This window comes from uncultured Brachyspira sp. (assembly GCF_944388875.1).
GTDB lineage: Bacteria > Spirochaetota > Brachyspiria > Brachyspirales > Brachyspiraceae > Brachyspira.
Genome location: NZ_CALXKQ010000001.1, coordinates 173,015 through 230,685 on the forward strand (window position 1 = coordinate 173,015; position 57,671 = coordinate 230,685).

A 57,671-nucleotide genomic window follows, 5' to 3' on the forward strand; every position below is an offset into this window, starting at 1 on the left:
CTAATTTTTTTAATATAAGTCCGTAAATAAATATTGATATAAAAGACAAAGCAAATATGATAATCTTATATTTATTATTTAATTTTGTTTTTATAACTTCGCTGTTTTCTTTATTTAAATTTTTACTCCATAGTATAAAGCCTGCTATATTCATAGGTATATAATAAAAAACATTGAGCATAAATTCCCCATAATATTTTGCATTAAAGGCAATGTACGAATAAAGAATTGTATTAACCATTCCAAATATATATGAAGATAATTTTCCTTTGCCTGTGAGTATCACACATAATATGCCGCTTATCGATGACACTATGCCTATAATATTTTCTTTCCAATATATAGAAAGCGACAATATTATAGAACACGCTATTATAATCCATAATACTTCTACAGCTTTCCAATTTTGAAGTTCGTTTTTTATAAACTGATTAATCATAATAAACTCTGCAAATACATTTTTTAATAATAACATATATATTAATTATATCTTATGCTGTTAAAATAATCAAATAAAAAACGCTTGGGAGGGTGTGCTTTTTCTTTATAAGTATTAAATATAAATAATATATTCATTACAGAATAAAGTATTAAATCTTAAAGGGCGGGGTTTGTGAATAAAATTTTTTTGAATTTTATTTTAATTCCCCACCCATTAGTTTTATTAATTTATTTTTGATACCATAGCATTTATTTTCTTTTTAACATTAATATAAATGATAATACCCACCCTAGATTTTTTTTATTTGTAATGTATACACCGCACGGTGAATGAAATTTAAAATATTATTTTATTTGAATTATAATTTTTATTATGTTTAAAATTTAGTTAACCGTGCGTATAGAAAGTTTTATTCTAATTCTTTGTTTATCTTTATCAATGCACGCTCTATTATATAATGATTAAAATCAATGCTGTCTTTCATAGCTTCGTATAGTTTAAAAGAACTTACTATAGATTTATGCATAGTTTCATCTTTAAACTCAAAACCTTCTGTAATAGTTTTAATAGTTTTCTGCATAGTAATACCCAAAAACTCATTAACTTTGCTTATATTAAGTATTTTTATGTCAAATTCATCAAGTTTTGAAATGAGCTTATCTACTTTTCTGTGTCTTGAAAGATCATCATTGATTGTGTAGCATAAATTAATTGCCTCTTCTGTGTATGGCTTTAATGATATTATTTCTTTATCTATTTTCATTAAACCGTTTTTTAAGCTCTCAAGTATTTTTATTTTATCTTCCATGTTTCTATCATTTTTATCCATTTGTATATTTATATTATCAAACTTATCAATGAGTTCTTGAAGAGTAATATTTTCCATAGCATTGATTATAACGCCCCCCTCTGTGGCATTATAGAACTTTATTTTACTATTATTTGTACATTGAGCCTCATACCAATTCCTATACATATCAAATCTAGAATCAGTAAATACACTCTCCCCATAAACATTTTTTTCTTCTCTTAAATTACCAGAAATAAGAACTTTATATATTCTGCTGTCATAAGAATCTAGCTTTCCTATTTCAGTAAAAAAATTCTCTTCATGGTAGCTTCCTTTTATATGCGTTTGATGATTAGGAAAAGATAGATCCAAACCAACCATTATTATAGGATTAGCACCAATTCTCACAGCAAAATCATAGGCAGCAGTAGAAACACTTCCACCCATAGTAATGTCGCCCCTTTTTCCTAAAGGCTTCATAAAGTATTTTGCTAATGGAAATATTGAATCTATAAAGTATATAGAACCATTAAATGATTCTATAGCCTCATGGTCAACTGATGACTCTGCTATAAGTACAGTGTCTTCAAAATGAATATTTCTGAAATATTTGGAGTTTTTCTTTTGAGGGTCAATGGTAATAACAAAATGAGGAGATATGCCATGCGATGATAAAGGCTTCATTGCCGTATCAACTGCTATTATAATGGCTTTATTTTTCATCTCTTTTAATTTTCTTATGTTTTTTTCAAGCGAAGGTCCGGCTGATACTATAACTGCTGGTATATTTTTGTATTTATCAAAAAATCTATTAACCCCATAATGAGTAGCAATTTCAACAGCATTAGAAGCTATATTATAAGCCCATAGTTTATCAAATCTTGAAATTGTATTTATATTTATAATTTTTTTATCAACTACAGATAATACCTTGCTTTGATAATGCATAGCCGCTTCAGTGAATAGTGAAGCATAAGACCTTGTAACAAAAAACTTAACTTTTTTGGTAGTAGTTATAGATATAAATTTTTCTATATCCTCATCATCATTTCCGCCTATAAAAAAAGTTATTTTACTATCTTCAAGTATTTTATCTAATCTAAAATTATCTATTAAAGTGCTGAAGAAGTTTATATCAGGTTCAATTACAGCAATAGCAACATTAAGTTTTTTTACGGCATTAATCAAATATCCCGCCCCAATTCCGAATATAAATACCAAATCCAAATCTTCATCATTTTCAATTTCTTTTATTAAAGTATTAGCTTCTTTTATAGGGTCATAAGCACTATGAAGAAGTATCTGTTTCCCATTTTTTATAACTTTAGCGGAAGGCTTTTGAGATTTTGTTTCTATTACCTCTAAAGTAATATCTGATTGTTTTGCATTATTAAGAATATTAATAAAGTCATAGGGGTATGCTTTGATATTTTTGTTTATAGCTTCTAAATTAATTTTTCTAATTTCATTCATAATATATTATAATTTTGTAATTAAATTTATATTTTATTTTTATCGGAGAATTTAATAAAATGATTTTTAAGATTTTCTCTCTATTATATAATTTGCTAATTCTATTAAAATATTTTTAGCTTCACTCTCTTTATAAGGTTTCAAATACTCAATAGCTTTTTCTGTTACTTTTTTAGCTTCTTCTTTAGCACCGTCAAGTCCGAACTGCTTAACATAAGTAAGTTTACCTTCTTTTTCATCTTTACCTACAGTTTTCCCCAAAGTTTCATTGTCGGAAATAACATCAAGTATATCGTCCTGTATCTGAAAAGCAAGCCCAACAGCTTCGCCATATTTTGTTATATTTTCTATATCATTATCATTTTCAGAAGATATCGCCCCAAGTCTTACAGCTCCTCTAATCATAGCACCTGTTTTTTTTGCATGAAGAACTTTAAGCATATCAAAATTAATTTCTTTCTCTTCATAATATAAATCTATAAACTGCCCCATAACCATTCCGTTAATTCCAGCTGCATAGCTTAATTCAAATAAAAGTTTTCTTAAAGTGCTGTCTTTAACATCTGCTTTAGAAAGTAATTGAAAAGCATGTGTTAAAAGCCCATCGCCTACAAGTATAGCATTAGCCTCACCATATTTAATATGAGTTGTAGGTTTGCCTCTTCTTAAATCATCATTGTCCATAGCAGGCAAATCATCATGAACCAAAGAATATGTATGTATAAGCTCTAATGCTACAGCAGGTATTACAGATTTTTTATAATCCCCTTCAAAAAGCTCGCATGCCAAACATGTTAGTATAGGTCTTAATCTTTTTCCGCCTGCATCAAGAGGATATTCAAGCATTTCTATAAAACTATTTTCTAATTCAATATCGCTTTTATCAAATATATTTTCAATAGTTTTGTTTATTTCTTTAAGTCTTATATTCATATATTCTTTAAGATTCATAGGCTTATCCTAGTTTTTAATAATTTCCTCCATTATAATGCAATAAGTAAAAATGTAAAGTTTATTATTAATAAATAAAGAGCCGCCATATATAAATATAAGCAGCTCTTTATTTAGAAGAAAAATTATATCTTAATTAAAAATAATATGATAATCCAGTTGCTCCATTAAATACCAATGAAGTTGCTCCCCAATTTTTCATACTATCAGCTATAGTTACACCGCCTGTTTGAATTTCAAAATACCATTCCAAACTTTTAACAGGTCTTATATAAAGCTCTCCGTAAACTACATAACCTAATGCCATAAAAGGCATTGTTCTTTCATCATTAGCTGCAGCAGAAGTATATATATGTTTAGCACCTATCATAGTGAATGATACTGCAGGTTCAAGATAGAAATATAGATTTTCATCAGCTGAAGTAGCAGTAAAACCAACAGGCATGGCAATACCAACTCTGTAAGGCTCTATAGCATAGAAAGAACCCGGTATTGAAGCTATATAACCTCCCTGCATACCAGAACCAGAATCAGGATCTCCATGTCCTCCGCTAGTACTGCCTGGACCTGATTGAGGCCAATAAGGTGTAAATCCTTTAGCAGTTATAGAAAAATTATCAAATACTTTTGAACTATCTATAGAAGAACCTTTAATTGTGCTTCCTAATGCCTGATCATACTGTATTCTAAATATAGGCTCTATTAAAACATCAGGTGTTTCTATTTTGAAATATAATCTGAATTGACCTCCAATAGATTGCTGTCTTATATATTGGCTATTATCCTTAACATTTTCTATATAGGCATTACCATAATTTATGTAAAATCTTAAATGACTTAATACTTGCATTTCTCTTGGAAAATAATATCTTCCTTCAATACCAGTAGATACAACATAACTTCCTCTTAAATCTGTAACCTCTGCTTTACTTTTTGATCCTACCCCTATAGAAATAGGAACATTTATTCTAAAAGCATCATTTAAAGCAGTAGCAGTTATTACAGGTGTATGCACCATATAGGAGTCATTTTTATATGTAAATTCATATCCTACCCCTATACCCCAATATCCAGCCTCATAACCAACAGCAGCTAATACAGATGGTACAAACGAAAGTATAGCATTAGTTTGCTGGGCATTATATGTATTATGCAATATGATATCTGATAAACTATTGGCAGAAGTTACACCTGCAGCAACCTTTATATTGCTCGGACCTGCAAGAACTCCGAATCTATCTGTTCTTACTCTTAATTGATTGCTATGTACCAAAAAATCAATAAATGTTTCAGAAGCATAGTATGCATGCAAACTAGAGAATGTAAATATTGTAATAATAGATGCTATAAATAATAATCGTTTTTTCATATACTTTCCTTTTTATAATTAATTTTGAGGCTGTTGGAATAAATAATCTGAATTATAGTCTACAAATTCTTTACCATCTGTTAGCCAATACAAATTGAATCTTCTAAATACTATATCATAATCATCACCACCTGCATCACCTGTTAATTCTGGAGGTCTAGTAGTCTGCCAAGCTTCTTCCGTTAATGTAGCTATGCTTCCATCAGGCAATACAGTTATTGTTGGGTATCCTGAATATAGATTTTCCCCTCCATTAACCAACTGTTTGGAATATGCATATTTTCCTGTAGCTGTTCCATTTCCGTCAGCAAATTCATTTTTTGTAAGTCTTACATAATGATTTTTTCTTGTAAAAAACCATTTCCCATCAGGTTTAGCATTGGCATTAACCATTAATATGTATTTATCTGTTTTTATTCTTTTACCATTATATTCATATCTGAAAAAATCAGCATTATTACCCGGATCATCTACCTCTGGATCTACTCCTTGATAAGTCCATGAAGCTCCTCCATCAGAAGATATGCTCCAAGCTCTTCCGCCTACTCTTGTTCCTTTTCTATGATTAAGCATAATTCTGCCGTCAGATAATTCTATCGCTTTAGTTTCATCGATATTATTATCAGGACTTGGAGTAACACTTCCAGATGGCTGCCAAATACTTCCGTCATTATCTGAAACTATAGCTGTTACAGATAGATTTCCAGATGTATTCCATTGAAAAAATGCAAACATTAATTTTTTGGCACCTGCATTTACACCATATCTTAATGTAACGCCTTGTCCGGAAGCTCCAAATCCTCTTTTGGCATTTGGAACCGTACTAGGTAAAAAACTATATACTTCATTCCAAGTTTTACCATCATCACGGCTTCTATATATTACTGTTTTACCTTTTGGGTTTTTATCCTGTATGCCCGGTTCTGCTATACATCCAAGTATAATATCTCCATTATGAGCATTTATCATGAATGCATCACCATAAGATTTACTTCTATCACCAGGATCATTCCCTGCTCCAGGACCAACAACTATAGGGGCAGACCAAGTTGTACCTAAATCTTCACTTCTTCTTAAAAGTAAATCTATCCTTGTTTTATCTTTACCCAAATCAGCAACATCATCATATCTTCTATCTGCTACAGCTAATATAGTACCTTTTTTTGTAACTAATAATGATGGTATTCTGAAATATTTAGAACTATAATCTCCTCTTGCAAATAAAGTTATACTATTTTCATTAGGATCATAATCCCTTTTTTGTTCTTCCTGACTTAGAGAACCTTCAGGTAAAATATAACTGTTTCCAACTGATTGTCCGCCTCCTGTACCTTTCTTAACACCTGTTCCTACAGATTGCGGAAAAAATACGCTGCTGCATGATACTACTATAAAAATAATAATTAGTACCAATACTGATGATAGTTTTTTCATGCTTTACTCCTTATAATTTTTTTAATAAGCATTAATAGTAAATGCTGGAATAATCTTGAAAAAAGTTTAAAAATAACATAGAATAAAGAAGTTATTTTATTATTAGAATAATTTATAATAGAATTACTACATATTATGAACTGAACTGAACTGAACTGAACTGAACTGAACTGAACACTTTAAGATGTTCGCGGGAACAATTAAGTAAAAACATATATAACCTCACTGCTTTATAAACCGCATAAATGTTCACGTGAACAATTAAATAAAAACATATAACATCTTATGATTTGTAAATCACATAAATGTTCACGCGAACAATTATAATTAAAGTATAGTCAAATTATTATAGGAATTCAAATTTATTCATCACTTTTTTATAAATTTTTTATTTTAAATAGAAATTATATAATTTGGAATATATATATGATTAACTTTGACATAAGTTTATATTTTAAGTATAATAAAACTGATAAATAAAATTCTTTTTGTAATAAGACTTCTACTATTATTATTTATTAATATAAAGGATAAAATCATGAAAATATTAGTTATAGGTTCAGGTGCCAGAGAGCATGCAATTTGCAATAATTTAAGGAAAAATGAAAGAGTATCAAAAATATATTGTGCTTTAGGAAATGCAGGAACTTTCAAAGAAAAAAAATGCGAAAACGTAAAAATTTCAACTATAGATGAAATTTTAAATTTTGCAAAAAAAGAAAATATTGATTTAACCATTGTAGGAAGCGAAGAGATGCTTGTATACGGGATAGTTGATAAATTTGAAGAAAACGGATTAAAAATATTCGGACCTAATAAATTTGCTGCTATACTTGAAGGCTCTAAAGCTTATGCCAAAAATTTTATGAAAAAGTACGGAGTAAAAACTGCAGAATATGAAACATTTAATGATTATAATAAAGCGAGCGAATATTTAAATAAATGCAGTTATCCTATAGTTATAAAGGCTAGCGGACTTGCTTTAGGTAAAGGTGTTTTGATATGTCAGGATAAAAAAGAGGCTCAAAATGCTTTAGAAGATATAATGGTAAAAAAAATATTTAAAGAAGCAGGAGATGAAGTTGTAATAGAAGAGTTTTTAGAAGGTGTTGAAGCCTCTATACTTTCAGTAACTGACAGCAATGTTATAATACCTTTCATATCTGCAAAGGATCATAAAAAAGTGGGTGATAATGACACTGGAAATAATACAGGAGGAATGGGAGTTATTGCTCCTAATCCCTACTACACAAAAGAAGCAGAAGCGTTATTTACAAAAGATATATTGGAACCTACACTTAAAGGAATAAAGGCAGAAAAAATGTCTTTTGCTGGAATAATATTTTTTGGGCTTATGATGACAAAAAAAGGAGTATATTTGCTTGAATATAATGTGAGAATGGGAGACCCTGAAACGCAGGCTGTACTTCAGCTTTTAGATACAGACTATTTATCTATTATAGAATCGGCTATGAAAAGAGATTTGGTAAATTTAAATATAAAATGGAAAAATAAACATGCATGCTGTGTGGTAATGGCATCAGGCGGATATCCTGCTAGTTATAATAAAGGCTACAAAATAGAAGGCATTGAAAATATAAAAGGACAGTGTTTTATCGCTGGTGCTAAAATAGATGAAAATAATAACATCATTACTGATGGAGGACGCGTTCTTAATGTTGTTAATATTGCTGACAGTTTAGAAGAGGCTAGAAAACTCACTTATGATGATATAGAAAAAATAGATTTTAAAGATAAATACTACAGAAAAGATATTGGTTTAATAAAATAAACATATTATAATTTTATGTATTAAAAGATATATCAGTATAATTTTATTTATTATTGCTAATATCTTTTAATACTTTATCTTTTATTTCTGCATCATTCATTTTTTCAGCACATTTTATACAATTATCATTAATATATTTAGAATAAGGCAAATGCTCATTAATGAATGCTATCTTTGCAAATTCCCATAATATATTAATTTTTTCATTATGTTCATTATCTCCCATATTAAGAATAATTTTTAAAGAACTGTCTATTATTGATATTCCAGCATTTATATTATAAAAGGCATTATTATTAGCTTTTCTTATATCATCTGCATTTGAAATAATAATATCTAAAGCTTCAGCATAATTTCTAAGAATAGTAAGATTTTCTATATAATTACTTAAATAAGAAATAAAATAAAAGAGATTTTTCTTCATTAGCACTGGATTTTGTTTGCTCTTCTCATAACTTTCTTTAGTGATGCAGTATAATTGTTTATTTGCTTCGAGTTCTCCTTCTTTATTTCCAACTTTAATTTCAAAATCTCTTAATCTTTCTAAATTTATTCTATCCCATTGTTTTATACTAGATTTCCATATATCTATCAATTCATAATATAAATCTTTAAATCCCAATTCTAAAGAATATTCTATCGCATAGTAAATATTTAAATTTTCTATATTCATTTCAAATCGCACATTATCATCATATCCTATAGAACAATCGCTGTTGGCATTTTTAGCTTTTTCAAATAATTCCTTATTATCTTTATTATATTGATTAAGCAAGAAGGTTAAAACCTCTAATGCTATTCCTATACCTTTATATTTTGAAGTTTTTCTATCTTTTATTTCTTCTTCAAATAGATAAATTATTATATTCTTTACAGCTTCTTTTTTTAATCCTTTTAAATTTTTATAATACAAAATAGAAAATGATAATCTTGCTCTTAATAGATAATTTTTATCCACATCATCTTCTGTATCACATGCATATTTTTTTATTAAACTCTCAAAATTATCTTTATTTTCATAAAAAGAGCTAACCATATTGTCAAAATCATTTTGATACATTTTCAAAGCATTTATTAATTTTTCCTGATATAATTCCATAAATAAAAACTCCTGATTCAATACTATATCAAAAAAACATAATTATGTCAAAATAATTATTTTATATACCCGCCAAAATGTTATTGGCATATAGAATTTCAATTAACGCACGGTAAACCAAACTTTGAATATAAAAAAAATTAGAATTAAAAATAATACAATATTTTAAATTTCACTCATCGTGCGTGTATATGCATTATAAATTTAAAAAAATCTAGGGTGGGAATTATAATTTCTATAAAAGCAAAAAATTAAATTAAAATTTTATTTTAGAAATAAATTAATAAAACTAATGGGTGGGAATTAGAATAAAATTCAAAAAAATTTTACTCACAAACCCCGCCCTTTAAAATTTTTAGTTTTATTCTTTAATATGTATTTAATTTATCCCATTGCTTAATTAGTAAAAGCACACCCGCCCAAGCGTTTATTAAATCTTTGGACTTGAACAGCACGCGGTAAGCATAAATTTAATTTATAATGAATTATGCAGTTATTAAGTGTCTATATTTTTATAACATGTTTAACGCGTGGTTTAAAAACTTTAATTTTATTATAGCTGCTGCAATTTTCTGATTTTAAATATTAAAAATTTTATTTTTACAGCGAGTCTATTATAGAAAACTGCAATAATTCGGAATGATAATATATATACCTATATAAAAATATTATAATATTACCTGAAGCATAATATCATAAATTATATGTGAATATATTAAATTGCAAAAATCGTATAATACATAAAATCATAGAATTATTTATTAATCTCTTGTTTTTTCTTCAAAAGATAATAATATTAAACGCATATAATTTTTCTTATGTTATTTTTATTTTTTGCCGATAAAGAATTATAGTAGTATTTTTTAAGGTAATGACGTATGAAATATAGAATATTATTACTTTTATTTATAATTATTAACTGTTCTAATATATTTGCTCAAAATGACAACTTTTTAGATACAATTATGTTAGATCAAGTAAAGAGAGTTTATCCTGACGATAATGTAGTTGCTCCATCCAGTTATGTTATCAGCATGAGCTTTGATTTAAATAGATATAGATTGAATGAACCTATAACTATGGAAATAAAAATATATGCTAAAAAAGGTACTGTAAGTTTCACAAACTCTATTAATCCTTTTAATAATTACAGTTTTACAGTGTATGATAATTATAATAATCCAGTTGTATCATCAGATAATTATACTCTTTGGAAATATAAAAATGAAAGAACTTTAGACTCCTCTAAAGACAGAGTTGTAACTCTTAATGAAGGGGAAAGCTATTCGTACTATGTGGATTTGAATAATTGGTTCTATTTTAATAAAACTGGAAGATACAGAATAGAGTGCAGCTTTAATCCTATGCCTGAAATAAGCGATAACTTTTCAATGAAAGCAGATACCGCCTATTTCTTTATAGATGAAGCTAGAGTATATCAGCAGAATAATTCTAATATACCTAATTATAATAATGTGATTACAACTAATCAAAATACAATGAAGGCTCTTTATCCTAATGATATTATATCTAATACTTTATTATCTATGAAAAATAAAGATTGGACTAATTATTTTACATATATGCACATGCCTTCTATTATAAGTATAAGCCAAAGATACTCTGAAATTTATAGAAATAATTACAGTAATACATATCTTGAAGATTTTACTGATACAGGAGTACGTCAAAAAGCTAGAAATCTAAGTTTTGAAGCATTTTTAAGAGATCAATTCTCTGATACTATAAGCCCTAATATGCTAAGAACTAATTTTGGTAATAATTTCTTGAATAACTTGGAAATGGCATACAAATCAAGCAATATAAGAGAATTAGCTATAAGATTTGATATTCTTTATAGAACTTCTTTGCCAGAAGATAGAAAATTATTATTTGATGAGTTCAAGAAATACTTAATTTCAGCTTATGACAGAAAGGTTAGAAATGAGTTTATAGCAGAACTTCAAAGAAATATTGTATCAACAAAAGACCCTAAATTAAGAGAGCATTATACTACGGTACTTAATATGATTAGAAATGAATATAATCCTGCTATAACATACACTCTTCTAAACTATAGTATTGATAAAGTTACAATAGTTGAAGAATACGGCTTGCCAAGAGCTGAAGTAGAAACTAGATTATATCATAGATATTTTAATGCTGATACAGGGGATGTTTATGATCCTGTAGTTAAAAGAATTTTTATTTTAAGACAGATGGGGCAATACTGGTATATAGTTAATTACTATGACAGCGTTGTAAACTAATCACATAAAATATACATAATAGTAATTTAAAGAAGTGAAAATAAAATATATTTTTTCACTTCTTTTATTTTTTTTTAATAATTATTTGATTTTTAAAAATATATTTATAAAATTTATATTATCATTATTATTTAATTTAATTATTTTAGAGGGTATAAAATGTTTGATAGGAAAAAAATAGCTTTAATGATGAAATTCATAGTTCCTTTTGCAATATTTCTAGTAGTAATGTATTTGTTTATATTCTTTATTTATAGAAATATTTATATAAACTCATTTATCAATAATAAAGCTTTTAAGGCTACAAGTATACATGATTTAATAGAATCAAAATTAAATAAAATTAATAATGTTATGGATATTTTAGATTCATATCTGCAAATACCTGATCTTCCATATAGCTATTTTGGAGATGCTATAACAAATATATCAAAATTGAGCGATGATTATTTAAATATATATTTTGGAGATACTGTACCATATCCTACAGGCGGTATATTTATAAATTCTTTAGAAGTATTTCCTCTAACTTATGATCAAACAACTAGAGGATGGTATAAAGCAGCTGTTTCAGATAGAAAAATACATATAACAGACCCTTATGTTGATTTTGCAACATCAAAAATATGTATTACATTTGCTAAAGCAGTTTATACAAACAATAGTAATTTAAAAGGGGTTGTCTCCATAGACTTTGCCAAAATGGATGATATTGTTCAAAATGTTATATACGATGAAAATATAAATTTAGTAACTTCAAACGGCATGTTTATAAACCATATAGATGCAAATAAAATTCTAAATGAAGACAGCAAAATATTTAGCGAACCTCTCTTTGTAGATATAAGAAATTATATAGAATCAGGAAATAACTATACAAATATATCAAAAAATAATTGGTATATGGTAAAAAATCTAACAACGGTACCATGGAGTATAGTATTAAGCGGAGATTTATCCGATATAAAAATACAGCTTAATACTCTTATGATAGTGTTATTTGTTGTTTTAGGAGTTATACTTATATTAGAGGCATCATTAGTTATCATAATAGTTAATCCTATATCCTCATCATTAGAACATGCTATAGAAAATATAAAACTAATGAATGATGGATATTTTAACAGCAGTTTCAATGAAAAAATGCTTTCTAAAAAAGACCAGACTGCAGATTTATATAAAAATATAAAAAGTATGCAGGATAACATAGGAAAAATAGTATACAATTTAAAAAATAATTTAAATAGCATAAATTCTTCTGTTGAAACTATAGCAAAAGGAAGCACCAACCTTTCTGACAGAACAATATCTCAAGCTTCCTCATTAGAAGAATTATCAGCATCAACAGAAAGTTTATCTACCTCTCTAAGTAATACAGCTCATAGTACAGAACATGCCAAAAATATGAGCTTGGATGTATCTAATTCAACATTAACAGGTGTAGAAGCTGTAAATATAATTTCAAAAAATATGTCTGAAATTTCTGAATCCAGTAAAAAAATATCAGAGATAACAAAACTTATACAATCTATAGCATTTCAAACAAATATATTGGCACTTAATGCCTCTGTAGAAGCAGCACGTGCTGGAGATCAAGGTAAAGGTTTTGCTGTTGTTGCGAGTGAAGTTCGTTCTTTAGCCCAAACAGTTAATGATGCCGCTAATAATATAACGGATATTGTTAATGGTACTATTGAAAAAATAGAACATGGTAATGAATCTGTTAAACATTCCACAGAAATTTTACAAAAAATTTCATCTTCAGCTCAGGAAGTAGTAAATGTATTAACAGAAATAAGTGTTACAGCTGTTAATGAACAAAACAGCATAATACAAATAAATGAAGCTATAATATCGTTAAACAGTATAACCCAGGAAAACTCTTCTATAGCTCAAAATAGTGCTGATTCAAGCAATGAGGTAAAAGAAATGACTGAAAATATAGTTAATGATATTAATTACTTTAAATTTGATAATAAATGAAAAAATTTATTATTGCATACCTATTGCAAAAATAGTAAATTTGTAATATAATATATTTTCATGTATTATATATTGTATAATTTTATTTTAATGGAGAAGTAAAAAATGAAAAAAAATATACATCCTCAATATTTTGAAACAGATGTAAACTGTGCCTGCGGTGCTAATTTTAAAATTCATTCAGTACAAAAAAGTCTGCACGTTGATATCTGCCACAATTGTCATCCATTCTTTACTGGAAAACAAAAAATACTTGATACTGCTGGAAGAGTTGATAAATTTAAAAAACGTTACGGCTTGAAAAAGTAATTTTTAAGTCTATAAGGTTATATAGAAATAGCTTTATAGACTTAAATATTCCACATTCTATAAAATCTTTTAACATATCTATATATTTATAATTAGTAAAAAATAATTTCAATCTAAATGAATATTTTATCTCAATAGGAGTATTTATGAAATTTATTATAGAAAATAAAGTATTTGAAACATTAAATAATCTTTGTGTAGCTGTAATAATAGCTAGAGGAATAAATAATACAAAGAAAATAGATGATATTTCTATGATGCTTAAAGAAAATATAGAAAATGTAGAAAAAGAGTTTGAGAATGTAAAGGTAAAAGAAAGCAATTATATAAAATGCTATAGGGATGCCTTTCAAAAACTTAATATCAATCCCAATAAATTCATGTGTTCTATAGAGGCACTTCTTACAAGAATATCAAAAAAGAAAGGTATGCCTGAAATAAACTCTGTCGTTGATTTAGTAAATGCTGTTTCCATTAAATATAAACTTCCTATGGGGGCACATGATTTAGATTCTATGAATGAAGATTTTTATATTAGATATTCTACTGATAATGATATATTTTTGCCTTTTGGTGAAACTGATACAGAAAATATGGAAAGTAATGAATTAGTATATGCCTCTTCCAATGATATAAGAACTAGAAGATGGATATGGAGGCAGAGTGAACATGGTAAAATTATTGAAAGCTCTAAAAATATAATATTTCCTATAGATGCCTTTGTAGGAATTAATGATGATAAGGCAATTAATGCTAGAGAAGAGTTAAGTAATTTACTTTCAAAATTCTTTAACTGCGAAATTATAACTGGTATGATAGATGCTAAAAATAATTATATAGAATTTTAAAAGACTTTACCAAATGTATAAAACATTAAGCAAAGTCTTATAAAAAATTATAGATTATTAAGTCTATTTAATACTTCTATATAAGCCTCTTCAATAGAGCCTAAATCTCTTCTAAATCTGTCTTTATCCAATTTTTTACCAGTTTCTTTATCCCAGAATCTGCATGTATCAGGAGTAATCTCATCAGCTAAAAGTATTTCGCCTTTTGAGTTTTTACCAAATTCCACTTTAAAATCAACTAAAGTGATGCCTATTTTATCTAAAGCATCTTTTAATAAATTATTAACCTTTGATGTTACTTCATAAATATATTTCAATTCATCATAAGTAGCAAGTTTTAAAGCAACCGCATGATGATCATTTATTAAAGGATCTCCATATTCATCATTCTTATAGCAGATTTCAAATATAGTATTAGGTGGAACTGTACCCTCTTCTATACCAAGTCTTTTAGCCATAGAACCTGCAATCAAATTTCTTACTATAACCTCTAAAGGAAATATTTTTACCTTCTGACAAAGCTGCTCTCTGTCATTCAATTTTTCTATGAAATGTGTTTTAATTCCATTTTTTTCAAGCATTTTAAAAAGCAATGAAGTAATTTCATTATTCATAACGCCTTTATCTTTAATAGAACCTTTTTTTTCACCATTGAAAGCTGTGGCATCATCCTTGTAATATACTATGATTTTGTCAGGGTCATCAGTAGCATAAACTTTTTTAGCCTTACCTTCATAAATCATTTCTTTTTTTTCTTTAGACATATTCAACTCCTATTATTGCAAAAGCTCACTTATAAATTAATATATTAAAATGTATTATATATCCTTTTTAATTATTTTACTATAAAAAAATACAAAATATTTAAATCTTTAAATATCAAAATCTATAGGTTTATCATTATCAGCTATAAAATCTTCTTTCATTTTTTTTCTGTATTCTATTAATTTATTTTTAATATTATCATATTTTAAAGCAAGCATCTCAACAGCAAGCATACCAGCATTATAAGAATTATTAATTCCAACAGTAGCAACTGTTATAGGTTTAGGCATTTGAACTATAGATAAAAGAGCGTCCATTCCGTCAAGATTACTTGCACTAATAGGAACGCCTATCACTGGAAGTATTGTTTTTGAAGCTATAACACCGGGTAAATGTGCGGCAAGACCTGCTCCTGCAATAATTACTTCAAAATTTTCTTCTTCTATTTCTTTAATAGTTTTTTCAAGATGTTCTGGAACTCTGTGAGCAGACAGAACAAAGGCTTTGTATTCAACTCCAAATTCTTTTAAGCAGGCAGCAGCACCTTTCATTTTATCAGTATCAGATCTGCTTCCAAATATTATAGCAGCTTTCATATTATTTTCTCCTAATAATAAATTTATGCTATATTATAAACAAAAATATATTATAGTGCAAATATATTGACTATTATTGAAAAATATTCATTTTAATAATTATAATCATAATTATTATACTAAATATTGGTGAAAATATAGATATAAATAATAATTTTTTGTTTAATTTGGATATGTTATCATCAGTATTTTTATTTATATCATCAATTTTTATATTAATATTATTATTAAGTTCTTCTATTTTAGCGTTTAATAAATTATCTGAATTAGAAAGATTATCCCTAAAAATATTTAATTCTTCTTTTAAGGAATTATTAACAGTATCAGTTTTTCTGTTAGCTTCTTCTGCTTTTGTATTAATATTATTATTAAGTTCTTCTATTTTAGCGTTTAATAAATTATCTGAATTAGAAAGATTATCCCTAAAAATATTTAATTCTTCTTTTAAGGAATTATTAACAGTATCAATTTTTCTGTTAGCTTCTTCTACTTTTGTATTAATATTATTATTAAGTTCTTTTATTTTAGCGTTTAATAAATTATTAAAATCATTTTTTAGATCAAGTATATTTTTTTCTATATCATTAAATTTTAAATTATTTTTATTGAAATTATCTTTAGTAGATTCTGAATGTTTATTAAAAGTATCCCAAAAATCTCCTGCTTTATCAATAACAATATCTTTCATTTCTCTTATCTTATCAGAATCATCTCTTACAGAATCTATATACGATAATTTACTTTGAAATTTTTTCATATTATTAAGTAGGTCTTCGATTTTCTGCAATAGTTTATCTTCCATTTATTATTCCCTATTTTATATTTTAAATTTATTTCAATGTATTAAAAAGATTATTAATAATTTTATCTCTATTGTCATAATATTTTCTTTTATTTTCTATTTCACTATAATCTAAATTCATATTATTATCTAATTCTTTTTTTATTGAATTTATAGAATCTAAATTATCATTTCTAACTCTTTCTATATTTCTATATATAAAATCTATTGTACTCTCTGTTATAAAATCCAAATCTCTATAATACTTATCCAAATATTCATTTATAACTTCATCTATATATCTATTCATACTTGAAGAACGTTCACTTGGATTATTCATGCCTAATATTGATATACATTTATAATCAGACAAAGATAATCTGCTGTCAACATTTAATGAAAAAGAATTACTAAAATTATCTATAAATTTATCAAAATTAAATCTTAAAGAATCTATATCTATATTTATTCCGTATGAACATATATCATCTTTTATAAATTTTTCTATACTATCAAAAGATTCCTCCACATTTGAAGTAAAAAGTTCTTCAATTACTGAAGTTTTATCTCTTAAATCTGCTTTCATATTATTAAGCATGATTTGTAAATTACGAAGCTCTGCCATAGTAGCATCATGCGGATCATAGGCAGTCATACTTTCTATATCTTTATTAGACTGGTCAGAAAGTTTTTTAGCAGCATTTTTTATAAATTTTATTACTTTATCAACTCTTTGAGGATAAGGAAACTTTGGTTCAGGAGGTATAACTTTTAACGCTTTAGATGCTATACTGCCTACATATTTTCCCACTGTACCTGCTGCAGTTGATATTGCGGTACCTGCACTAGCCAAAACACTTCCAGCAGTTGCCGCAGCACTTGAAGCAGCACTCAATATAGCACTGCCTAATCCTATCAATAATCCAAACATTTTGTTTCTCCTAATTTATATAATTTTATAAATATATTAACTAATTATTGTCTCTAAAAGATTATCTATAGATTTCTTTTTCTTGTTATAAACTCTTCTCTTTTTAGCTATATCTTTTTTTTTAGCTTCCATTTCTGTATCTATTTGCTGATTTATATTTTTTAATTCTTTTCTATGTTCTCTCATGGTTTTATTTACATCTTTCTTTATTTTTTTTAAGGTGATATCTGTTATTTCATCTATATTTTGACAAACTTTTTTTAAAGCTTCATCAGTAAGTTCCTTAATATATGCTTTAATCTTAGTATTTCTATACTTAGCCCTTTTCAATTTTAAAATATTAAAACATTTAGTATCAGATATATCTATATGTTTTAATACATCATTTGAAAAAGTCATTTGAAAATCATGCATTATTTTATTATATGTTTTTTCTATATCAGAAATATCAATTATATCATTATATTTTTTTATTTTTTTTAAAAAAGTTTCTAAATTTTTCTTAATATTTTTTGTAATTTTTATTTCAATTTTATTTAACTGCTTTAAACTAGTTTTCCTATTTCTTTCAAGAAAATTATTTAATGTCTTAGTAATTTTAAATTGTTGTTTACTACTAACTTTCTTTTTAGAAACTCTTTTTTTATTTCCAAAAGAATACCACATGATTGTATTAAGCCATTAAAGATTTGATGATTTTTTCTCTTCTTTCATATTCTTTTTTCTTCTTTTCTATTTCATCATCTCTTAATTTCATGTTTTCATTTAATTCTTTTTTAATATTATTTATACTTTCTTTATGATTCGATAAAGATCTATTAATATTTTCTTCTATGGCAGATATAGAATTTTTTGTTATATCATCTATACCTTTACAGAAATTATCCAAAGCATCGTCTATCAAACCATTTAAATAATTCTCCATTTTTTTTCTTTTTGTACTAGTATCCTCTATTTTCAAAATATCTTCACATTTACCATTAGATAAAGATATTTTATCTAATACAGTACTTGCAAAATTATTTCTAAAGTCATATATAGATTCATTAAATTTTATATCTATATCATTTATATTAATAATCTTAGAATCATTATTAGATTTTAGAATTTTTTTGTCTATTTCTTTTAATATTTTATTAAAAATATCTCTGGCATACTTAATAGTTGCTTCTTCCTTATCATGAAGTATTTTTCTATATTTGTCTCTTGTTTCATCAAGAAATTTATTCATCTCCATAGTCTGATTAATAGTTGCAGTTCTTGAATCATAAACTACATCAGGCATTTCCTCTGTTACTTCATATGAAGTTTCTCTTCCTTTACTTCTAGTACCAGAAAATATACCTACTACTGTATCTTTTACAGTTTCAACGACATCGCAAAATGTATCCCAAGCATCACTTAAAAAATCAAAAAATCCCATATTATATCTCCTTTATTTTTAATAATTATTAACTTCTTATAGCTCTCTTTAACTTTTCATTTTGTTCAAGCCATTTACTTTTTATATCTTCAAATGCTTTAGTTAAACCATTCATAGTTTCTTCTATTAATTCTATTTCTTTATTTTTAGCAAGTTTAAATGCCTCTTTCTCTTCAACATCCATATCAAGAGTTTTTCTGCTCTCTTCATTAGCTAAATTTAATTCATGAGCTTTATTATTAATATTTGTGATCATACTATTATATCTTCTCTCTAAATCCCCCATTGCTATTTCTATGCCTTTTGAAAGTATATCTCTAGTCATTAAAGAATGAACTTTATCTATATTGGTATATTCTTTGATTTTATCAGCATTTTCTAAAATAGAATTTGGATTCATCATACTTACATTTATTCCATAATTTTTGGCAAGCTTTAAGATAGCAAATAAAGCCTCCTCATTAGTATAATCAGAAGTTTTTTTCATATCCAATATATTAGAATGTATAAAAGAAGATATTCCTATTATATTTTTATTAAGTAAATTTTCATCTTTATAATAATCTTTTAAATAACTTTTCCAATTATCATGTAATTTTTTCCAGTCTTCCTGTGTCTTATTAAGCATGTCGATTTTTGTACCAAGAATTATTATTTTATACAAATCATCACCTGCATTTTCAAAAACTTTTGTGAGAGTTAAATAATCTTCATTAGTAAGCGAATTAGTAGAGTTTACACATACTATAACAACATTAGCTCTTTTTATGTAATCTCTTGTAATATTAGAACGATATTCTACAACATCATTAAGCCCCGGAGTATCTACTATTGTAACATTTTTTGGAACTCTTGTATTATTTAGTTCTACTATGAGTTCTTTTACAAAATAATGCTCTCTGCTTTGCTTAGAAGTATATTTTTTTACTTTTTCTTTTAATTCATTTATGTCGGAAACATTTATTACTTCATCACTTCGTCCTATATAACTGCTTTCTATTTCATTTGAACGTAAACTATCATATTCCTCTCTAAAAATTCTATTTTTACTTCTATTTTCTGATTCTTCAACACTTTTCCATAATTTATTCCATTCTTCTCTATTGTAGAATTTTACAACCAATCTATTTTGATCACTGTATTTGAATTTAGTTAAAGAAGCGGTTTCCGGAGTAACTTCAGTAGAAGCAATATAATCTTCAAAAAGAGCATTAATAAAAGTAGACTTCCCAGCTTTTATAGTACCTACAATGGCAATTTGAAGACCTGGATCATCAAGGAATTCTTTTTGATCTTTAATATCTCTTTTCTCAGCAGATAAATCTTCGCCTAATTCTTTTTCTACTTTATTAATAGCTTCTTCTATATCAGCTATTTTTCTTTTTTGTCTTTCAACTTCTTTATTTAAAGTATCTAATGTCATAGAATTCTCCAATATTAAAATTAATTTATTATGCTTATTATATTATAATATTATTATATATAAAAAACAAGGTTGTTTTGCATATTATTAATACATTCTATTTTAATTAAAAATTAGTGTGTAATTATTTAATTTACATTTTAAATATTATTTTTTTATAATATTGTCAATAGATTTAGTATCCCTGCTTCCGCATTTAGGACATTTTGGTTTAGACAAAATAGAAAATATCATATTTCCCAAAATAGGCTTTTTACTTTTACTAAAAATTTTTCCGCAAGAATTACACATATACATAAAAGGCGGATTAAAAGGCAGCATAATAAACTCCTGTACTATTTTTTATATACTAATATAATAACGTATATATGCGACAATTTTTGTCATAGTAATAAAAAAATATAGTAATAAAAAAATTTAGTTTATAAAATTATATTATTCTCTAATATAAATACCGTCAAAAGATACATTAATACCAGATAATTCATTAATGCCTTCTTCTGTTATATGCAAAGTATTTTCATCTTCTACAATTATGGTTAATGTATAATTTTCAGTTTCATATTTCATAATATTTTCATCTTCATAATAATAAACAGTATAATCTAATTCAGAAATATTGCCCCTGCTAGATACAGCAAGACCCTCTATATAAAATGATCTATAATCTTTTAATATAAGTTCTATTCTTGCCCCATCATTTCTGACAAAAACACCAACTAAATCTTCAGCAGGAACTGACATAATTGCTTTTTGACCAAAAGATAAATAACTAATTAAAAATAACAAACTAAATATTATAATAATTTTCTTCATAAGATAAACCCTAATATAATGAATATAAACATAATTATATATAATTATAATATATATAAAAAAACAATAGCCGTATATTAATAATATACAGCTATTGCTTAAAATTCATAATTTGTATTAAACTTTGAAGAAATGCATCAATTCAACAAGTTCTTTAGCCTGTCCCATTAAAGCTTCAGAAGATGCTGTAGCTTCCTCTACCAAAGAAGCATTCTGCTGAGTGGATTGATCCATCTGCGAAACAGCAATATTAACTTGGTCAACACCAGCCTGCTGTTCTACCGCCATAGCACTAATATCATGCATAATCTTAGAAGTATCTTCTATTTTTTGCTCAATATCCATGAATATTTCTTTGGATTTTCTAGCAGTTTCAGTAGCTATTCTAATTTTATCATTAGAGTCAGCAATAAGAGATGTAATATCTTTAACAGAAGACTGACTTGTTTGTGCTAAGTTTCTAACCTCGCTTGCAACAACAGCAAATCCCTTGCCTTGCTCTCCTGCACGTGCTGCCTCTACAGCTGCATTAAGTGCTAATATATTAGTTTGAAAAGCAATATTTTCTATTATTTTAATAATATCAGTTATTTTATTACTAGCTTCATATACAAGCTCTATATTATTTGTTGTAGCTTCTATTATGTCGCCAGCCTCTTGAACTGATTTTTCTGAATCCTGCATCATCTGATTTCCTCTTACAGAATTATCAGCAGATGATTTTATTGTTGAAGCTATTTGCTCCATAGATGAAGCTGTTTCTTCCAAATGAGAAGCCTGCATTTCTGTTCTGCTTGATAAATCAGTATTTCCTTGTGCTATTTCAGTAGCAGCCTCTGATATTTCTTTAGAACTCTCTAAAACTCTTGATATAATATCTCTTAAATGATATATCATATCATGGAAACTTTGAAGCAATGCTGCAAATTCGCTGTTTCCTTTAAGTTTGCTTTCATCTATTCTTACACTTAAATTACCATTAGATATTTCAGAAGCTAGATGAACGCATAATCTTAAATTCGTTCCTACAGTTCTTCCCAAAGAAGCTAAGAAAAGTACAACTGAAAAACCTACTATAAATAAACATATAAAGAACAATATAGTGTCTTTTTTAACCTCTCCAGCAGCTTTCTGCAAATTTAAAGCATTATCTGCATCAAGTCTGTCAAAAAACTGATTAATAGGAGTCATTATTTCAGCAACCTTTTGTTCATAAGCATCCCCATTAACAAGCTCTATGGCCTCTAACTGTCTTGCCTTATATTCATCTGGTATGCTGCCGTCTGCATTTCTATTAGGTATACTTTTTATAATATCCATAGCCTGAACTTCTAATTTTACCAATTCCTCTGATCTGCTTTTTGATAAGGTAAGATAATCAAACATATCCTTAGAAAAATTTAAATCTTTCATTACGTTTGAGTAAGATTTTGTTTCTCCGTCATAAGAAGGCTTTTTACCGCTTCCTAAATATATAGACCAATATATACCTCTATCATAATTTACAGGTGTAGGCTTAGTACCTCCTGATATCGCTATACAATCATTGTAGGCTTGCTCATATTTTGCATTACCTGTGGCAACAAAACTTCTAACAAATTGTGTTAAAAATGCTGAATTCTGCTGATATTGTCTTGCTATAGCAGATGATTTTATTGTATGCTGGTAAATACGGATATATTCTGTAATGCTTCTTACTATTCTAATCTGAAGATATATTAACAAAACTGTAACTACAAAAGTATAAATACCGAATATGATAAACCTAGTCCTTATTTTCATAATAAACATCTCCAATAAAATAGTTATTAATAATGATTTTCGGAATTATATAGTGCTAAATTTAATAGCATAAATAATTTTTAAATCTTATTTTAAATATAATAAAAATATTATTTTATGCATACAAAAAATAAAAAATACTTGAATATTATTTATAATAAAATAAAATATTTCACTATAAATAATAATTATGGAATATGAATATGAATAATAAAATAACGAAAATAAGAATAGGTTTTTCTAATTTAGTGATATTTAGAGATATATTAAAAACAAAAGTCATAAAAAAATTAATTAAATTTTTGGATATTTATGATGATAACAATAAAGTAATGATATTAGATCATTATTCAGATTTTTTGTACGAATTATTTAAATATAATAATACATTAGGAGATTATATATTAGAACAAATACTTATAGATAATAATATATACATAAATAAATATATAAAAAAACAAAACATTAATCAGTCATTGGAAAAAGCATTAAAAAGTGAGCTTGATTTCTTTGAATTAATTTCATCATTCGATTTTAATGCACTGTTTAATGAAGAATATTCTAGTAATATAGTTAAATTAGAAAATAATAATATAATTTTTTATACTATATATAAAAACCATATAAATAATATAGATAAAAAAGGATACGGCATATTCTATGGAAACAATATGTTTACACTTGATGACAAGAAAAATATTATACCAGCAAAGCATCAGGATATGCAGGATATTGAGCATTTATACGGCTATGAAAGAGAGAGAAACAAGGTTATAGCTAATACTAAAAGCCTATTAGAAGGTAAAAAAGCTAATAATGTACTTCTTTACGGCGATGCTGGAACAGGAAAAAGCAGTACTATAAAAGCAATAGCAAATATGTTTAAAGATGACGGATTAAGACTTATAGAGGTTAAAAAAAGTCAATTATCATTCATAACAGATATAATAGAAACATTAAGTTTAAGTCCTTTAAAATTTATAATATTTATAGATGATTTAACTTTCTCTTCTAATGATGATACATTTTCATATTTAAAAGCAGTGCTTGAAGGAGGGGTAAACTCTTTTCCAACAAATGTGGCAGTTTATGTTACTTCTAATTACAGACATTTAATAAAAGAAAATTTTAATGACAGACAAGGAGATGACATTCATATAGAAGATACCATCCAGCAAATAATGAGTTTAACTAATAGGTTTGGAATAATTATAACTTTCCAAAGACCAGATAAGGATTTATTTATTGATATAGTATTATCTTATGCTAAGGATAATAATATTCAGATGCATAAAGAAGATATTATAAAGCAGGCTGAAAGCTATGCTATAAGAAGTGCTGGAAGAAGTCCGAGAGTTGCAAGACAGTTTATAGAAACTTTGTTATAATATAAATACTATCCATAATAAATATTTTTATATATTATGGTATTTTAGGAAATTTATATATTGTATATCCGCCTATATTCGTTAACTCAATAGCGTTATTATCTATAAGATATTTCATTTCATTATTATTTCTATTATCGTCCCAATTTTCTCTGACAATATTATCTCTTATAACATATAAGATATCAGGGCTTGAAGAAATATTTAAATTTATATCTTTGAAATATATTTTAAAAATATCTTCAAATTGTTTATTAACTATTCCTGAAAAATTATCATATATATCTATTTTTTTACCTTTAGAGTCATTTTTTATAAAATTAGCAACATCGTATAATACTTTCTCGCTTCTAGGCTCCTGAAATAATTTTATATATCTATAAAATTCTAAAAAAACAGCAAAAGAGTTTAAAATAAAGAAAATCAATATTAATATCTTTACATTATTTTTCAAACTATTTTCATTAATTTTAAAGAATATTATAAAAGTTATAAAAGAAATTGAAAAAGCAGAATATAGATAATGGAATGTACCAGATTTTGACCTAAAAATAATAAAAGATAATATCGTTGCTGGTATAAATATTAAAAAAATAAAAAATATTTCTTTTAAAGTTTTATCTGTACTTTCTAATGATTTATTATTTTTTAGAAAAAATAATATAGAATAAAAAAACATAAATGCAGACAATAGTAAAGAAAAAAATAAAAATATCAAACTATAAATATAAATACCATCTTTAGTCCAAAAATATAATATAGAATTAAATCTAGTACCAATTAAACTAGACATTTCATTCGTAGGAAAAATAATCAATGCATATATTTGAGGAAATGGTATTTTATTTAAATTATCTCTTATATTTATAGCTAGATTTATATTATTAAATCCGCTTTGAAACTCGGATATCAAATACGGCAAATATAGTAAAAAAGATATAAAAACTCCTAAAGTCCAATATAATAAATAATTTTTTGTATTCTTAAAACGTATAATAAGATAAATTATAATAGTAGGAATCATAGAGAAAAAAACTACAAAATGCCCTTGAGCCATAATAGCAAGTATAGGAAATATAAAAATCGATGATGCTTTCTTTATTTTATCACTGCTGCTATCTATATATTCAAATAAAAGTATAAAAAATAAAAAACTAAATATCAAAGTAATATTAGGATTCCAAAAATCAGTAATAGACATAATAACATACGGATTGCATAATACTAATGCCGTCATTATAGAAGCTATAAAAATACCAAATTTTTTATAGAGCCAAATTAAAAACAAAATATGATTTTATTTTTGACAAATTATAATTGTTTAGGTATATACAAAAAATTTATCTTTCTATATATCTGTATACCTTTAATTTATCATCTCCAGCAATAAATTCGGCATCATTAGGCAAATTATTTAATATATCATCATAAGATTTTGATTTACCAGTCGTTTTTAGCCTAACATTTTCAACTTCATAATAAATAAAATATACTAATTTTGAATTATCATCTCTATTCCAAGCTAAATTTGAAAAATAAGCTGATTTCATATTATCAAAATAATGTTCATCATAAGGAATTATTTTAAAAGCTCTGCCTTGAGCATCTTTGGACACTGCAGTTAATATATTTCTAAATTTCTTCTCTGTATATGGAGCTTCAAATAAATTATAATATCTTGTCAAATGTAAAAATCCCATATTTATACTATTTAGTGTAAGAAATATTATAGAAATCATAAGCAGCTTATTCTTATTTTTTAATAATTCATTAAATAATATTATTATAGTTATAAAAGAAAAAGCAAATACTCCATATAAATATCTAAAAGTACCAGGAGCTGATTTAAATATAAAGAATGTAAAACAAGTAGCTGGTATAAATAATAAATAAAATATAAATCCCTCTTTTTCTATAATACTAGCAGAAGTTTTTAATTCAATTTTTCTTGATTTAAACAAAAAGATTATTGAATATATAAAGGCTACTAAAGAAATAATAGCAGTAATAGCTAAAAATATCATACCTACAAAGAAAGTATTTTCATTGAACCAAAAATAATTAGTAGGTGTAGAATTAGTACCATACAAAACAGACATTTCATTAGTTGGAAAAATAAGTATAGAATAAACTTGAGGAAGTCCTTTAAAACTAGATGTGCTTTGCATATTAATCATTAAATTAGTATTAAGAAAACCATTTTTTATTTCTGAAACTAAGTATGGTAAATAGGTTAAAAAAGCTATAAATACACCAAGCAAATGAGCTTTAATATATTTTAATGTTCTTTTATATCTGATTATAAGATAAAGAATTGTTGTAGGAACTATAGAAAAAAATACGGCAATATGTCCCTGAGCCATTAAGGCTTCTATTGGAAAAATAAGCATTGCAGATATAAAAGCTAATTTTTCATTATTATTTGATACATATTCAGAAAATATTATTAAAAGTATAAAAGAAAGCATCAACGGTACATTAGGATTCCAAAAATCATTTGAGGAAAAGATAACATACCCATTAGTAAGTATTAATGCTGATAAAACAGCACATAAGTACAGAGAAAATCTTTTATATATCCAAAACAAAAATAAAATAAGTATTATAGCACAAAGTATTATATAAATAATTCTAGCTCCTGCAATAGAAGCTCCGCTTAAACTATAGCATAGTAAATAAAGTATATAATAAAATCCGCCCGGTATCCTAGCATAAGAGGTATTATCAGTAACATACTCTGGATTCATAAGTCTATTACCAACAACTGGTATAGTATTTGTTTCATAATACTGCTTAATATCATATAGATGATATATAGGATCTATATAAATAGCAGTTCTATTAAAAGCATAAATATGTATAAATAATGCTGATATCACTGATATAAAAATTATTATAATATATATATATATATATCTGTCTGTCTGTCTGTCTTCATATAACTTATTATCCATATGTGAAGTGTATCTTAAAATTTAATAAATATCAAGTATTATTACACCAAATGGCAAGCACAGTAATGCCCGTTTTCTACCTCTCTAAACTCTGGTACTTTTTCCGCACAAACAGCTTCAGCTTTAGGACATCTCGTTCTAAACTTACATCCTGAAGGAGGATTGATTGGAGAAGGTATTTCACCTGAAAGTATTATACGTTTTTTTGTCTTTGCAATTGAAGGCTCTGATATAGGTATAGCGGAAATTAAAGACTGAGTATAAGGGTGAAGCGATTTTGTATATAATGATTCGCTGTCTGTAAGCTCTACAATATTTCCTAAATACATAACCCCTATTCTTTTAGATATTTGACGCACTACTGCCAAATCATGAGCAATGAATAAATAAGTAAGCTTCATATCCTGCTGCATATCATAAAGCATATTAATAATCTGAGCTTGTATTGAAACATCCAATGCAGATACTGGCTCATCGCAAACTATAAACTCTGGATTAACTGCCAAAGCTCTGGCTATGCCTATACGCTGTCTTTGTCCGCCTGAAAACTCATGAGGGTACCTCTGTGCCTGCTCGGCATTAAGACCAACTAATTTAAGAAGTTTTATTATTTTTTCCCTTCTTTCATCTTTAGTAGAATAAAGTTTATGTACATCAAGTGCCTCCCCTATTATATCTTCAACTGTCATGCGGGGATTAAGCGAAGCATAAGGGTCTTGGAAAATTATCTGCATCTTTTTAGCGTATTGCCTGTAATTAGCGTCATTAACCTCTTCTCCGTCAAAAAATATCTTTCCGCTTGTAGGTTTATATAAATGAAGTAAAGTTCTTCCCAAAGTAGTTTTTCCGCTTCCAGACTCTCCTACTAGTCCGAAAGTTTCTCCTTTATTTATTGTAAAAGATACTCCGTCAACCGCTTTTACCGTTTGTATGCTTCTTCCAAAGAATCCGCCTTTGATTTTAAAATGTTGTTTCAAATCTTGTATTTCTATTAAAGGTTTCATAAAAACTCTCTTTTATATTAACTAAAAATTATTTAGGCATTTGATGAAGCCAGCAGGCTGAAAAATGACCTTTCTCAAACTCTGTTATAGGAGGCTTATTATCAATACATACCTTCATACATTCTTTGCATCTTGTACTGAAAGGACATCCAGACTTCATATTAAGCAAATCAATAGGAGTACCTTCTATAGGAATAAGTCTATCCTGCTTTATATCAATACGAGGAAGTGATTTTAAAAGCCCTAATGTGTAAGGGTGTTTAGGACGCTCAAATATATCAAAAACTGTTCCGCGTTCTACTATACCGCCTCCGTACATTACTATAATATCATCAGCCATATCAGCAACAATACCAAAATCATGCGTAATCAGAATAACTGCCATATTGATTTTTTTCTGTATATCCTTTATAAGCTCTAGTATCTGTGCCTGTATAGTAACATCTAATGCTGTAGTAGGCTCATCTGCTATAAGTATTTTAGGATCTCCTGCCAAAGCCATAGCTATCATTATACGCTGACGCATACCGCCAGAAAGCTCATGCGGATATTGTTTCATTCTTCTTCTAGGTTCATTTATACCAACTAATGTAAGAAGTTCAACTATTCTCTCTATTGCATCAGTCTTGCTTATTTTCTGATGCGTAGTCAATGCTTCCATTAATTGATTGCCTATAGTGTAAACTGGATTAAGACAAGTCATAGGGTCTTGGAAAATCATTGATATTTCATTTCCTCTGATTTTTTTCTTTTCATGTTCTGAAAGTTTAAGGATATTCTTACCCTCAAAAAGTATCTCTCCATTCATAATTTTACCGGGTTCATCAATAAGCCCCATAATAGAATAAGCTGAAACACTCTTGCCGCTTCCAGACTCCCCCACTATACCCAAAACTTTAGATTTATCTAGTTTATAAGAAATATTATTAACTGCCTTAACTTCTCCAAGAGGGGTAAAGAAAGACACACTTAAATTTTTAACTTCTAATAAATTACTGGTATTATTTTCCATCAAAATATCCTCTTTTATAACCTTGCTCTATATTATCTGTTTTTCATTCTAGGGTCTAATGCATCCCTCAATCCGTCGCCAACCAAATTAAAACAAAGTATTATAATACTTATCAAAGCGGCAGGGAAAAGGAGCTGATAAGGATAAGAATAAACACCGCTTACAGCATTAGAAGTAAGAGAACCAAGCGAAACCATAGGAGCACTAACTCCCAAACCTAAGAAACTTAAAAAAGCCTCAACGAATATAGCATTAGGTATCTGAACCATAGCAGAAACTATTATAGCTCCCATAGCATTAGGTATTAAATGCTTAAAAATTATTCTGCTATGAGGAGTTCCCAAAGCTCTTGCCGCTGTTATAAACTCCTGTCCCTTTAATGCCAAAATCTGCCCTCTTGTCATTCTAGCCATATTAGTCCAATAAAGCAGAGATATAACTATGAATATACTAAAAAGTCCAGGTCCTAAAAGCCCTATTCCTCTTAATGACTCATTTTGCAAAAATAATTTATCCATAGGAGCTTTAAGTACAACTGATAATAATACAACTACCAAAAGTGTTGGAACTGCACTTATTATATCTACTATACGCATCATAATGCTGTCTGTAAGCCCTCCGAAATAACCTGATATAGAACCGTAAACTATACCTATTATTACAACTAAAGTAGCAGATACTATACCTATTAAAAGAGATATTCTGGCTCCTATCATACATCTTACAAGCAAATCCCTTCCTAAAGTATCAGTACCGAATGGATGTTCAAAAGTAGGAAGACTATTTTCTACTCCTCTGTTTATCTGAGCATATCCATATTCTGAAACCATAGGTATAATTATAGAAAGAACTGCTATAATACCAATAACTATAATAGATACTAAAGCAACTCTATTTTTCTTAAATCTTCTGTATGCATCCTGCCAATATGTTACACTTTCTCTTTTTACCTCAGCTGAAGCTTTTTCTTCATCTGTGGCTTTAACAAATAATGATTTATCTAAACTTTGCATATTTTCCATTTAATTAAGCCGCCTTTATATATTTAATCTTGTATTTTTATTCTAGGGTCTATAATACCATAAGATAAGTCAACCAAGAAATTCATAGCTATTAAAAAAGCTCCATAGAATATTGTAACACCTAATATTGTAGGATAATCCCTTTGAGTAATACTTTCAACAAAGTATCTTCCAAGTCCAGGTATATTAAATATTTTCTCTACTACGAATGAACCTGTTAAAATTGCTGCAGCGAGAGGTCCTATATAAGTAACTATTGGTATAATAGCATTTCTTAATGCATGCTTAAATATTATTATTCCTCTTGATATACCTTTTGCTCTTGCTGTTTTTATATAATCCTGATGAATAACATCTAGCATAGAACTTCTCATAAGTCTAGCCATAAAACTTAAAGAACTAAAAGACAAAGCAAATCCAGGCATTATATACTGAGCAAATGAATCAAATCCATAAGCTGGAAGAAGTTTAAGCTGTACAGAAAACACAATAATAGAAACTGTAGCAACTACAAAACTTGGTACCGCTATACCCAAAGTAGCGGCAACCATTACAGCTCTGTCTACAACCTTTCCATGCCTTAATGCTGCAACTATTCCAAACAATACCCCTATAGTAGTTGAAATAAACATACTGAATATTCCAAGCCTAAATGATACTGGAAAAGCTCTTATAATAGTTCCTGATACAGACTGACCTATCTTTGTAAGAGAAGTGCCTAAATCTCCTCTAATTGCATTGTTTAAATAATTGGCATACTGCACTATAAGCGGTTTATCTAAACCGTATTTCTTATTCAAATTTTCTAATGCAACAGCACTCAAAGGTTTTTCACCTACAAATGGTCCTCCAGGTACTGTATGCATCAAAAAGAAAGTAATAGTAACTATAACAAAAAGGGTTAAAAGTGAAACTAATAATCTTCTAACAACATAAGAAAACATAAAAATACCTTCTTAATTGGGATTATGCAAATAATTAAATTATTATTGACAGTATATTATCTATTAAAATTAAACTTTTGTCAAACTTTAAACTAAGTCAATTTTAAAACAAATTTATATAATAGTATTTTTTTTAATCCCCACCCTATATACTTTTTTTGTCTATTTTTAGAAATTTAATCTTTTCATTAGTTTATTGTCTAATATAAAAATGCACACCCACCCAAACGTTTATTAAATTTAAGATTTTACTTAAACGCACGGTTAATAAAATTTTATATATTATAAAAATTAGAATTCACAATTCATTTATATTTATAATTTAGCTTAGCGTGCGTTGTGAAGATTATCAATTTAAATAAATCTAGGGCGGGCTTTATAATAACAGCATAAGTAAAAAATATAATAAGATAAAAATAACAGATTGAATTAATAAGAATAAAGGGTGGGGAGTTAGATAGAGTTTATTAATTTACAAAATTTTTTACCGCTTACAGTTTTCATAATACTACATCAATAGTTTTCACAATATTTTCTTTACAATATTCTTCAATATCAACTGAAAGGTAGCCTTCTATAGCTTCTTTAACATTGATAAATTATAAAATCATTATATTTTTTAATAAAAAAACAATATATTACAGCTTCATTTCAAACCATATTCTTCTTTAATATATTTTATATTTTCCTTAGCATATTCATTATTAGGATCTAATTTTAAAGCCTTCTTATAATCTTTTAAAGCCTCTTCATAATAACCTAAATTTTCTTTAGAACAGCCCCTATTATTATAAGCATCCGCATAATCAGGTTTTAATTCTATAGCCTTGTCAAAATCTTTTATAGCCTCTTCATAAAGCTCTAAATTATCTTTAGCATTTCCCCTATTATTATATGCAAAAGCATAATTAGGATTTAATTTTATAGCTTTATCATAATCTTTAATAGATTCTTCATAAAGCTCTAAATTATATTTTGCATTACCTCTGTTGTTGTAAATAACCGCATCATCATCTGCTATTTTTATAGCTTTGTTAAAATCTTTTATTGCTTCTTTGAAAAGCCCCAGCTCATTTTCTAATAATCCTTTATTATGATAAGCATCAAATAAATTAGGATTTATTGATAAAGCTTTATCAAAATCTTTTATAGCTTCTTCTAAAAGTCCTAAATCGCTTTTAATAAGTCCTCTATTATAATAAGCATCTGTATAATCAGCTCTTAATTCTATAGCCTTATCATATTCTTCTATAACTTCTTTTAAAAGTCCAAGTTTAGTTTTGGCAATACCTTTATTATAATAAGCATCTGCCATATTAGGGTTTAACTTTATAGCCTCATCATAATATTTTATAGCTTCTGCATATTCTCCATTAGCACTTTTATGAATACCTTTAGAATTATAATCATGATAATCAGTAAGATTGTTTAAACTATCAATATCAACTTTTTTATGATTATCAACTATATTTGTAAAACTGCCTATAATATATGTTTTATCTGCGATTATTTTATTTAATTTTTCATTAAAAGTTTTTGCTCTGTTATTGAAATTATCAAAATCAGAATAGTTTTCTGCATCAATATTATTTAAAAAATCATTAAATTCATCTATACATTTATTTAATTCTGTTTTTAAATTTTCTAATTTATTTTTAGATTCTTTTAAATGTTGACTGAATAAAAAATTAGTCATTGTTGCCATTTTTAACTCCTATAACTATTTATTATTAATATACAAGTTACAATTTTGTATATGATACAATTATATCATAGTATATACTAAAACTTTTTAAGTTTGCCATTTTTTTATTGTTCTTTTTCCCGCCACACGCCACAGGCGGACAGCGTCAAAGAAGCAAAAAGTGCAAGTATATAATTAGTACTAAATCATACTAAAATTCTCTTACATGTAAGATAGATTATTAATTTAAGCTAAAATATAGCCCTTCGCAACTGCGGGCTGTGCCTGCTTCTTTGCGGAACCAAAAGAAGTGGAGTCTGAGGCAAAGCTCCAGATATAACAATAAAATATAATTTTATTTTTGACAAAATATAGTCCTTTAGATATATACTAAAACTTTTTAAGTTTATCAATTTTTCAAAAATTAAAACAAAAAATAAAACAGCTTCTAATATCTTAATTTATAAAGAAATATCCTTATCCTTACAAAATTCAGCTGCTAAATCTATATCTGTAAACTCATCTTTTATAATATCTTTAAATACCATAAGATAAAATTCATCTTCTAAAGCTAATTTATAAGATTTTTCCAAATCATTTAATGCTGATTTTTCTAAATCAGTGTAATTTTTAGATGAAGTAATTTTTGATATGATTTTACCAAAAAATGATTTCTTATCATCTGTTTTATTTTCTGAACTAGTTTCTTTTGATAAAAGGAATTTCTCTTTAGCTCTTAAAATATATAAAAACCAATCATTACTATTTAATTCAATAGCTTTATCATAATTTCTAATACTCTCTATATATTGATGTAAATAATCATAACAAGAAGCCCTTTCACTGTAATAGTCTGGATTATTAGGATTATATTCTATAGCTTTGTCTAAATCTACAATAGCTTCAGCATAATTTTTTAAATACTTTTTAGAACAGCCTCTGCAATAATAGGCATTAAAATGATTAGGATTTTTATTTATAAGTATATCAAAATCTTTTATAGCTTCTTCGTACTTTAATGCTCTATATTTAGTATATCCCCTTTCATAATAAACATCAAAATTATCAGGATACTCTTTTATTATTTTATCATATATTTCTAAAGCCTCTTCATATCTGTTCATATTAGATAAACAAAAAGCAATATTATAATAAGCACCAAGTTTATTAGGGTTTATTTCTAGTACTTTATTATAATACTCTATAGCTTTATCATATACAGTCTTTCTTAAATATATAAGTCCTATATTAGCATAAATATCTGCTTCATCATAACCAAATTCTAATGCACGGTTAAAATCTTCCAAAGACTTATCATAATCTTCTAAACTCATTTCAGCGAGAGCAATGTTGTAATAAGCTAATCCATAATCATTATTTATTTCCAATGCTTTATTATAGTATTCAATAGCCTCTTGATAATTTCCTGAATTATGTTTAATAAGTCCCAAATTAATATAAGCAGCTGAATATTGAGCATTTATCTCTAATGCTTTATTATAGTATTCAATAGCCTTATCATAATCATACATTTCATAATAAGCTAAGCCAATATTATAATAGGCACTGTCCATAGAAGCATCTAACTCCAAAGCTTTATTATAATATTTAATAGCTTCTTCATATTTTTTACTGCTGAAATATACAAGACCAATAGTATTATATATTTCAGCATTATCATTATCTATATCTAAAGCCTTATTCAAATAATATAAAGCTTCATCATATAATTCCAATTCAATTTTTATCAAAGCAATTTCATTATAAATACCAATATCATTATTATCTATTTCAAGTATTTTATTTAAATAAGATAAAGCCTCATCATAATCTCCTAAAGCTCTTTTAATCAAAAATATTTTAAAATAAGTATCTGCATTATTAGGATAAATTTTAAGTGCTTTTTCTAAATATTCTAAAGCTTCATTATTTAAATCTAATTTATGCAAAGCAAAAGCAATATCATAATATGCATCAATAAAATTAGGATTTATTTCTAATGCTTTTTTTAAATATTCTAAAGCCTCCTCCATATATCCTGCATCAATTTTTATATTTCCTATTCTGTCATAAATATAAAGGTCATCAGGGTACATTTTTATAATCTTATTTAAATATTCATTAGCTTCCCTCTCTAAACCTAAACCTAATTTTATAGAATAAATTTTTAAATATGTTTCAATATTATCAGGCTCTATTTCCAAAGCATTATTTAAATAAGACAAAGCCTCATCATCTAAACCTATAGAATGTTTTAACAAAGCAATGTTATGATAAGATGTAATGAGATTAGGATTTATCTCTATAGCCTTCTCATAACATTTTAAAGCTTCATCAAATTCATTTAAATTGTATCTGCATAAACCAATATAGTTATATGCCGCAGCATTTTTATCCAATTCTATAACTTTATTAAAATCTTTAATAGCTTCTTCAAATTGAGATAAATAAAACTTACATAATCCTCTATTATTATAAGAATTAATATTATCAGGAAAATCTTCTATTAATTCATTATAAATATTCATAGCTTCTTTATACTTTTTCATATAAAGATAACATAGCCCTATATTAATGCGGGAATCAATATCATTATCATTTATTTGTAAAACTCTGTTAAAATCTTCTATAGCCTCTTCATAAAAATATAAATATAATTTTGCCAAACCTCTGTCATAATAAATTCCTGTAGTATCATCACCCAATTCAATAGCTCTGTCAAAATCTTTTACAGCTTCTTCATATAAAAGCAAATTTAATTTTGCTAATCCTCTGTTATGATAAACATCATAAGAATCACCATTATAAAATATAACTTTATCTATATATTCAATAGACTTTTCATATTCTCTATTTTCAAATGCTTCCTTTGCTTTATTTAATAATTCTTCAATACTATTATTGCTGTTATTCATAATACAATTTCCTATAAAAATAATTTTATTTCAGTGCATATTCTTTTTTAAGACTTTTCATATTTTCAATTGCATATTCATTATTTGGTATCTAATTCTAAAGCTTTTTTATAATCTTTCAAAGCTTCTTTACACCATATTAAATTATATTGGTGTTATATATCTTATTAAAAATATAATTAGATATTTTTGTCATTTGTAATTCCTATTTTAATTTATTAACTACATATAATCTAATAACATTATATTATATTATAAAAATAATTTAATACTATAAAAAAATTGTTATTAATAAATTTGCTTGTTTTATTTTTTATATTTAGTATTATTGATGTGGAATTATTTATCAGTTTAATTATATCGGAGGAAATCTTATGACTTATAAAGAAATTATAGAAAATGCTAAAGACTGTATGGGGTTCTGTAAAGCATGCATTATATGTAATGGTAAGGTATGTAAAAATAGTATGCCAGGACCTGGTGCCAAAGGAATAGGAGATGTTGCTATTAGAAATTATGACAAATGGAGAGAAATAAGGCTCAATATGGATACAATATGTTCTAATGAAGATATTGATACTTCCTTTGAACTATTTGGAAAAAAGTTTAAATACCCAATATTTGCTGGTCCCGTAGGTGCGGTTCAGCTTCATTACGGCAATAAATATACTGAAGAAGAATATAATGATATATTAGTAAAATCATGTTATGAGGCTGGTATTGCTGCTTTTACAGGAGATGGTACTAATCCTAATGTAATGATGGCAGCTACTTCTATGATAAAAAAACAAAACGGCATAGGAATACCTACTGTTAAGCCTTGGAACATGGATGTTATAAAAGAAAAAATGAAATTGGTTGCAGATTCAAATGCTTTTGCCGTTGCTATGGATGTTGACGGAGCTGGACTTCCTTTTTTAAAAAATCTTACTCCAAAGGCTGGAAGTAAAACTATTGATGAATTAAGACAAATAAAAGAGATTGCTAAAATACCATTCATAATAAAAGGAATAATGACTGTAAAAGGTGCCAAAAAAGCGGTTGAGGCTGGAGCTGATGCTATAATTGTATCTAATCATGGAGGACGCGTACTAGATCAATGTCCTTCTACTGCTGAAGTATTGCCTGAAATTGTTGACGGTGTTAAAGGAAAAATAAAAATATTGGTAGACGGAGGAATTAGAAGCGGTACTGATATATTAAAAGCTCTTGCTATTGGAGCTGACGGTGTTGTTATTGCTAGAACTTTTGTAATAGCAGCTTACGGCGGAGGAGAAGAAGGAGTTAAATCTTATGCTGCTCAATTAGGTGCTGAACTTGAAGATGCTATGACTATGTGCGGTGTTCACAGCTTAAAAGAAATAACTAGAGAAATTGTAAGACTTTAATTTATTTAATTTGATTTTTTAAACTCAATATATAAGAGCCGTTTCAAAAACTCTTTATATTGAGTTTATTTTTTATTTTTATAATTAATAGTTCTAAATCATTTTTATAATACTCTAAAACATAATACAGTAAAACCATACATATCTATTATAACTTTATATGTATTAAGTTTTTATTATAGTTAACTATTTCTTCACAAGTTCTTATTAAATCAGTACATCAGTCATAACTTTTAATATTTATATAAGTATTACATTTTAATAATATGTTCACTATCTTTTCAGTCATTTTTATAAATAAATAATAAAATCATAAGATAACATGATATAAATAATAATGTTAATAAAATTAATAGTATATTTTTCATATATAAACTATTTTTTACAAAAAACATTTGCTAACAAATTAAATAATATTACGATAAATAAAATTAACTGTTTTTAGTTCTATTAATTACAGTTATTATATAATATTTTAATAAATAAAGGAAAATAAACAATGGAAATTATAAATATTTTTGATAAAACTATAATAGAGTTTGCACATAATCTTCATACTAATTATAAAATATTAGATTTTTTCTTTTCTTTGATAACCCATCTAGGAGAAGGATTCGTTTTAATTCTGATATCTGCTGTATTAATATTAATAAAAAAAACAAGGCTTTGCGGTATTAATATGATGATTAGTTTATTTATATCCGTATTAATAGGTGCTGTAATATTAAAGCCAATAATAGCAAGAGAACGTCCTTTTGCTGATCCTATTTATTATCAGTATTGGATAGAAGCAGGAAAGCATTTGGAAACTTCATTTTCATGTCCGTCATCTCATGCTACAGGAGCATTTGCCGCATTTTTCACTATATTCTTATATTTTAATAAAGACTATAGCTTCATTGCAGTATTGCTAGCTTTAATTATAGGTTTTTCAAGAGTTTATTTGATGGTTCATTATCCAAGCGATGTTGTTTTTGGTATGTGCATAGGAACGACTGTATCATGTATAACATATATTGTGATGAAAAAAATTAATAAAAAATATTTGCATTTATAAAAAAATTGTTATATTCTTTATATAAAAATTTTATGAAATCATTTTCATTTGAATATTGATTTTATTACTGCAAAATACGAAAATATTATCGGAAGTATAAAAGTTATTGCAGGAGTTCAAAATGGATGGTATTGCTAAAGTAATAAATATTCAATTACCTTATAATGCTGATATTTTTATAAAAAGTAAATTTATTAAATCTAAAGTAGTACACATAGAAAAAATAGACGGTTTATATAAAGCAGAACTTGATAATGAAATATCCATTACGTTTGATGAAAATGGAAATTGGATGTCAATTAACAGCAGCAAAAAACTTCCTGAAGATGTTATTCCTAATATTGTCAAAGAGAAAATCAATAAATTAAAAAGATTTCAGCCGGAATATAAAAATAGGAATTTAGATGTAAATGAAATAAGAAAAATTATTAATTCATATAGAATTATAATAGATCATTATTTAGAGATGCATATATATAACAAAGGTTAATATATTATTTTAAACATCTTACTATTTTGCCGTTAGACATTTCATAAACATTATTAGCATGAGCCGCTATATTATGAGCATGCGTAACCATAATAATAGTAGTTCCTTGCTTATTAATAGTAGAAAGAATTTCCATTAAAGTCTTAGTGGTTGCAGGGTCTAAATCGCTTGTAGGTTCATCAGCTATTAAACACTTACATCCATAAGCCAAAGCCCTTAATATAGCAACCTTCTTCATTTCGCCTCCTGATAAATTAGAAGCCTTAGAATACATTTTATCTTTAAGCGAGAATAGTTCTATATTTTCCTTTGTCTGATTAATTTTTTCATCAGTAATTTTATGTTTAAAAGCTAAAGGCATTAATACATTATCTATAACACTGATAGTGGGTATAATTACAGGATATTGAAATATATAAGAAAAATATTCTCTTCTAAAACTAGCTAAAACATCTTCAGAAGCACCATTTAATTTATATGAATCATAATAAATAGTACCGCTGCTTGGCTTAAGTATTCCTCCTATAATACTAAGCAATGTACTTTTACCGCTTCCAGTATGTCCTACAAAACTGATAAAATCGCCCTGATTAATATCTAAACTGATATCTTCACAAGCATTGCATTGATTAACGCCTAAAGGGAAAGTTTTTGAGATATTAATTATTTTTATATTCATAGAGTTCCCCTCAAATCTTCATAAGGATCTTTATGCAAAAGTATTGAATTAGATATAAAAGCACCTATCATAAATCCTACTATCAAAACTACATTAGCACATAATACTACAAATGCACCATTAATAACATCAGAAACTTCTATCAGAGTAAGTATATATGATCTGTATCTTAAATATAATATACCCATTTCTATTATGCATATAATAAATGATATTATAGGATACAATAAACTTATAAGCATAGCCAATTTTTTTATTGCCAATTTTGTAGCACCAAATATTCTGAGAGTAGAAAACATCCTATTATTTTTAGAAAATATATATAAACTGCATATTACCGAAAATAATACTCCTATTATAAGTAATATAATAAGCAGAGCATATATAGAAAACTCTCTAAAAAACGGTATATTATCATTTAATAAAATTTCATATTTCCATACTAAACTAAATATAGAAGTTATTGCCATAAGCTGAGACATAGCAATAAATATCACTATGGAAAATACAATACTGCCTTTAATAAGTTTAGAAGCGTATCCAATCGTAGAATTATACACAATAACAACCTTTACTATTTAATAATATATAAACTATTTGTAACTAACTTTGTAAAATAATATTTCATTCCATGTATAAGTATCGGAATTACTTAATTTATTTTAAATAAAACCATTGTAAAATCATCATCTGGCGACATATATGAAAGATATTCATAAAAATCTTTTTTTATCAATTCAATACAAGAATCAGCCCTAGAATACCTATTATTATAAATAGCTTTTTTTAGCCTATTAATACTATAAAAATCATATTTATTCTTAGACCTCGATGCTTCCGTCAAGCCATCAGTATAAAAAAACAATATATCACCTTTATCTATATCTATAACCTCTTCTTCATAATATGCCTTAGGAAAAAGCCCTACTATTGTACCGCCTTTGGAATATTCAGTTATATCCTCACCTCTGCTTACTAAAAGAGGAGTATGTGATGCATTGGAATACGTAACTTTATAATTAAATAAGTCTATTTCTGCAACTATCATAGTTAAATAATAATTGATAGGAAGAGTATTAATTAAAGTGCTGTTTATCTCATTTATCATACTGCCTGCAGATTCAAAAGAATTAGCTAAATTTCTAAAAACAGATTTAAGCATAGCAGTAACAATAGCAGCCTCTACACCATGTCCGCTTATATCTGATATAATAAATAAAATTTTATTTTGATTTATATATACATAATCAAAAAAATCCCCTCCTATAACCTCAAAAGGTTTATAAATATATGCTGATGATATTAAATGATTATTAGGCATTTTTTTTGGAAGCATGGATTGCTGAAGTTTTCTAGCCTTTTTCATGTCTTTTTTATATTGGTTTTTTATATTATTCAAGACATCATATCTTCCCAAAATATAACTGTTTTTTTCTTTTAAATCTATAATAGCTCTTTGATAATCGTCTATTATTACACTATTAATTCTAGAAAATCTATAGGTCTTGCCGTCTAATAATTTCTCTTCTACTTCTTTATAATCTTTTAATATATATGACCTTATGTAAGATTTATAAAATATTGAAGATGGTATAAAAAATAATATAAATAAGATAAACAATAATATAAAAATAAATTTATTTTGATAATGCACTATAGACGCTATATTAAGCAATATAAATAGCACTAAAAATACTATAGAAACAAATTTAAAAAACATTAAAATACGTTCATCTTTCATAAAAATATTAACTGAAAAAAATAATTATCACAAAATTACTATATCTAGAATTAATTATATCAAAAAGATTATAGTTTGCAAATATTTTTTATAAAATAAATGATATAGATATTGCAAAAATTGAACTTAATTTATACAATATATCATATAGTTAAATTTATAAGGAGTAGAGTATGAATAAATGTTCTGGTGTATTATCAGCTCTAATGACACCTTTCACTAAAAATGGAAAATTAGATGAAAAAGTGTTAAGAAAATATGTAAGACATAATATAGACCGTATGAAAGTAGACGGTTTATATGTAGGTGGTTCTACAGGCGAGGGACTTTTAATGTCCAAAGATGAAAGAATAGCAGTCTTTGAAATAACTAAAGAAGAAGCCGCTGGAAAAATTCCGTTGATAGCTCATGTAGGTACATTAAACCTTAATGAAGCATGCGAAATGGCTCAAAAAGCAGAAGAATTAGGGTATGATTTAATATCAGCTGTTACACCATACTACTATCCTTTCTCATTCGCTGATATAAGTAAATATTACAATACTATATTAAAATCTACAAGTAAAATACCTCTTGTAATTTATTTCTTGCCTAGCTTATCTAATAACAGTATATCTTTAGATGACTTCGGCAAACTATTTGAAGATAAAAGAGTAATGGGAATTAAATATACTTCTGATAATCTATTCTTATTAGAAAGATTAATACAAAGATTCCCTGATAAAATGATGTGGGCTGGTTTTGATGAACTTCTAATAGCTTATGCTTCTTATGGTTTAAGATCAGGAATAGGCTCAACATATAATATTCAAGCTCCATTAGCTAAAAATGTTATAAAAGCTGTTGAAGGAAAAGATCTGTCTAAAGCATTAAAAATACAGCATGATATGAATGATATAATAAATACTTTATTGGGTGTTGGAATATATCCTGCTCTTAAGGAATGTATATCTTTCTATGATCCTTCTGCTGTTTCATACTGCAGAGCACCTATGGGTTCAAAACCATTAGGCAAAGCTGAGAAAAAAGTATTAAAAGATATGTTTGATAAATATTTATCTAAGCTATAATTATTTTATGGCCGTTATTTGTTCACGCGGACATTTAATATAAAGGATTTATTATGATATTAAAACCAATAAAAAGCGAATTTAATCAAAATTTCCACGATACTATATGGAAAGCTAAAAACTATGTAAGAGAGCATTATGATGAATTGAAAAAACTATCTGTAGGCAAGCATGCTTTAGACAAAGAAATTTGCGAAGGGGCTTTCATTAATGTTATGGAATATGATAACAAGGATAATCCTCCTTGGGAATCACATTTAAAATATGTAGATGTTCAAATAATATTTGAAGGTGCTGAAGATTTTATAATAGCAAATACTTCTACTCTAAAGCCAAAAAATTATGATGAAGCCACAGATTACCATGATTGGGAAGGAGAAGGAACTGCCCGTTTAACTCTTACCCCAGGAGAAGTTTTAATACTGCTTCCTTACGATGCCCATAGAGTAGGTTTAGCTCCTAAAACAGGAAAAACTCATGTCAAAAAAGGCATAGTAAAAGTTCCTTACAAAGCTTAATACTAAAATATGCAAAAATAAAATGGCTGGTATATTTATATATCAGCTATTTTTATGATAAAAATAAAAGATATTAGAATTGTTCAAAAAATAAATTTTTTAATACTTATAAATTTTTAATTTAGTATTTTTAAATTATATATAAGGCTTGCATACTAGTTCTTTTCCTACACTGTCCTCAAAATACTGAATTAAAACAACAATTTATACAACATATAAGACATCGTATTTATAATTTTATCAAGTACTTTAAAATGCCGCATATGGCTCTTAAACAATTCATACTTGATAATTTATTAATCAATGATATAATTTATTATGTATTATAACTTGTTACTTCATAAGTAAAACATAGTATTATTTTAATAAGATATACAAATACTATATTTTACTCCTTTGTTATAACCAAATGAATAGAATTATGTTGGAAGCAAAACTCCAATATTAATATAGTTCAACTATAAAACAAGTTTAATATAAACAAATTATAAATTTATATATTGGAGCTTATAAATGAATAAAGCTGTACTTTTTATTATTTTTAAAAGATATGAAACAGCTAATAGAGTTTTTGAAGTTATAAGGCAAGCAAAGCCTCCTCGTTTATACATTGCCGCTGATGGTCCAAGAAAAAATGTTAAAGATGAATATGAAAAGTGTATGAATACTAGAAAAATAGTGGAAAAAGTAGATTGGGACTGTGAAGTAAAGACATTATTTAGGGATGAAAATTTAGGCTGTGGTTTAAATGTATCTGGTGCAATAAATTGGCTTTTTGAACATTAAGAGGATGGTATAATATTAGAAGATGACTGTTTGCCTGATTTAACATTTTTTTCATTTTGTGAAGAATTACTTGATTATTATAAGGATAATGAAAAAATTATGCAAATTAGCGGATGGCATTTTGGAGAACCATATACCAATGATAGTTATTTATTTTTTCCTGGTTCTTATGTATGGGGTTGGGCAACTTGGAAAAGAGCTTGGAAATATTATGATTATACATTATAAAAATATTCTTATGATCTTATATGCAGTAAATTAGATAAAATATATACAAAAGAATTAAAAAATGCAAATATGAGAGGGTACTCTAAATTAATATGTATGGATTTCAAAAATCCTATTTTAAGGAAGTATTGTGATACATGGGATTATCAGTTCTCATTTAGTATGATAGCTAATGATGGAATATCAATAGAACCAAACTATAATTTAGTAAGCAATATAGGTTCAGTAGATGCTACACATGTGGCTGAGTATGATGAAAGATTAAACACTAAAACATATAGTATAAATAAAATAATACATCCTAAAAAAATAGAAGTCAATTTGGAGTTAGTAGAAAAAAGATTTAAAAGACTGAAAAAAGACTTCACTGTTGAACATTATATAGAGCTAATAGAAGATGAATTATATCATAACAGAAATGATTTAGCATATATAAAGTATAACTTATCAAAATTTATAGACGGATTAGTATGGATTATACCTATAAGATCTATACGCGATAATATCAGGAAAAAGATACAACATAAATTTGGATTATAATACTATTGCATATTTTATTTATTGTTTTTACTTAATTTAATATATAGATGCAAATAATAAATACAACATTAAATTAAAACTTATATATTTTTGTTAATTTATGATAATAAAAATAAAGATTTATATTTAATATATTTCTATATTGACAATAATAAAAATATATTGTATGCTATATAAATAAAGCAGTAATTATTAATTTTATTTAAATATTCCTAATAGCGAATATAAAAAATATGGTATATAAGAGATTAAAATGTCAAAAAGAGTAAAATAAAGGATTCGGTGAAATAAAATTTTAAACTGTTTAATAATTGCCGTTAATAAAACTTTTTCTATAAATGACAAAGCACTATGATGGAATAATCATAGTGCTTTTTCATTATAAATAATACAAATTATTTTGTATATTTTTCAGAAACTTTATATTCTGTATGAAGATAATGATGAGCTTTTTCTCCTAAAGGCTCTCCTAAGAAATCCTCATAAAGTTTTTTAAGATTTTCATTTTCATGAGAACATCTATGTTTAACAACCTTTTTATCTTCATCATATAAACCTTTAGCTCTGTCAGTTCTAACTTCATTAGTAGTTCCGTAAGGCTGACCGCCTCCTCCTACACATCCGCCCTGACAAGCCATAACCTCTACAAAGTTGTAAGGAGGATTCTCCCCTTTTTCTTTGGCAGCTCTAATTTCCTGCATTACTGTATCAACATTGTGAAGCCCATTAACAACAGCTATTTTTACATCCTTATCCAATACTTTAACTGTAGCTCTTTTTACTCCCTCTAATCCTCTAACATCCTCAAAATCAACATTTTCAAGATTATTTCCTGCTATAATATTGTATGCAGTTCTTAAAGCAGCTTCCATAACACCGCCTGTAGCACCAAATATAGTACCAGCACCTGAATATTCACCTAATATGCTGTCAGCTTCTTCAGGTTCTATACCAGCAATATCAATACCATAGTGCTTAATCATTCTTGCAAACTCTCTAGTAGTAAGCACAACATCTACATCTTTGTATCCGCTTGAATACATAGTTTCATTTTTTCTTATCTCATTTTTCTTAGCAGTACAAGGCATTATAGATACATTGAAAATAGAGAATGGATCTACTTTAGCTTTTTCAGAATAATAAGTTTTAGTCATAGGAGCAAGCATCATGTGAGGAGATTTAGCACTCGAAACATTATCAAGCAAGTCTGGATAATATTCTTCAGCATATTTAACCCAAGCAGGACAGCATGAAGTAGTCATAGTAGATGTACCATTGCTTTCAGTAAATCTCTTAACAAATTCATGTGCTTCTTCCATTATGGTCATATCTGCACCGAAATTGGTATCAAATATAGCATTAAATCCCATTAAACGCATAGCAGCATATATTTTTCCAGTAATATTTTCACCAGCTTTAAGTCCGAAATATTCTCCCAAAGCAACCCTAACAGAAGGAGCCATTTGAACTGTAACATAAGTGTTAGGATCATCTATAGCAGCCTGAACTTCTTTAGTCTGATCTGTTTCATAAATAGCAGCAACAGGACAGTGAGAAGCACATTGTCCGCAGTCCACACAAGGAGAATCTTTTAATGAAACAGCACCTGGGGCAAAATAAGTATCAAATCCCCTATTAACAAATCCCAAAGCATGAACTTTCTGCATTTCCTGACAAACAACAACGCATCTTCCGCATTTAATACATTTTTCAGGATTAAGTACTATACTTCCAGCAGATTCATCTCTAGGATGATTTTGTTTAATATTGTCATATTTAGAGTTTCTAACACCGAAATCAGCAGCTGCAGTTTGAAGTTCGCATTCTCCATTTCTTATACAGTTTAAACAATCATTAGGATGAGCAGATAATACTAATTCCAAAACACCTTTTCTTACTGTATTAATTTCAGCATCATGAGTTATTATATCCATTCCTTCTTCAACAACAGTAGAACATGCTCTTGTATATTTATTTCCTTGATTAGCCAATTTAACCACACATATACCGCATGCTGAAGTAGGCGGAATATCAGGATGGTAGCATAATGAAGGAATTTTTATTCCCAATTTTTTTGCAGCCTTTAATATAGTAAGACCCTCCTGTACCTCTATAGCTTTTCCATTAATTTTTATTTTAACCATAATTTTTATACTCCTTATCAATACTCGCACCATCAATTCTTTTTAGGAATAGGCGGAGTAAATATACCAGCCTTATACTCATCTTCAAAATGCTTTAATGTAGACATTACAGGATTAGCAGCTGTAGAGCCTAAAGCACATAATGAAGCCTTCTTCATAGTTAAAGCAATATCTCTTAATTTCTGTATATCATCTTCCTTAGCTCTTTTCTTAGTAAACTTCTCTAAAATCTTGAGCATCTGCATACCTCCAACCCTACAAGGAACGCATTTACCGCAGCTCTCATCAACACAGAAACCAAGATAAAATTTAGCAAAATCAACCATATTATTATCTTCGTCTATAACTATCATACCTCCAGAACCCATCATAGAACCTAATTTCACCAAATTATCAAAGTCTATATGTGTTCCAAAAAGTTCTTCTGGTATTATACCTCCTGAAGGTCCTCCAGTCTGAACACCTTTAACAAATTTATCATTAGGTATTCCGCCGCCTATATCAAAAATTATTTCTCTAATTGTTGTACCCATAGGAACTTCAACAAGTCCTGATACATTTACATTTCCAGTCAATGCAAATACTTTTGTTCCTTTAGAATTTTCTGTACCTATAGAAGCAAACCAGCTTCCTCCATTATTGATAATAGCAGTAACATTTGCAAAAGTTTCTACATTGTTGATAACGGTAGGTTTTTCAAATAACCCCTTAACTGCAGGAAATGGAGGTCTAGGTCTAGGAGTACCTCTGTTTCCTTCGATAGATGCTAATAATGCTGTTTCTTCACCGCATACAAAAGCACCTGCTCCAAGTCTTATATCCAAGTCGAATGAGAAATTACTTCCTAATATATTCTCTCCTAACAATCCGTAATCATAAGCCTGCTGCAATGCTATTTTTACTCTGTCTACAGCAAGTCCGTATTCAGCCCTTATATATAAATATCCCTTGCTGGCACCTATAGCATATCCTGCTATTGTCATTGCCTCTATTACAGAATGCGGATCTCCCTCTAATATACTTCTATCCATGTATGCTCCAGGATCTCCCTCATCAGCATTACATACAACATACTTCAAATCTGACTGCACTGATTTTGTAAAGCTCCATTTCTTCCAAGTAGGAAAGCCTGCTCCTCCCCTTCCTCTAAGTCCTGAAATCTCCATTTCTTTTACAACATCATCAGGACTCATTTCAAATAATACTTTTGAAAGTGCTTTATATCCTTCATTACCTATGTATTCATCTATATTTTCTGGATCTATAATACCGCAATTTTTAAGCACAACCCTCTTCTGTTTTTGATAAAAGTTAATCTCTTTAGAGAAATCTCTATGTTCTCTTTGTTCTTTATAAAGTATTCTTAAAAGAAGCTCATTTTTAAGTATATGTTTTTCTATCATATCTTTTGCATGCTCTGGCTTAACATGAGTGTAAAATACCCTGCCAGGCATAATTTTTACAACAGGTCCCTGACTGCAAAAACCAAAACATCCAGTTTTAACTACTACAACCTTATCAGCTATTCCATTTTTTTCAGCATGTTCTTTTAAAAGTTTTACTATCTCATCACTCTTATTAGATTCGCATGCTGTTCCGCCACAAACTAATATATGAAACTTACCATCCGATAAATCTTCCCCGCCTTTTCTAACTTCTATTTCTTTGGCCTTTATTAATCTATGTTCTTCTAATTTTTTTCTGTCTAATTTTTCTGACATTTTATAACCTCCTATTCTAATTATTGTTTTTTATCTTCTTCTGTCTTAATAAAATTTGCTATATCATCAACTACAACCCTACCAGACACTTCCCCATTAAATGTAAGAACAGGGGCTAATCCGCAGCAGCCTATACATCTTACTTCTTCCAATTTGTATTTTCTATCAGCAGAATACTTTTGATCGCCTTTTAAATTTAATTTTTTCTTAATCTCCTCTATCAATTGACCGCCGCCTTTTAAATAACAGGCTGTACCCATACAAACTGCAACATTATTTTCAGCAGGCGGCTCCATAGAAAAATAATTATAAAAAGTAAGTATCTCATAAATCCTAGCAAGCGGAACATCTATTTGTTCTGAAACATATTTGGCAACATTCCTAGGTACATAACCATAATGCTTTTGAATGCCGTGACAAATCATTATGAGATTTCCTTCAGCATTTTTCCATTCTTTAACTAATGCTTTAATCTCATCGGCAATAGCCTCTTCAGTTAATAAAGAAACATCTTCACTCATTATTATTATCCCTCCATTTATACAATATATAAAATCAATATTATCTAGTATAGGAAAAAATAAGCCTAAATTCAATAAAAATATACTCTATATGTAATATTTTTTTATAATTTAATAATATATTTAACTTTTTTGATGTTTATTAATGATTGTTAGATACTTATAACTTTAATTTCAATCATAAAATGAACCATAAAACTATGATTTAGTATAAAATACACTATATATAAATAGATATAATCACTTATAAGCATAATTATATCACTATATAATTAAATTATATAAAAATATAGTAATACAAATTAATTTATGCTCAATTTTTTCTACTTCCCGAAGCATATTCAAGCGTATTAATATCCAAAATTTCTCTATGAGGTTTAAGTAAAGAATTTTCATATTGGCATTTCCACTGAACATTTTCAAATATACTTTGTATGGTATCGCCGCTTTTTATTATATCGCCTTTATCAAAGATATAAGCTGCTATATTTAAAGCATGTGATATAACATCATTTACATTTAAATCATGGAAATGATATTGTATGTCTGGAAGTCCTACAGCATACATTCCCAAAGTGTCTACTATAACATCATTGGAATTCTCAATATTGAATAATCTTATATTTAGTCCTGAAAATAAAAATCTAAAATCTTTAGGATAATTATTATTAAGTATTTGCTCTGGTAAAAGAAGTTTTCCGCTTTGTTCATTATAAACTGCGATGCAATTATCAAAAAGTTTTAAAGCACTATAAAGCCAATTATTTAAAAGTGCTGTTCTATCTTTATAATCAAGACCAGCGGCTAAAAAATCGCTAAGCATTATTTCATAATTACAGTTTTTTATTAACTCTTTAGGCTCTTTTATATCCCACATCTGACTATAATAATAATCGCTTATAGATGTATAATCAAATTCAAGAGCACTAGGCATCAATATTTGTGCTGGAATTTCTTTATCATCTTCATACTTTACCTTTAAATCATTAATAGCAATACTATAAATGCCTTTATCCTCTGATACAACATCTATATTATCATAAAACTTTCTAATCTTTTGCTTTACTAACTCTATATTAGGCAAAACTGGCTTATCTTCAAATAATAATTTATAAAAATATACATGAGAAAAAACAGCTTTATCATTATTTTTATGATGCAAATTTTTATTTAATTCTTTATCATCACTCATAATAAAAACTCCCGCACAAAAATATTAATATAATATATAAATAATTTTTTACTATTGTTTAACAGGCACCAAATATGTAAAGTCAAATTGTAAAGTTTGATCATATCTTATTCCTATTTCATTTTTTTCATTAAGGAATAATCCATTAACAAAACCAAGTCCCAAAACTATGCCGTTATCAAATACAAAATCTTTCTTTATATTAAGCCCAAAGTAGAAAGGAACTCTGTAAAAAGGATCTCCTTCAACACTTATAAATTTATGATTTTTATTTATATACCATCCAGAAACAAATATTATAGGCTCTATTTCAAACCAAGTTTTTACAGGTATAGTACCCCTCAAAAATAAGCCATGTCCGAATACTCCTGCCTCATTATCTCTGTCGGAAAGATTATAGGAAGCCAAATAAAGTATAGATAAATAATAGCTATTAAGACCTATAGCTCCTACATAATTTTCTGTAATAGCAGGAGAGCCTTCTACAAGCGGATATTCATGCCCTCCATTATGCCAATAGTGAATTCCTATATAAGGAGTAGCTATATCATGTACAAAATCCATAGCATAAGTAACTCCTACATCAAATCTTTCTCTATGTTTTGCATTATGCTGTATTTGCCAATTCATATATACTTCTCCGTTGCCGCCTTTAAACCATTGAAAAGAAGCTCCGTATTCATAATAGCCATGAGTAAAAGGTTCATTATATTTATATTCTTCAGGTCCTTTTGCTATTAAAGTATTATCTGGGGTAGAACGTACAACTGGAGTCATATCCATTAAAGGATCTCTTATAGGCGAAGGAAGATTATGTCCGCCTGTCATTGTACCTATTCTAAGAGAGATATATTCATTTGATAATTGTGTTGTTACTATTGGGAATACTCTTATACCCTGAGGAAATTCAAATGTAAATGGAAAAAATATTGAAGCTCCTACTCTTAAAGTTATAAAATCATTGAACTTTATATCAAAAGCTCCCTCAGTAAAATTTTCAAAATATGTCAATGTTGTTCTTGTATCAGGCCATAATGTATTTTCTGCATTATATGCATAAGAACTTGTAAATAATCTAAAATCAACTGTTGTATCTGCATATACATTAACAAATATAATCATAAATAAAATTAAACAAAATGAAATAAAACGTTTCATAATATGCCTCTAGTTTTTCATAAATAATATAAGAAATTATTATATCATAGTTAACATAAAATTACAATTATGATAACTATATTCAAATGCTTACGTAGAAAAAATTTGTGGCGGGTGGGCGGTGTTGATGCTTACGATGAGAAGGTCATTTAGTTTTTTTATGAATAGCTCTATTGTCTAAACAAAATTTAATAAATTCATGCATATTTGAAATATTTTTTACTTTTAAAAGTTTTTTATAAAATTCTTCTTGTACATATTCATTTTCCACCCATTTAGCTATTAATTTTTTATATCCTCTTTTTATTTCTTTACTAGTCTTTTTCCTAATATCAATTAATTTTGCCTTATAAAAAACATCTTCTAATTTTTTATCATTATATATTGGTATAATGTACTTTCTTAAGTTTGTATCTTTAAACATATTTTTATTTATAAATTCGGATTTCTCATCAGGGGTACAATCATCTGTATCCATTATTATAAAAATTTTAAAATTACTAATAATTTTATCATTTTTATAATCAATTATATCACCATATTCTTTTATAAAATCATCATAATTATTTAATTTATGTTTCTCTAATTCATCGTATAAACTAGTTATTTGTATGGATGTACTTCCATTATCTCTAGAAATAATTTTTCATATTTAATTTAAGTTCAGCTTTAACTACATCACAAATATCTTTTTCTGACTTACCATGGCATATCACTATTACTTTAATATAATCTTTATTATATATGTAATTCATAATAAATAATTTATTCCTATTTTTTTAATATATCTTCAAAATCTATGCCTGAAGTTATTGGAATGCCATGATATATTCCATTTAAATATCTTTTTCTAAAATTTATATTTGGATGTTCATTTTCATAAGATTTTATTGGTACTAATATTTTATTACCTATACTATCAATATTGAATACATATATAGAATCTTTATCTATATTAGATTCTAAAATAGTTGTATTATGAGTTGTAATAAAAAATTGACCATTTATGTTATTAAATAATGAAACTAATATTTCTGAAGTTAATAAATCATGAATTCCGCTATCTAGTTCATCTACAGCTACTACTCGTGATTTTTGTTCATCTAAAGAAGTTAATAAAAATGGGAGTAATTTTAATAGTTTTTGTGTTCCATTCGATTCTAAATCAAAATTTACATCTATCATTTTTCCATATACTCTTTTTTTAAAAAATAAATTATATAATATTTTCTCTTCTTTATTTTTTTTCTTATAAAATACTTTTTTAACATCACTATAAATAGAAGTAAAAAAATCATTCAATATTTCTTCAGTAAATTTTAGTTTATGTTCATCATTTTTCTTTATAATTCCTTTATCCATATTGATAATTACATCTTTTAAGGATGATATTCTACCTATTTTTATACTCTTATTTTTTTCAAGATGAATTGACATAGATAAGAAATATTCTATAACATCAAAAAGATTTTTTTTTATGTTATCATCTATATATTGTTTTGTCTTATCATTTCTTTCAAATAATAATATTGATAAAAATGAATGTTTACCCCAAAATTTATCAATTAGATCTTTTATTTCATTATAATATTTTTCTTTAAATAAAGATTTATTAATATATTTATTTTTACTATCTATTTCAAAATAAATTGTCTTATTTTTAGTTAATGTATATTCTAATTTTTCTTTTACTATATTTTTATTATCTGTTTCTATATAATATACACCATTTTTATATTTGTTTGACTCTTTATCTTTCAATATAAATCCAAATTCTAAAACCATATTACCCTTTGAACCAATTGTTTTTGAATCATTAATAATATAATCTGTACTTTTGAATATATCTTTTATAATATCTAAATTATTTTTATTATCTAAATTTTCATTTATAAATTTATTAATTTTATCATAATGTATTTTAGTGTTTAATGTTTCAAATAAAGTGAAAAATGCATTTATAAAATTAGTTTTGCCAGCTCCATTTTCTCCATAAATTATAATCATTTTTTTAGGATTATTTTTTGATGATGTTAAATCTACTTCAAAATCAACTAATGATTTATAATTTTTAAGTTTTACATAAGTAAACATTGTATTTTAGCCTTTATTTTTTAAGTTTTTATGACATTTTATAATAAATTTAGCAAAAATCAAGTATAAAATAAAATTACTCTTTACAATAATATATTTTATATTATAATTGCCTCATCATTTTGATTCTTTATTCAAAATCTAAAAAACTATTATTAGGAGTTTATAAATGATAAAAAGAGCATTAATATCTGTTTTCTACAAAGACGGAATATTGGAGTTTGCTAAATTTCTAACTTCAAAAAATGTGGAAATAGTTTCTACAGGAGGAACTTATAAATATTTAAAAGAGAACGGCATAAATGTTATAGAGGTTGCTGAAGTTACAGGTGCTAAAGAAATGCTTGACGGAAGAGTAAAAACTTTAGATCCTAAAATACATGGGGCAATACTCGCTATAAGAGATAATCCTACTCACATGGAAACTATTAAAGAGAGAGGTATAACTCCTATTGATATGGTAATAGTTAATCTTTATCCTTTCTTTGAAAAGATGCAAGATGACAGTTTGAAGTTTGAGGAAAAAATAGAGTTTATAGATATAGGCGGACCTACAATGCTTCGTTCTGCTGCTAAGTCTTTTAAAGATGTTGTGGTTATAAGTGATGTTAAAGATTATGATTTGGTTAAAAATGAGATGGAAAAAGGCGAAGTGAGTTTTGAAACAAAAAAATACTTGGCTTCTAAAGTATTTAATTTAACTTCTGCTTATGATGCTGCAGTTTCTGAGTTTATGTTTAATTCATTGGAAAGTAAGGAAGATAAAAAACTTAATTATCTAAATATGTCTTATGCATTAGAGGAGAAATTAAGATACGGAGAGAATCCTCATCAGGGTGCAAGTTATTATGTATCAACTACAGATAAAGGCTCTATGAAAGGTTTTGAACAGTTAAACGGTAAAGAGCTTTCATTTAATAATATCAGAGATATGGATATAGCTTTGAAAATAGTATTAGAGTTTGATGAGGCTAAAAATGAATATGCTTGTTCAGCAATAAAGCACTCTACTCCTTGCGGTGCTGCTTTAGGAAGCAATGTACTTGAGGCTTATACCAGAACTTATAACTGCGATCCTACTTCTATATTCGGGGGTATTGTTGCTTTTAATACTACAGTAGATGAGGCTACAGCAAAAGAACTTGTAAAAATATTTTTAGAAATTGTTATTGCTAAAGACTTTACTAAAGAGGCTTTGGAAGTATTAAAAACAAAAAATAATTTAAGAGTTATAAAATATAAAACTAACACAAGCGATAAAATTAATCTCGTTAAAGTTGATGGCGGATTACTTGTTCAAGATGAGGACAGTGTTTTAGTTGAAGATTATAAAGTTGTAACTGAGAAAAAACCTACTGAAGAAGAGATGAAAAATTTAATATTCGGTATGAAAGTTGTAAAATATGCTAAATCAAATGCTATAGTAGTAATAAAAGACTTTATGGCAAAAGGTATAGGAAGCGGACAGACTAACAGAATATGGGCCTGCGAAGATGCTTTAGATCGTGCTGGAGACGGAGTTGTGATGGCTTCTGATGCTTTCTTCCCATTCAGAGATGTTGTTGATGCCTGTGCTAAATACAATATTAAAGCTATAATTCAGCCAGGGGGATCTATAAGGGACAAAGAATCAATAGAGGCTTGTAATGAACATGGCATAGCTATGGTATTTACTGGAATAAGGCATTTTAAACATTAAAATTGATTTTATTATAAAAAAATAAAAGCGAAGTTAATTTTATGTTAGCTTCGCTTTTTTAATCTAAATTCAAATAATATGATAATATATTTCTGAATGATCTAATATGGTATTTTATATCATAAATATCTCTTATACTAGAAATTTTATGCATAACATAGAGCGGATTAAATGATAAATTATAAAAATATTCTATATATTTAAATATTTTTTTATCTTCAATAGGAAGCTTCATTATACTCTGACGCATATCATAATCAAACCAATTTCTAGTTTTTATAAGATCATTTTTTTCGCAATACTCAAAAAGCTTAGTTCCTGGGTAAGGTACAAATATAGATACATTCATAGAATTAATATAACCATTAAGCATTAAATATTTAACAACATTAAAAGTATTTATTATATCTTCATCCGTTTCCCAAGGATACCCTATTTTAACCATCATATCAGTAAAAAGTCCCGCCTTTCTGGCTAATTTTATAGATTCTATCATAGTATCTACAGTATTATTGACTATTTCTAATTTTTCTATAGTACTGTTATTTCCAGACGGAAGATTAAATATTATAGTTTTAAATCCTGCTTTTTTCATCATCTTATAATCCTGATATTCCAAAGCATTAAGATACATATAACAGTCTATATACACTTTCTTATTGAGTTTTCTCTCTTTCATAGTTTCACAGAATATAGAAAGCCATTCTCCAGTTGGAAAATAAACACTGCTGTCAATAATTTCTTTTATACCATAACGTCTATTAAGAAATTCAATTTCATCTATCACATTTATAGGATTTCTAAGCCTAATATTATTAAATAATATATTTGAAGAATTGCTGTTATAATTATTATATAAAGACCCCCTGCCTGACATTATGAAAGTATCTGGGCTTTTCTTATAATGATCATTTTTTTTGCAGTACAGCTTCCAATTTGTTAAATTCCTATCTATAAAAGGGAGTCTGTCTAAAGTGTTTTCTAAAACAAAAGCTCCAGTATTTTTTATATTTCCTGTAGAAGTCCTATAATATACCCCCTTGTTTAGTTTCTCTCCAAAATTCAAATGATTAACCAAATTAAGAAGAAGCATATCATAATCCCCTCCAGTAAGTATAAAGTCGGTTTTAGACTTCATCATACTTTCTTCAGGCAAAGCAGTAACATGATCTCCAGCTAGAACAACAAGCATTTTATCATATTTTTCTTTTATTACATCTATTGTATCCCAAATATAATTTATAATCGGAGTTTTTACTTCAAAAAATATTAAATCAGGCTGTGTTTCATCTATAGTATTAAACCATTCTATAGTTGTCATTCCTCTAGCCACAGTATCAAGAAAAATAACATTTATGCCATTATTTTTAAGCAAAGTAGCAGCATAAGATGGTATTATAGGATATGAAAATGTAGGATTTTTAAGCCATTGAAACTGTCTATTTAAAGATATCAAAGGATAACCGTTATTATATTCAAAAGGAGGATATGTTATACATACTTTCTTTACTTGTTTTTTCTTCATAAGGCAATATATATTATTTAGTTTTCTTGGCAGATTTTTTGCCTTTTTTCTTTATGATTTTATTTTCATATACATACTTCTCAAGCTCATACTGATCATCAAAAATAATATCATACCACTCTTCATATCTCTCGCATTTAGGAGGACTATGCTTGGAGCATATATCATTTCTATTTTCATAATTTTTGCAAAGATAAGTTTTTTTATCTAAATATCTGCATTCGCTTCTTATCATGTGATACCAAGTATTTTCATGTATAAAAATAAAAGAATGTCTAAAATGCAAATACCATTTCAATGTATTTAATTCGCTTTCATTTTTAGGAGGAGATATTTCCATAACTAAATCATGGCAGCATAAAGAATTACAATCTGCACATAATTTTTCACTTACTTTTTCCTGTCTATTTTTTAACAGACTATCTGATGGTATAACTTTCAAAATTAGACCGCCTTATCATAATATTATTAATTATATATATTATAATAGTAATTAATTAAAATTCAATACATTAATTATTAAAATAATTTTCCATAAAGTTAATAAGTTTTTTCTGGGAATCTATATAGTTTTTAATACTATCTTCTGTTAAGCATTTAAGCATCATTATATCCAAATTTTCACATTCTTTTAAAATAGGTTCGGCAAATGTAAGACCTTTTTTAGTAAAACTTATAAGCCTGTTTCTTTTATCCTTAGGATTAACTTTTTTCTTTATATATCCCTTTTTCTCAAAATTATCCAATATAGAACAAACCGTTTGTTTAGGAACAGATAATTTTTCTGTAATTGTGCTTTGTACACATTCCTTATTATCATATATAATCTTTAATGTAAATAAAGCCAAATCAGTTATGCCGTACTGTTTAGCCCATAGATAATAAAATCTGTTGGAAGTATACCAAAAATCATATATAAC

At 26.9% G+C, this 57,671-nt stretch carries 53 protein-coding genes (2 of these 53 running past the window's edge); 15 read left to right on the top strand and 38 right to left on the bottom strand.

Features of this window, described 5'->3' with window-relative positions:
• The 5 genes from pnuC to Q0J69_RS00875 all read right to left on the bottom strand — a co-directional run.
• Window positions 1–436: the 5' portion of a nicotinamide riboside transporter PnuC gene (gene pnuC / locus Q0J69_RS00855; protein WP_297203910.1), read on the bottom strand. The gene continues 245 nt to the left of window position 1, outside the view; 436 of the gene's 681 nt are visible here — the first part of the coding sequence; it begins with the start codon at window positions 434–436; its stop codon lies beyond the left edge, outside the window.
• A 415-nt stretch (window positions 437–851) separates the two neighbouring features.
• Entirely contained in the window at window positions 852–2,705 is a 1,854-nt protein-coding gene (locus tag Q0J69_RS00860) for a 6-hydroxymethylpterin diphosphokinase MptE-like protein (protein WP_297203406.1), read from the bottom strand.
• 66 nt (window positions 2,706–2,771) lie between these two features.
• Window positions 2,772–3,656 (bottom strand): polyprenyl synthetase family protein, encoded by an 885-nt coding sequence (locus Q0J69_RS00865; protein ID WP_297203408.1) that lies wholly within the window; start codon window positions 3,654–3,656, stop codon window positions 2,772–2,774.
• Between the two features lie 136 nt (window positions 3,657–3,792).
• Window positions 3,793–5,025 carry a cell surface protein gene (locus Q0J69_RS00870; RefSeq protein WP_297203410.1) on the bottom strand — a complete coding sequence of 411 codons (1,233 nt, stop codon included), beginning with the start codon at window positions 5,023–5,025 and terminating at the stop codon, window positions 3,793–3,795.
• Window positions 5,026–5,043: 18 nt separating this feature from the next.
• Window positions 5,044–6,459, bottom strand: a complete 1,416-nt coding sequence (locus Q0J69_RS00875; RefSeq protein WP_297203412.1) for a sialidase family protein — start codon at window positions 6,457–6,459, stop codon at window positions 5,044–5,046.
• Window positions 6,460–6,997: 538 nt separating this feature from the next.
• Here Q0J69_RS00875 and purD point away from each other — a divergent pair.
• The gene (gene purD, locus Q0J69_RS00880) at window positions 6,998–8,251 is read left to right on the top strand and encodes a phosphoribosylamine--glycine ligase (RefSeq protein WP_297203414.1); all 1,254 of its coding nucleotides are present in this window, start codon (window positions 6,998–7,000) and stop codon (window positions 8,249–8,251) included.
• A 43-nt stretch (window positions 8,252–8,294) separates the two neighbouring features.
• Here the strand turns inward: purD and Q0J69_RS00885 are convergent, their stop codons facing one another.
• Window positions 8,295–9,350: a hypothetical protein gene (locus Q0J69_RS00885; protein WP_297203416.1), complete on the bottom strand. Its 1,056-nt coding sequence runs from the start codon at window positions 9,348–9,350 to the stop codon at window positions 8,295–8,297.
• A gap of 878 nt (window positions 9,351–10,228) precedes the next feature.
• On the opposite strand from Q0J69_RS00885, the gene Q0J69_RS00890 reads away from it, so the two are divergent.
• The 4 genes from Q0J69_RS00890 to Q0J69_RS00905 all read left to right on the top strand — a co-directional run bounded on the left by Q0J69_RS00890 (window position 10,229) and on the right by Q0J69_RS00905 (window position 14,760).
• Window positions 10,229–11,620, top strand: a complete 1,392-nt coding sequence (locus Q0J69_RS00890; protein ID WP_297203418.1) for a hypothetical protein — start codon at window positions 10,229–10,231, stop codon at window positions 11,618–11,620.
• Between the two features lie 159 nt (window positions 11,621–11,779).
• Window positions 11,780–13,603 (top strand): methyl-accepting chemotaxis protein, encoded by a 1,824-nt coding sequence (locus tag Q0J69_RS00895; protein WP_297203420.1) that lies wholly within the window; start codon window positions 11,780–11,782, stop codon window positions 13,601–13,603.
• A gap of 105 nt (window positions 13,604–13,708) precedes the next feature.
• Complete coding sequence (gene rpmE, locus Q0J69_RS00900; RefSeq protein WP_295159577.1) at window positions 13,709–13,912, top strand: 50S ribosomal protein L31; 204 nt, start codon at window positions 13,709–13,711, stop codon at window positions 13,910–13,912.
• Window positions 13,913–14,058: 146 nt separating this feature from the next.
• Window positions 14,059–14,760 (top strand): phenylalanine--tRNA ligase beta subunit-related protein, encoded by a 702-nt coding sequence (locus Q0J69_RS00905; RefSeq protein WP_297203423.1) that lies wholly within the window; start codon window positions 14,059–14,061, stop codon window positions 14,758–14,760.
• A 47-nt stretch (window positions 14,761–14,807) separates the two neighbouring features.
• Here Q0J69_RS00905 and purC read toward each other — a convergent pair whose 3' ends face one another.
• The 10 genes from purC to Q0J69_RS00955 form a co-directional block, all read right to left on the bottom strand.
• Window positions 14,808–15,524, bottom strand: a complete 717-nt coding sequence (gene purC, locus Q0J69_RS00910) for a phosphoribosylaminoimidazolesuccinocarboxamide synthase (RefSeq protein ID WP_297203425.1) — start codon at window positions 15,522–15,524, stop codon at window positions 14,808–14,810.
• Window positions 15,525–15,632: 108 nt separating this feature from the next.
• Window positions 15,633–16,121 (bottom strand): 5-(carboxyamino)imidazole ribonucleotide mutase, encoded by a 489-nt coding sequence (gene purE / locus Q0J69_RS00915; RefSeq protein ID WP_297203427.1) that lies wholly within the window; start codon window positions 16,119–16,121, stop codon window positions 15,633–15,635.
• A 73-nt stretch (window positions 16,122–16,194) separates the two neighbouring features.
• A complete protein-coding gene (locus tag Q0J69_RS00920; RefSeq protein ID WP_297203429.1) occupies window positions 16,195–16,923 on the bottom strand; it encodes a hypothetical protein in 729 nt (242 codons plus the stop codon).
• A gap of 28 nt (window positions 16,924–16,951) precedes the next feature.
• The gene (locus Q0J69_RS00925; RefSeq protein WP_297203431.1) at window positions 16,952–17,833 is read right to left on the bottom strand and encodes a hypothetical protein; all 882 of its coding nucleotides are present in this window, start codon (window positions 17,831–17,833) and stop codon (window positions 16,952–16,954) included.
• A gap of 36 nt (window positions 17,834–17,869) precedes the next feature.
• Window positions 17,870–18,499, bottom strand: a complete 630-nt coding sequence (locus Q0J69_RS00930) for a hypothetical protein (RefSeq protein ID WP_297203433.1) — start codon at window positions 18,497–18,499, stop codon at window positions 17,870–17,872.
• Between the two features lie 7 nt (window positions 18,500–18,506).
• Entirely contained in the window at window positions 18,507–19,256 is a 750-nt protein-coding gene (locus Q0J69_RS00935) for a hypothetical protein (protein ID WP_297203435.1), read from the bottom strand.
• Window positions 19,257–19,284: 28 nt separating this feature from the next.
• Window positions 19,285–20,679, bottom strand: coding sequence for a dynamin family protein (locus Q0J69_RS00940; protein ID WP_297203437.1), 1,395 nt, complete (start codon window positions 20,677–20,679; stop codon window positions 19,285–19,287).
• A 147-nt stretch (window positions 20,680–20,826) separates the two neighbouring features.
• Window positions 20,827–21,000: a zinc ribbon domain-containing protein gene (locus tag Q0J69_RS00945; RefSeq protein WP_297203439.1), complete on the bottom strand. Its 174-nt coding sequence runs from the start codon at window positions 20,998–21,000 to the stop codon at window positions 20,827–20,829.
• Between the two features lie 114 nt (window positions 21,001–21,114).
• Window positions 21,115–21,495 carry a hypothetical protein gene (locus Q0J69_RS00950; protein ID WP_297203441.1) on the bottom strand — a complete coding sequence of 127 codons (381 nt, stop codon included), beginning with the start codon at window positions 21,493–21,495 and terminating at the stop codon, window positions 21,115–21,117.
• Between the two features lie 117 nt (window positions 21,496–21,612).
• A complete protein-coding gene (locus tag Q0J69_RS00955) occupies window positions 21,613–23,277 on the bottom strand; it encodes a methyl-accepting chemotaxis protein (RefSeq protein ID WP_297203443.1) in 1,665 nt (554 codons plus the stop codon).
• A gap of 203 nt (window positions 23,278–23,480) precedes the next feature.
• Here Q0J69_RS00955 and Q0J69_RS00960 point away from each other — a divergent pair, with 203 nt between their 5' ends.
• A complete protein-coding gene (locus Q0J69_RS00960; protein WP_297203445.1) occupies window positions 23,481–24,665 on the top strand; it encodes a DUF815 domain-containing protein in 1,185 nt (394 codons plus the stop codon).
• Window positions 24,666–24,699: 34 nt separating this feature from the next.
• Here the strand turns inward: Q0J69_RS00960 and Q0J69_RS00965 are convergent, their stop codons facing one another.
• From Q0J69_RS00965 to Q0J69_RS01000, 8 genes are all read right to left on the bottom strand, one after another.
• Window positions 24,700–25,866 (bottom strand): hypothetical protein, encoded by a 1,167-nt coding sequence (locus Q0J69_RS00965; protein ID WP_297203447.1) that lies wholly within the window; start codon window positions 25,864–25,866, stop codon window positions 24,700–24,702.
• A gap of 139 nt (window positions 25,867–26,005) precedes the next feature.
• Window positions 26,006–27,619: a hypothetical protein gene (locus Q0J69_RS00970; protein WP_297203449.1), complete on the bottom strand. Its 1,614-nt coding sequence runs from the start codon at window positions 27,617–27,619 to the stop codon at window positions 26,006–26,008.
• A gap of 41 nt (window positions 27,620–27,660) precedes the next feature.
• Window positions 27,661–28,623 carry an ABC transporter ATP-binding protein gene (locus Q0J69_RS00975; protein WP_297203451.1) on the bottom strand — a complete coding sequence of 321 codons (963 nt, stop codon included), beginning with the start codon at window positions 28,621–28,623 and terminating at the stop codon, window positions 27,661–27,663.
• A 28-nt stretch (window positions 28,624–28,651) separates the two neighbouring features.
• Window positions 28,652–29,635, bottom strand: a complete 984-nt coding sequence (locus Q0J69_RS00980) for an ABC transporter ATP-binding protein (protein ID WP_297203453.1) — start codon at window positions 29,633–29,635, stop codon at window positions 28,652–28,654.
• Window positions 29,636–29,667: 32 nt separating this feature from the next.
• Window positions 29,668–30,657 (bottom strand): ABC transporter permease, encoded by a 990-nt coding sequence (locus Q0J69_RS00985; RefSeq protein WP_297203455.1) that lies wholly within the window; start codon window positions 30,655–30,657, stop codon window positions 29,668–29,670.
• Between the two features lie 23 nt (window positions 30,658–30,680).
• Window positions 30,681–31,601 (bottom strand): ABC transporter permease, encoded by a 921-nt coding sequence (locus Q0J69_RS00990; protein ID WP_297203458.1) that lies wholly within the window; start codon window positions 31,599–31,601, stop codon window positions 30,681–30,683.
• Window positions 31,602–32,247: 646 nt separating this feature from the next.
• On the bottom strand, window positions 32,248–33,306 hold the full coding sequence (locus Q0J69_RS00995; protein ID WP_297203459.1) for a tetratricopeptide repeat protein: 1,059 nt from the start codon (window positions 33,304–33,306) through the stop codon (window positions 32,248–32,250).
• 440 nt (window positions 33,307–33,746) lie between these two features.
• Window positions 33,747–36,200, bottom strand: a complete 2,454-nt coding sequence (locus Q0J69_RS01000) for a tetratricopeptide repeat protein (protein ID WP_297203461.1) — start codon at window positions 36,198–36,200, stop codon at window positions 33,747–33,749.
• A gap of 374 nt (window positions 36,201–36,574) precedes the next feature.
• Here Q0J69_RS01000 and Q0J69_RS01005 point away from each other — a divergent pair, with 374 nt between their 5' ends.
• From Q0J69_RS01005 to Q0J69_RS01015, 3 genes are all read left to right on the top strand, one after another.
• Window positions 36,575–37,588 carry an alpha-hydroxy-acid oxidizing protein gene (locus Q0J69_RS01005; protein WP_297203464.1) on the top strand — a complete coding sequence of 338 codons (1,014 nt, stop codon included), beginning with the start codon at window positions 36,575–36,577 and terminating at the stop codon, window positions 37,586–37,588.
• A gap of 499 nt (window positions 37,589–38,087) precedes the next feature.
• The gene (locus Q0J69_RS01010) at window positions 38,088–38,645 is read left to right on the top strand and encodes a phosphatase PAP2 family protein (RefSeq protein ID WP_297203466.1); all 558 of its coding nucleotides are present in this window, start codon (window positions 38,088–38,090) and stop codon (window positions 38,643–38,645) included.
• A gap of 121 nt (window positions 38,646–38,766) precedes the next feature.
• Window positions 38,767–39,135 carry a PepSY-like domain-containing protein gene (locus Q0J69_RS01015; RefSeq protein WP_297203468.1) on the top strand — a complete coding sequence of 123 codons (369 nt, stop codon included), beginning with the start codon at window positions 38,767–38,769 and terminating at the stop codon, window positions 39,133–39,135.
• 4 nt (window positions 39,136–39,139) lie between these two features.
• Here Q0J69_RS01015 and Q0J69_RS01020 read toward each other — a convergent pair whose 3' ends face one another.
• The 3 genes from Q0J69_RS01020 to Q0J69_RS01030 form a co-directional block, all read right to left on the bottom strand.
• Window positions 39,140–39,814, bottom strand: coding sequence for an ABC transporter ATP-binding protein (locus Q0J69_RS01020; RefSeq protein ID WP_297203470.1), 675 nt, complete (start codon window positions 39,812–39,814; stop codon window positions 39,140–39,142).
• A complete protein-coding gene (locus Q0J69_RS01025) occupies window positions 39,811–40,374 on the bottom strand; it encodes a hypothetical protein (protein ID WP_297203472.1) in 564 nt (187 codons plus the stop codon). Before Q0J69_RS01025 ends, Q0J69_RS01020 begins: the two co-directional genes overlap by 4 nt.
• Before the next feature lie 92 nt (window positions 40,375–40,466).
• Window positions 40,467–41,555 (bottom strand): PP2C family protein-serine/threonine phosphatase, encoded by a 1,089-nt coding sequence (locus Q0J69_RS01030; protein ID WP_297203474.1) that lies wholly within the window; start codon window positions 41,553–41,555, stop codon window positions 40,467–40,469.
• Between the two features lie 173 nt (window positions 41,556–41,728).
• On the opposite strand from Q0J69_RS01030, the gene Q0J69_RS01035 reads away from it, so the two are divergent.
• From Q0J69_RS01035 to Q0J69_RS01055, 5 genes are all read left to right on the top strand, one after another.
• The gene (locus Q0J69_RS01035) at window positions 41,729–42,625 is read left to right on the top strand and encodes an N-acetylneuraminate lyase (RefSeq protein ID WP_297203476.1); all 897 of its coding nucleotides are present in this window, start codon (window positions 41,729–41,731) and stop codon (window positions 42,623–42,625) included.
• 53 nt (window positions 42,626–42,678) lie between these two features.
• Window positions 42,679–43,143, top strand: coding sequence for a YhcH/YjgK/YiaL family protein (locus Q0J69_RS01040; RefSeq protein WP_297203478.1), 465 nt, complete (start codon window positions 42,679–42,681; stop codon window positions 43,141–43,143).
• 513 nt (window positions 43,144–43,656) lie between these two features.
• Entirely contained in the window at window positions 43,657–43,929 is a 273-nt protein-coding gene (locus Q0J69_RS01045; protein WP_297203480.1) for a hypothetical protein, read from the top strand.
• A gap of 30 nt (window positions 43,930–43,959) precedes the next feature.
• Complete coding sequence (locus Q0J69_RS01050) at window positions 43,960–44,157, top strand: hypothetical protein (protein WP_297203482.1); 198 nt, start codon at window positions 43,960–43,962, stop codon at window positions 44,155–44,157.
• Between the two features lie 96 nt (window positions 44,158–44,253).
• Window positions 44,254–44,697, top strand: coding sequence for a hypothetical protein (locus tag Q0J69_RS01055; protein WP_297203484.1), 444 nt, complete (start codon window positions 44,254–44,256; stop codon window positions 44,695–44,697).
• A gap of 395 nt (window positions 44,698–45,092) precedes the next feature.
• On the opposite strand, the gene Q0J69_RS01060 is transcribed toward Q0J69_RS01055, so the two are convergent.
• The 8 genes from Q0J69_RS01060 to Q0J69_RS01095 all read right to left on the bottom strand — a co-directional run bounded on the left by Q0J69_RS01060 (window position 45,093) and on the right by Q0J69_RS01095 (window position 53,527).
• Entirely contained in the window at window positions 45,093–46,841 is a 1,749-nt protein-coding gene (locus Q0J69_RS01060) for an NADH-dependent [FeFe] hydrogenase, group A6 (RefSeq protein WP_297203486.1), read from the bottom strand.
• Window positions 46,842–46,873: 32 nt separating this feature from the next.
• Window positions 46,874–48,562: a NuoF family protein gene (locus Q0J69_RS01065; protein ID WP_297203488.1), complete on the bottom strand. Its 1,689-nt coding sequence runs from the start codon at window positions 48,560–48,562 to the stop codon at window positions 46,874–46,876.
• Between the two features lie 20 nt (window positions 48,563–48,582).
• The gene (locus tag Q0J69_RS01070) at window positions 48,583–49,083 is read right to left on the bottom strand and encodes an NAD(P)H-dependent oxidoreductase subunit E (RefSeq protein ID WP_297203490.1); all 501 of its coding nucleotides are present in this window, start codon (window positions 49,081–49,083) and stop codon (window positions 48,583–48,585) included.
• Window positions 49,084–49,396: 313 nt separating this feature from the next.
• Window positions 49,397–50,275 carry a DUF4261 domain-containing protein gene (locus Q0J69_RS01075; protein ID WP_297203492.1) on the bottom strand — a complete coding sequence of 293 codons (879 nt, stop codon included), beginning with the start codon at window positions 50,273–50,275 and terminating at the stop codon, window positions 49,397–49,399.
• A gap of 51 nt (window positions 50,276–50,326) precedes the next feature.
• Window positions 50,327–51,433: a hypothetical protein gene (locus Q0J69_RS01080; protein WP_297203494.1), complete on the bottom strand. Its 1,107-nt coding sequence runs from the start codon at window positions 51,431–51,433 to the stop codon at window positions 50,327–50,329.
• A 145-nt stretch (window positions 51,434–51,578) separates the two neighbouring features.
• Window positions 51,579–51,911, bottom strand: a complete 333-nt coding sequence (locus Q0J69_RS01085) for a hypothetical protein (RefSeq protein WP_297203501.1) — start codon at window positions 51,909–51,911, stop codon at window positions 51,579–51,581.
• Window positions 51,912–52,065: 154 nt separating this feature from the next.
• Window positions 52,066–52,188: a hypothetical protein gene (locus Q0J69_RS01090; RefSeq protein ID WP_297203503.1), complete on the bottom strand. Its 123-nt coding sequence runs from the start codon at window positions 52,186–52,188 to the stop codon at window positions 52,066–52,068.
• Window positions 52,189–52,204: 16 nt separating this feature from the next.
• Complete coding sequence (locus Q0J69_RS01095) at window positions 52,205–53,527, bottom strand: AAA family ATPase (RefSeq protein WP_297203504.1); 1,323 nt, start codon at window positions 53,525–53,527, stop codon at window positions 52,205–52,207.
• 169 nt (window positions 53,528–53,696) lie between these two features.
• Here Q0J69_RS01095 and purH point away from each other — a divergent pair, with 169 nt between their 5' ends.
• Window positions 53,697–55,226, top strand: coding sequence for a bifunctional phosphoribosylaminoimidazolecarboxamide formyltransferase/IMP cyclohydrolase (purH, locus tag Q0J69_RS01100; protein WP_297203505.1), 1,530 nt, complete (start codon window positions 53,697–53,699; stop codon window positions 55,224–55,226).
• Window positions 55,227–55,284: 58 nt separating this feature from the next.
• Here the strand turns inward: purH and Q0J69_RS01105 are convergent, their stop codons facing one another.
• The 3 genes from Q0J69_RS01105 to Q0J69_RS01115 form a co-directional block, all read right to left on the bottom strand.
• A complete protein-coding gene (locus tag Q0J69_RS01105) occupies window positions 55,285–56,751 on the bottom strand; it encodes a radical SAM protein (protein ID WP_297203506.1) in 1,467 nt (488 codons plus the stop codon).
• A 13-nt stretch (window positions 56,752–56,764) separates the two neighbouring features.
• The gene (locus tag Q0J69_RS01110; RefSeq protein ID WP_297203507.1) at window positions 56,765–57,193 is read right to left on the bottom strand and encodes a YkgJ family cysteine cluster protein; all 429 of its coding nucleotides are present in this window, start codon (window positions 57,191–57,193) and stop codon (window positions 56,765–56,767) included.
• 70 nt (window positions 57,194–57,263) lie between these two features.
• Window positions 57,264–57,671 carry the 3' portion of a MarR family winged helix-turn-helix transcriptional regulator gene (locus Q0J69_RS01115; protein ID WP_297203508.1) on the bottom strand. The gene runs 33 nt beyond the window's last position, so only the last 408 of its 441 coding nucleotides appear in the window; its start codon lies beyond the right edge, outside the window — the gene reads right to left on this strand; the stop codon is at window positions 57,264–57,266.

Excerpts from the sequence above, each read along its gene's own strand:
- Q0J69_RS00860 (WP_297203406.1), bottom strand. The coding sequence starts at position 2,705 with ATGAATGAAATTAGAAAAATTAATTTAGAAGCTATAAACAAAAATATC.
- Q0J69_RS00865 (WP_297203408.1), bottom strand. The coding sequence starts at position 3,656 with ATGAATCTTAAAGAATATATGAATATAAGACTTAAAGAAATAAACAAA.
- Q0J69_RS00870 (WP_297203410.1), bottom strand. The coding sequence starts at position 5,025 with ATGAAAAAACGATTATTATTTATAGCATCTATTATTACAATATTTACA.
- Q0J69_RS00875 (WP_297203412.1), bottom strand. The coding sequence starts at position 6,459 with ATGAAAAAACTATCATCAGTATTGGTACTAATTATTATTTTTATAGTA.
- purD (WP_297203414.1), top strand. The coding sequence starts at position 6,998 with ATGAAAATATTAGTTATAGGTTCAGGTGCCAGAGAGCATGCAATTTGC.
- Q0J69_RS00885 (WP_297203416.1), bottom strand. The coding sequence starts at position 9,350 with ATGGAATTATATCAGGAAAAATTAATAAATGCTTTGAAAATGTATCAA.
- Q0J69_RS00890 (WP_297203418.1), top strand. The coding sequence starts at position 10,229 with ATGAAATATAGAATATTATTACTTTTATTTATAATTATTAACTGTTCT.
- Q0J69_RS00895 (WP_297203420.1), top strand. The coding sequence starts at position 11,780 with ATGTTTGATAGGAAAAAAATAGCTTTAATGATGAAATTCATAGTTCCT.
- rpmE (WP_295159577.1), top strand. The coding sequence starts at position 13,709 with ATGAAAAAAAATATACATCCTCAATATTTTGAAACAGATGTAAACTGT.
- Q0J69_RS00905 (WP_297203423.1), top strand. The coding sequence starts at position 14,059 with ATGAAATTTATTATAGAAAATAAAGTATTTGAAACATTAAATAATCTT.
- purC (WP_297203425.1), bottom strand. The coding sequence starts at position 15,524 with ATGTCTAAAGAAAAAAAAGAAATGATTTATGAAGGTAAGGCTAAAAAA.
- purE (WP_297203427.1), bottom strand. The coding sequence starts at position 16,121 with ATGAAAGCTGCTATAATATTTGGAAGCAGATCTGATACTGATAAAATG.
- Q0J69_RS00920 (WP_297203429.1), bottom strand. The coding sequence starts at position 16,923 with ATGGAAGATAAACTATTGCAGAAAATCGAAGACCTACTTAATAATATG.
- Q0J69_RS00925 (WP_297203431.1), bottom strand. The coding sequence starts at position 17,833 with ATGTTTGGATTATTGATAGGATTAGGCAGTGCTATATTGAGTGCTGCT.
- Q0J69_RS00930 (WP_297203433.1), bottom strand. The coding sequence starts at position 18,499 with ATGTGGTATTCTTTTGGAAATAAAAAAAGAGTTTCTAAAAAGAAAGTT.
- Q0J69_RS00935 (WP_297203435.1), bottom strand. The coding sequence starts at position 19,256 with ATGGGATTTTTTGATTTTTTAAGTGATGCTTGGGATACATTTTGCGAT.
- Q0J69_RS00940 (WP_297203437.1), bottom strand. The coding sequence starts at position 20,679 with ATGACATTAGATACTTTAAATAAAGAAGTTGAAAGACAAAAAAGAAAA.
- Q0J69_RS00945 (WP_297203439.1), bottom strand. The coding sequence starts at position 21,000 with ATGCTGCCTTTTAATCCGCCTTTTATGTATATGTGTAATTCTTGCGGA.
- Q0J69_RS00950 (WP_297203441.1), bottom strand. The coding sequence starts at position 21,495 with ATGAAGAAAATTATTATAATATTTAGTTTGTTATTTTTAATTAGTTAT.
- Q0J69_RS00955 (WP_297203443.1), bottom strand. The coding sequence starts at position 23,277 with ATGAAAATAAGGACTAGGTTTATCATATTCGGTATTTATACTTTTGTA.
- Q0J69_RS00960 (WP_297203445.1), top strand. The coding sequence starts at position 23,481 with ATGAATAATAAAATAACGAAAATAAGAATAGGTTTTTCTAATTTAGTG.
- Q0J69_RS00965 (WP_297203447.1), bottom strand. The coding sequence starts at position 25,866 with ATGTCTATTACTGATTTTTGGAATCCTAATATTACTTTGATATTTAGT.
- Q0J69_RS00970 (WP_297203449.1), bottom strand. The coding sequence starts at position 27,619 with ATGGATAATAAGTTATATGAAGACAGACAGACAGACAGATATATATAT.
- Q0J69_RS00975 (WP_297203451.1), bottom strand. The coding sequence starts at position 28,623 with ATGAAACCTTTAATAGAAATACAAGATTTGAAACAACATTTTAAAATC.
- Q0J69_RS00980 (WP_297203453.1), bottom strand. The coding sequence starts at position 29,635 with ATGGAAAATAATACCAGTAATTTATTAGAAGTTAAAAATTTAAGTGTG.
- Q0J69_RS00985 (WP_297203455.1), bottom strand. The coding sequence starts at position 30,657 with ATGGAAAATATGCAAAGTTTAGATAAATCATTATTTGTTAAAGCCACA.
- Q0J69_RS00990 (WP_297203458.1), bottom strand. The coding sequence starts at position 31,601 with ATGTTTTCTTATGTTGTTAGAAGATTATTAGTTTCACTTTTAACCCTT.
- Q0J69_RS00995 (WP_297203459.1), bottom strand. The coding sequence starts at position 33,306 with ATGGCAACAATGACTAATTTTTTATTCAGTCAACATTTAAAAGAATCT.
- Q0J69_RS01000 (WP_297203461.1), bottom strand. The coding sequence starts at position 36,200 with ATGAATAACAGCAATAATAGTATTGAAGAATTATTAAATAAAGCAAAG.
- Q0J69_RS01005 (WP_297203464.1), top strand. The coding sequence starts at position 36,575 with ATGACTTATAAAGAAATTATAGAAAATGCTAAAGACTGTATGGGGTTC.
- Q0J69_RS01010 (WP_297203466.1), top strand. The coding sequence starts at position 38,088 with ATGGAAATTATAAATATTTTTGATAAAACTATAATAGAGTTTGCACAT.
- Q0J69_RS01015 (WP_297203468.1), top strand. The coding sequence starts at position 38,767 with ATGGATGGTATTGCTAAAGTAATAAATATTCAATTACCTTATAATGCT.
- Q0J69_RS01020 (WP_297203470.1), bottom strand. The coding sequence starts at position 39,814 with ATGAATATAAAAATAATTAATATCTCAAAAACTTTCCCTTTAGGCGTT.
- Q0J69_RS01030 (WP_297203474.1), bottom strand. The coding sequence starts at position 41,555 with ATGAAAGATGAACGTATTTTAATGTTTTTTAAATTTGTTTCTATAGTA.
- Q0J69_RS01035 (WP_297203476.1), top strand. The coding sequence starts at position 41,729 with ATGAATAAATGTTCTGGTGTATTATCAGCTCTAATGACACCTTTCACT.
- Q0J69_RS01040 (WP_297203478.1), top strand. The coding sequence starts at position 42,679 with ATGATATTAAAACCAATAAAAAGCGAATTTAATCAAAATTTCCACGAT.
- Q0J69_RS01045 (WP_297203480.1), top strand. The coding sequence starts at position 43,657 with ATGAATAAAGCTGTACTTTTTATTATTTTTAAAAGATATGAAACAGCT.
- Q0J69_RS01055 (WP_297203484.1), top strand. The coding sequence starts at position 44,254 with ATGGATTTCAAAAATCCTATTTTAAGGAAGTATTGTGATACATGGGAT.
- Q0J69_RS01060 (WP_297203486.1), bottom strand. The coding sequence starts at position 46,841 with ATGGTTAAAATAAAAATTAATGGAAAAGCTATAGAGGTACAGGAGGGT.
- Q0J69_RS01065 (WP_297203488.1), bottom strand. The coding sequence starts at position 48,562 with ATGTCAGAAAAATTAGACAGAAAAAAATTAGAAGAACATAGATTAATA.
- Q0J69_RS01070 (WP_297203490.1), bottom strand. The coding sequence starts at position 49,083 with ATGAGTGAAGATGTTTCTTTATTAACTGAAGAGGCTATTGCCGATGAG.
- Q0J69_RS01075 (WP_297203492.1), bottom strand. The coding sequence starts at position 50,275 with ATGAGTGATGATAAAGAATTAAATAAAAATTTGCATCATAAAAATAAT.
- Q0J69_RS01080 (WP_297203494.1), bottom strand. The coding sequence starts at position 51,433 with ATGAAACGTTTTATTTCATTTTGTTTAATTTTATTTATGATTATATTT.
- Q0J69_RS01085 (WP_297203501.1), bottom strand. The coding sequence starts at position 51,911 with ATGGATACAGATGATTGTACCCCTGATGAGAAATCCGAATTTATAAAT.
- Q0J69_RS01090 (WP_297203503.1), bottom strand. The coding sequence starts at position 52,188 with ATGAATTACATATATAATAAAGATTATATTAAAGTAATAGTGATATGC.
- Q0J69_RS01095 (WP_297203504.1), bottom strand. The coding sequence starts at position 53,527 with ATGTTTACTTATGTAAAACTTAAAAATTATAAATCATTAGTTGATTTT.
- purH (WP_297203505.1), top strand. The coding sequence starts at position 53,697 with ATGATAAAAAGAGCATTAATATCTGTTTTCTACAAAGACGGAATATTG.
- Q0J69_RS01105 (WP_297203506.1), bottom strand. The coding sequence starts at position 56,751 with ATGAAGAAAAAACAAGTAAAGAAAGTATGTATAACATATCCTCCTTTT.